We start from the raw sequence: 57,671 nt of genomic DNA, 5'->3' as shown, positions 1-57,671 counted from the left end.
ACCTCGCTGAGTGAGAAGTGCCCCATCAGACGTTCCTTGGCCTGCGCCGAGTTGTCGCTGGAGCGGATCAGGCGGATGACCTCGTCGATGTCCAGGAGCGCCGTGAGCAGGCCCTCGACCAGGTGCAGACGGTCGCGCTTCTTGCCGCGGCGGAACTCCGAACGCCGTCGTACGACGTCGAAGCGGTGGTCGAGGTAGACCTCCAGGAGCTCCTTCAGGCCCAGCGTGAGCGGCTGGCCGTCCACCAGGGCCACGTTGTTGATGCCGAAGGACTCCTCCATCGGCGTCAGCTTGTACAGCTGCTCCAGGACCGCCTCCGGCACGAAGCCGTTCTTGATCTCGATGACCAGGCGCAGGCCGTGCTTGCGGTCGGTGAGGTCCTTGACGTCGGCGATGCCCTGGAGCTTCTTCGACCCGACGAGATCCTTGATCTTGGCGATGACCTTCTCCGGGCCGACCGTGAAGGGCAGCTCCGTGACGACGAGGCCCTTGCGGCGTGCCGTCACGTTCTCCACGGAGACCGTCGCGCGCATCTTGAACGTGCCGCGGCCCGTCTCGTACGCGTCGCGGATGCCGGACAGGCCGACGATGCGGCCGCCGGTGGGCAGGTCGGGGCCCGGGACGTGCTTCATCAGGGCGTCGAGATCGGCGTTCGGGTGCCGGATCAGGTGGCGGGCGGCCGCGATCACCTCGCGCAGGTTGTGCGGCGGCATGTTCGTGGCCATGCCGACGGCGATGCCCGAGGCGCCGTTGACCAGGAGGTTCGGGAAGGCGGCGGGCAGCGCCACCGGCTCGCGCTCCTGGCCGTCGTAGTTGGGCTGGAAGTCGACGGTGTCCTCGTCGATGGACTCCGTCATCAGGCCCGTGGCCTCGGCCATCCGGCACTCGGTGTACCGCATGGCCGCCGGCGGGTCGTCGTTGCCCAGCGAGCCGAAGTTGCCGTGGCCGTCGACCAGGGGGACACGCATCGAGAAGGGTTGGGCCATGCGCACCAGCGCGTCGTAGATCGACGCGTCGCCGTGCGGGTGGAGCTTGCCCATGACCTCGCCGACGACCCGGGCGCACTTCACGTAGCCGCGGTCGGGGCGCAGGCCCATCTCGTTCATCTGGTAGACGATGCGGCGGTGCACCGGCTTGAGACCGTCGCGCGCGTCCGGCAGGGCGCGGGAGTAGATGACCGAGTACGCGTACTCGAGGAAGGAGCCCTGCATCTCGTCGACGACGTCGATGTCGAGGATCTTCTCCTCGTACGAGTCGTCGGGCGGCGGTGTCTTCGTGCTGCGGCGGGCCATCGCTGCCGGCTCCTTGCTGAAGCGTGAACGGATCTGACGCGGACCATTGTGGACCGCCGCACTGACAACCCGTACCAGGCCCCGTCTCCGGCCGCCCCGCCCCGGTGCCGTCCGCGATCGCCCTTGCCCGGCCGGTCACCGGGTTCTCGCTCTCGGCGTACGCCGCCCGGGAACTTCACCGGCGCTCCGCACGCTTGCATACAGTGGCAGGACCGGCAGGAAAACGGCGGTTTCGAGGACCGCTCCGCGATCGAAGGGACGTACATGCCCATGGGTCACACGGCCACAGCCCAGGCAGGCTCCGGGGGCCTGACAGCGACCGAGCACCGCCTGGCCAACGGCCTGCGCGTGGTGCTCTCCGAGGACCACCTGACCCCGGTCGCGGCGGTGTGCCTCTGGTACGACGTCGGCTCGCGCCACGAAGTCAAGGGGCGCACCGGCCTGGCTCACCTTTTCGAGCACCTGATGTTCCAGGGTTCTGCCCAGGTCAGGGGCAACGGCCACTTCGAGCTCGTCCAGGGCGCGGGCGGCTCGCTGAACGGCACCACCAGCTTCGAGCGGACCAACTACTTCGAGACCATGCCCGCCCACCAGCTGGAGCTCGCCCTCTGGCTGGAGGCCGACCGCATGGGCTCCCTGCTGGCCGCCCTGGACGACGAATCCATGGAGAACCAGCGCGACGTCGTCAAGAACGAACGCCGGCAGCGCTACGACAACGTCCCCTACGGCACCGCCTTCGAGAAGCTGACCGCTCTCGTCTACCCGGAGGGCCACCCGTACCACCACACCCCCATCGGGTCGATGGCGGACCTGGACGCGGCCACCCTGGAGGACGCCCGCCAGTTCTTCCGCACCTACTACGCGCCGAACAACGCGGTGCTGTCGGTCGTCGGCGACATCGACCCGGAGCAGACGCTGGCCTGGATCGAGAGGTACTTCGGCTCGATTTCCGCCCACGACGGCAAGCCCGAGCCCCGGGACGGCGCGCTGCCCGACATCATCGGCGAGCAGCTGCGCGAGGTCGTCGAGGAGGAGGTCCCGGCCCGCGCCCTGATGGCCGCCTACCGGCTGCCGCACGACGGCACGCGCGCGTGCGACGCGGCCGACCTGGCACTCACCGTCCTCGGCGGGGGCGAGTCCTCCCGCCTGTACAACCGGCTGGTGCGGCGGGACCGTACGGCCGTGGCGGCCGGGTTCGGCCTGCTGCGGCTGGCCGGGGCGCCGTCCCTGGGGTGGCTGGACGTGAAGACGTCCGGCGACGTGGAGGTGCCGGTCATGGAGGCCGCCATCGACGAGGAGCTCGCCCGGTTCGCCGAGGAGGGCCCCACGGCCGAGGAAATGGAGCGCGCCCAGGCCCAGCTGGAACGCGAGTGGCTGGACCGGCTCGGCACGGTCGCGGGCCGCGCCGACGAACTGTGCCGGTACGCCGTGCTGTTCGGCGACCCACAGCTCGCCCTCACCGCCGTCCAGCGCGTGCTGGAGGTGACGCCCGAGGAGGTCCGGGAGGTTGCCAAGGCCCGGCTGCGCTCCGACAACCGCGCGGTGCTCGTCTACGAACCGATCGCCCCGGAGCACACCGAGGACGTGGAAGGCACCGAGGACCCGGAGTCCGCGGCGACCGTGGAAGCCACCGACGACAACGAGGAGGCGGCGAAGTGACCGAGCTCGCCACGATGGAGTTCCACCCCCAGCCGCAGGCGGGCGAGCCCAAGCCGTGGGCCTTCCCCGCCCCCGAGCGCGGCGCGCTCGACAACGGCCTGACGGTCCTGCGCTGCCACCGCCCCGGCCAGCAGGTCGTCGCCGTGGAGGTGCTGCTGGACGCGCCCCTGGACGCCGAGCCGGCCGGCCTCGACGGCGTCGCCACGATCATGGCGCGGGCCTTCTCCGAGGGCACCGACAAGCACTCCGCCGAGGAGTTCGCCGCCGAGCTGGAGCGCTGCGGCGCCACCCTCGACGCGCACGCCGACCACCCGGGCGTCCGCCTCAGCCTGGAGGTCCCCGCCTCCCGCCTCGCCAAGGCGCTCGGCCTGGTCGCCGACGCCCTCAGGGCGCCCGCCTTCGCGGACAGCGAGATCGAGCGGCTGGTGCGCAACCGCCTCGACGAGATCCCGCACGAGCTGGCCAACCCCTCCCGACGTGCCGCCAAGGAGCTCTCCAAGGAGCTGTTCGCGGTGGACTCCCGCATGTCGCGCCCCCGGCAGGGCACGGAGGAGACGGTCGCCGCCATCGACTCCGCGGCCGTACGCGCCTTCTACGAGAAGCACGTCCGTCCCGCCACGGCCACCGCCGTGGTCGTGGGCGACCTCACCGGCATCGACCTCGACGCGCTGCTCGGCGACACCCTCGGCTCCTGGACCGGCTCCCCGGGCGAGCCGCGGCCCGTGCCGCCGGTGACCGCGGACGACACCGGCCGGGTCGTGATCGTGGACCGGCCCGGCGCCGTGCAGACGCAGCTGCTGATCGGCCGTGTCGGCCCGGACCGGCACGACCGCGTGTGGCCCGCCCAGGTCCTCGGCACGTACTGCCTGGGCGGCACCCTCACCTCCCGTCTGGACCGCGTCCTGCGCGAGGAGAAGGGCTACACCTACGGCGTACGGTCGTTCGCGCAGGTCCTCAGGTCCACGCCTGAGGGCACGGGTGCCGCGATGCTCGCCATCAGCGGTTCCGTCGACACCCCGAACACCGGTCCCGCCCTGCAGGACCTGTGGACCGTGCTGCGCACCCTCGCCGCGGAGGGGCTCACGGACGCCGAGCGCGATGTCGCCGTGCAGAACCTGGTGGGTGTGGCGCCGCTGAAGTACGAGACGGCAGCGGCCGTCGCGAGCACGCTGGCCGACCAGGTCGAGCAGCACCTGCCCGACGACTACCAGGCCGCGCTGTACCGGCAGCTCGCCGCGACCGGCACCGTGGAGGCCACGGCGGCGGTCGTCAGCGCCTTCCCGGTGGACCGTCTGGTGACCGTCCTCGTCGGCGACGCGGCCCAGATCAAGGAGCCCGTGGAGGCCCTCGGCATCGGTGAAGTGACCGTGGTGTCCGCCGAGTAGGGGCACGCGCGCGTAGGGGCCCTGGTGACGCAAGAGTCGCCAGGGCCCCCGTATGCCCGATTTGAGGCGGAGGTTGCCTGTCTGCCCTGTGGGATGCGCTACAAACCCCACGATTCGTTTGGGGATTGAAAGTCGGCCCGTTTAGCTTCATCCGGGCTGTCCGTCAGGCAGTGCGCCGCACCCGCGGCAGCGGACAGTCATCGCCGAGTCCCCGTACGGCGCGAGCCAGGGGAGCCGGGGACCCACCACACAGTCCCTGGGGTGAATCGGACGCCCGCGCGAGCCGCGAGGGGGTCCGTAGGAGACCTTCCTGCTCCGAACCCGTCAGCTAACCCGGTAGGCGAGAAGGAAGGAAAGGACCAGCACACTTCATGGCGTTCACCCGCGCCACCGGGAAGCACCGTCGTCCCAGCCGCATGCAGCGCAGCACCGCCCGCGCGGCGGGCGTCGCCGCCCTCGCCACCACCGGCGTCATCGGCACCGTCGCCGCCCCGGCGTTCGCCGCCGAACCCGCCGCCGAGCAGACCGGCCTCACTCCGGTCATCACCATCGGCGACTCCATAGCCGACCAGATCGACGCCCAGGCCGCCGCCCAGCAGCAGGCCGCCGAGGAGGCCGCCGCCCGGCAGAAGGCCGAGGAGGCCGCGCGCAAGAAGGCGGCCGAGGCGGCCGAGAAGGCCCGCGAGGACCGGGAGCGCGCCGCCCGCGAGGCCGAGCGCAAGCGCCTGAACACCTTCGTGCCGCCCATCGCCGGCTCCTACGTCTCCACCGGCTACAAGACCGGCAGCGCCGTGTGGTCCTCCGGCAGCCACACCGGCGTCGACTTCCACGCGGCCAGCGGCACCCCCGTCCAGGCGGTCGGCATGGGCACCGTCGTCGAGGCCGGCTGGGGCGGGGCGTACGGCAACCAGGTCGTGATCAAGATGAACGACGGCACCTATACCCAGTACGGGCACCTGTCGTCCATCGGTGTCTCGGTGGGCCAGCAGGTCACCCCGGGCCAGCAGATCGGCCTGTCCGGCGCGACCGGCAACGTCACCGGGGCGCACCTGCACTTCGAGGCCCGTACGAGCCCCGAGTACGGCTCCGACATGGACCCCGTCGCCTACCTCCGCTCGCACGGCGTGAACCTCTGACGACGGACGGCTCGGCCATGACGATGCCCCGGCTCCCCGAGCCGGGGCATTCGCCGTTTCGGGCGGCCGACTGTCCAAAAAATATGCATGGATTCCGGCCCGCCGTCGGAAATTCCAGCTCATTGCAATAGAGTCACGGAACACGCGTCCAACGTCGACGTTTCACGGGGATTAAGGCGGAGGTCGGTCATGCGTATTCCGGCGCACTCGGTATGTACGGCGATCCGGGACGACATCGTCGCGGGTGTCTACGAGCGCGGCAGCCGGCTCACCGAGGAGGTCCTCGCGCGCCGCTACGGCGTCTCCCGCGTCCCCGTGCGCGAGGCGCTGCGCACCCTGGAGGCCGAGGGCTTCGTGGTGACCCGGCGGCACGCGGGCGCGTGCGTGGCGGAACCCTCCGAGCAGGAGGCCGCCGACCTGCTGGAGATGCGCATGCTCCTGGAGCCCCTCGGTGCCTCACGCGCCGCCCAGCGCCGTACCGAGGCCCATCTGAAGGTGCTGCGCGGCCTGGTGAGGCTCGGTCAGGAGCGTGCCCGCCGGGGCAACAGCGAGGACCTGCGCTCCCTGGGCGGCTGGTTCCACGAGACGCTCGCCCAGGCCTGCGGCAGCCCCGCGCTGACCTCGATGCTGACCCAGCTGCGTCACAAGATCGCCTGGATGTACGCCGTGGAGGCGCCGGCCAACCCCGTGGAGTCCTGGGCGGAGCACGGCGCGATCGTGGACGCGGTGGCACGTGGCGACGGCGAGCGTGCCCGGGCGCTCACGGCGCTGCACACCGAGCGCGCGACGGCCGTGCACCGGCTGCGCTTTTCCGGCGGCGGTGACCGCCCGGACCGTGTGAGGACTTCGCAACATCCCGTAAACATGTCGGGCCTGCGGCATTAACACGGGCGCCGTATACAAAGAAGGGGCTATTCGGCGGGGTCTATTTCTGCTGCCCTTTTTTGGTTTCCCGGGAATTCCGGGGGCCGGCTCGGGTGAAAAAACGGCGGAGCCGCGCCACCCGGAATGGGCGACGCGGCTCCGCCTGGTGCCGCGATGTGGCTCAGACGGTCTCGGGAAGCTCCTCGAGGCCCTCGGAGACCAGCTTCGCCAGCCGGTCCAGGGCGGCGTCCGCGCCCTCGGCGTCGGAGGCGAGGACGATCTCCTCACCGCCCTGGGCGCCCAGGCCGAGGACGGCCAGCATGGAGGCCGCGTTGACGGGGGTGCCGCCGGCCTTGGCGATCGTCACCGGGACGCCTGCGGCCGTGGCGGCTCGGACGAAGATGGAGGCGGGGCGGGCGTGGAGGCCCTCGGCCCAGCCGACGTTGACGCGGCGCTCAGCCATGTGTTGCTGCCCTTCAGGTGTTCAGGGTTGTCTAGACCAGTTTCCCACACGTGAACCATGCCCGGAACGGGCGCACACCGGGTGTACGCCCCTCCGGAAGGTGGCGGTCGGGCCGCGGCCTCGGCCCGAACTTCCGTCCTCCACAGACTGCCCCGCGCCGTTGTCGGACGCGAGCCGTACTCTGGGGCCCATGCAGACCTCGTCGGACCGGCACGAGTACCCCGCCCACTGGGAAGCCGACGTGGTGCTGCGCGACGGCGGCACCGCGCGCATCCGCCCCATCACCGTTGATGACGCAGACCGCCTGGTCAGCTTCTATGAGCAGGTGTCGGACGAGTCGAAGTACTACCGCTTCTTCGCGCCCTACCCTCGTCTGTCCGCCAAGGACGTCCACCGCTTCACGCACCACGACTTTGTGGACCGGGTGGGACTCGCGGCCACGGTCGGCGGCGAGTTCATCGCCACCGTACGCTACGACCGGATCGGCGCCGACGGAATGCCCGCGTCGGCACCGGCCGACGAGGCCGAGGTCGCCTTCCTCGTGCAGGACGCCCACCAGGGCCGCGGCGTCGCCTCCGCCCTGCTCGAACACATCGCGGCCGTCGCGCGGGAGCGCGGCATCCGCCGCTTCGCCGCCGAGGTGCTGCCCGCCAACAGCAAGATGATCAAGGTGTTCACGGACGCCGGGTACACCCAGAAGCGCAGCTTCGAGGACGGCGTCGTCCGCCTGGAGTTCGACCTCGAACCCACCGACCGCTCCCTGGCCGTGCAGTACGCGCGCGAACAGCGCGCCGAGGCGCGCTCCGTGCAGCGGCTGCTCGCGCCCGGCTCGGTGGCCGTCATCGGCACCGGCCGCGCGCCCGGCGGCGTGGGCCGCAGCGTGCTGCACAACATCCGGGACGCCGGCTTCACCGGCCGGCTCCACGCCGTGAACCGGGCCTTTCCCGAGGAGCAGAAGGAGCTCGACGGGGTGCCCGCGTACCGCTCGGTGCGGGACATCGACGGGCCCGTCGACCTCGCGGTCGTCGCCGTGCCGGCCGAGCACGTCCCCGAGGTGGTCACCGAGTGCGGCGAGCACGGCGTGCAGGGGCTCGTCGTGGTCTCCGCCGGGTACGCCGAGAGCGGGCCCGAGGGGCGTGAGCGCCAGCGCGCCCTGGTGCGGCACGCGCGCGCGTACGGCATGCGGATCATCGGGCCGAACGCCTTCGGGATCATCAACACCTCCCCGCAGGTGCGGCTCAACGCCTCCCTGGCTCCCGAGATGCCGCGCCCGGGCCGCATCGGCCTGTTCGCCCAGTCCGGCGCCATCGGCATCGCCCTGCTCTCCCGGCTGCACCGGCGCGGCGGAGGCGTCACCGGCGTCACGGGCGTGTCGACGTTCGTCTCCTCCGGCAACCGGGCCGACGTCTCCGGCAACGACGTCCTCCAGTACTGGTACGAGGACCCCGACACCGACGTCGTCCTCATGTACCTGGAGTCCATCGGCAACCCCCGCAAGTTCACCCGCCTCGCGCGCCGCACGGCCGCGGCCAAGCCGCTGGTCGTGGTCCAGGGGGCACGGCACGGGGCGGCACCCCAGGGGCACGCAGTACGGGCGACGCGACTGCCGCACGCGACCGTGTCGGCGCTGCTGCGGCAGGCCGGCGTGATCCGGGTGGACACCATCACCGACCTGGTCGACGCGGGCCTGCTGCTCGCACGCCAGCCCCTGCCCGCCGGACCCCGGGTGGCGATCCTCGGGAACTCCGAGTCGCTGGGCCTGCTCAGCTACGACGCCTGCCTCGCCGAGGGCCTGCGCCCGCACCGCCCGCTGGACCTGACCACGGCCGCCACCCCGGCGGACTTCCACGCGGCACTGTCCCGTGCGCTCGCCGACGACACGTGCGACGCGGTCGTCGTGACCGCGATACCGACGGTGGGGGAGGGATCGGCCGGGGACGCGGCCCTGGCGGAGGCACTGCGATCGGCCGCGGCCGCGGTCCCCTCGAAGCCGGTGCTGGTGGTTCACGTCGAGCTCGGCGGCCTCGCTCAGGCGCTGTCGGCCGCCGCGAGCACCGCACCCCAGGCCGTCACCACACCCCCCGACCACCCCTTCCGCCCCGGGGAACGACTGCCCGCCGCCGTCCAGGCTCCCGATGGAGCCCACCCCATCCCCGCCTACCCCGCCGCCGAACGCGCCGTCCGCGCCCTCGCCCAGGCCGTCAAGTACGCCCAGTGGCGGCGCGAGGCCGCCGACCCCGGCAAGGTGCCGGAGTACGAGGACATCGACGAGAAGGGCGCCGCCGAACTGATCGACGGGCTGCTCGCCCGCGGGCAGGGTCTCACCCTCGGCCCCGAGGACACCTGCGAACTGCTCGGCAAGTACGGCATCCACGTCCACCGCGCCCTGCCCGCCCCCACCCCCGACGCGGCGGCCGAGGCCGCCTGCACCCTCGGCTACCCCGTGGCCCTCAAGGCCACCGCCCCGCACCTGCGGCACCGCGCCGACCTGGGCGGCGTACGCCTGGACCTCGCGGACGAGGAACAACTGCGCCGGGCGTACGCCGAGTTGACCGGCCTGTTCGGGAAGCCGGAGGAGCTGCGCCCCGTGGTGCAGCGGATGGCCCCGCGCGGCGTCGACACCGTCGTACGGGCCGTCATCGACCCCGCGGCCGGAGCCGTGCTCTCCTTCGGGCTCGCCGGAGCCGCCTCGCAGCTGCTCGACGACATGGCGCACCGGCTGATCCCGGTCACCGACCGGGAGGCGACCTCCCTGATCCGCTCGATCCGGACGGCACCGCTGCTGTTCGGCTGGCGCGGTTCGGCGCCGGTCGACACCCCCGCCCTGGAGGAGCTGCTGCTGCGCGTCTCCCGCCTGGTCGACGACCACCCGGAGGTCGTCGCGGTCACCCTGGAACCGGTCGTCGTCGCCCCACGCGGCCTGAGCGCGCTCGGCGCCTCCGTACGCCTGGCGCCACCGCCCGCCCGCGACGACCTCGGCCCGCGGACACTCCCCACGTACTGACCGGGGACGAGCGGTCCCTCGCAGTCAGTGCTCCCCCGTAGGATGGGCGTCATGGCCAAGACCAGTACGACGACCCAGGGGCTGCGCACGGCGATCGAGCGCAGCGGCTACTACCCGGCTCTCGTGGCCGAGGCGGTGGAGGCCGCCGTGGGCGGCGAGCCCATCCGGTCGTACCTGGTCCATCAGGAGACGACGTTCGACCAGAACGAGGTGCGGCGGCACGTGACCGTGCTCGTCCTCACCGACAACCGCTTCATCGTCAGCCACACCGACGAGCAGGCCGCGGACAACACCTCCCCGACGCCGTACGCCACGACGTCCACGGAGTCCGTGAAGCTCAGCCGGATCTCCTCGATCGTCGTCAGCCGCGTGGTCGCCAACCCCGAGCAGTACACGCCGGGCACGCTGCCGCGCGAGGTCGTGCTCACCATCGGCTGGGGCGCCGTCTCCCGCATCGACCTGGAGCCCGCCGCCTGCGGCGACCCCAACTGCGAGGCCGACCACGGCTACACGGGCAACTCGACGGCGGACGACCTCAGCCTGCGCGTCAGCGAGGCCGGGGACGGCCCGGAGACGGTGCGCCAGGCGCTCGTCTTCGCGCAGGCCCTCTCCGAGGCGACCGCGGACCCCGCCCGCTGATGTCCCAGCTCACCACCTGGGACCAGCACCCGGAACCGCTCGACGTCGACTCCGCGCCCGTGCCCGAATACGGCACCGGCTCGCTCGCCGACCTGCTGCCCACGCTGGCCGCGGGCATGGGCGTCCCCGGTATGGCCGCCGCGATCCCGGAGCTGACCCCCGCCGACCGGAACTGCGTGTTCCTGATCGACGGCCTGGGCTGGGAGCAGCTGCTCGCGCACCCCGAGGACGCCCCCTTCATGACCTCGCTGCTCGCCACCTCGCGCGGCGGCACCGGGCGTCCCCTCACCGCCGGCTACCCGGCGACCACCGCGGTCTCCCTCGCCTCCGTCGGCACCGGCCTGCCGCCCGGCGTGCACGGCCTGCCGGGCTACACCGTGCGCAACCCGGACACCGGCGATCTGATGAACCAGCTGCGCTGGCAGCCGTGGACCCCGCCGGGCTCCTGGCAGCCGTACCCGACGGTCTTCCAGCTGGCTCACAAGGCGGGGGTGCACGCCGCACAGGTGTCGTCGCCCGCGTTCGAGAACACCCCGCTGACCAAGGTCGCGCTCAGCGGCGGGACGTTCCACGGGCGGCTGTCCGGCGAGGACCGCGTGGACCTGGCGGCCGAGCAACTGGCCGCCGCCGACCGCTCCCTGGTCTACACGTACTACGCCGAGGTCGACGGCGCCGGTCACCGCTTCGGCGTCGACTCCGACACCTGGCGCGGCCAGCTCATGTACGTCGACCGCCTGGTCCAGCGCCTCGCCGAGCAGCTGCCGCCGCGCAGCGCGCTCTACGTCACCGCCGACCACGGCATGATCGACGTGCCCTTCGACGAGCACCACCGCATCGACTTCGACGAGGACTGGGAGCTGCGCGCCGGGGTCGCCCTGCTCGGCGGCGAGGGCCGCGCCCGGCACGTCTACGCGGTGCCCGGCGCCGCGAACGACGTCCTGACCTGCTGGCGCGAGGTGCTCGGCGAGCAGTTCTGGGTGGCCTCACGGGACGCGGCGATCGCGGCGGGCTGGTTCGGCCCGCGCATCGACGAACGCGTGTACGACCGCATCGGTGACGTCGTGGCCGCCGCGCGGGACGACGTCCTGCTGATCGCCTCCGAGCGGGAGCCGAAGGAGTCGGCGATGGTCGGCAACCACGGTTCGATGACCCCTGCCGAGCAGCTGGTCCCCCTGCTCGAAGTACGCTCCTGAAGCGCCACACACCCCTGCTTTCACCGAAAGGTGCTCAACTCCCCATGCCCGAGCTGGTGTTCTTCTCCGGAACGATGGACTGCGGGAAGTCGACGCTGGCACTCCAGATCGAGCACAACCGCTCGGCACGCGGCCTGGCGGGCATGATCTTCACACGCGACGACCGGGCCGGCGAGGGCAAGCTGTCCTCGCGCCTCGGCCTGGTCACGGACGCGGTGGAGGTGCGGGACGACATGGACCTGTACGCCTACCTCGTCGACCACCTCTCGCACGGCGGGCGCGCGGACTACGTGATCGCCGACGAGGCACAGTTCCTGTCCCCGGACCAGATCGACCAACTCGCGCGCGTGGTCGACGACCTGGGCATCGACGTCTACGCCTTCGGCATCACGACGGACTTCCGCTCCAAGCTGTTCCCCGGCTCCCAGCGGCTGGTGGAACTCGCCGACCGCGTCGAGGTGCTCCAGGTGGAGGCCCTGTGCTGGTGCGGCGCCCGCGCCACCCACAACGCCCGCACGGTCGGCGGCGTCATGGTCGTCGAGGGGGCGCAGGTGGTCGTCGGCGACGTCGGCGACTCCGCCGACGAGGTCGGCTACGAGGTGCTGTGCCGCCGCCACCACCGCCGCCGCATGACGGCCGCGACGGCCCGCGCGGCGGCGCTGTCACCGGACGTGCTGCCGGTCTCGCCGTCCTGACATCGCTCAGCGCGGACTCTGCAACAGCGAGAACCTCGCCCCCTCCGGGTCCGCCACCGTCGCCACGCGGCCGTGCGAGGTGTCACGGGCCGGTGTGAGGACGTGACCACCCAGGTGCACGACGTGGTCCACGGCGTCGTCGGTGTCGGCCACCTGGAAGTACGCCATCCAGTGCGGGCCACGGTCGCGGGGCAGGGCGCCTCCCATGCCGTGGATGCCGGCGACGGGTCGGCCGTCGAGGTGCAGGGTCACGTAGTCGAAGTCGGCGGAGACGACCGGCTCCTCCTCGTACCCGAACACCGTCCCGTAGAACTTGGCGACGGTCTCCGACTCGAAGGTCGTCAGCTCGTTCCAGGCGGGGGCGCCGGGCACGCCCGCGATGGCCGTGCCGAGGTGGGCGGGCGCCTGCCAGATGCCGAACACGGCGCCGGACGGGTCGGAGCCGATCGCCAGACGACCGGCGTCGGCGGCGTCCAGGGGGCCCACGCCGATGGTGCCGCCGCACAGCCGTACGGTCTCGGCCGTCAGGTCGACGTTCTCGGAGGCGAAGTAGGGGGTCCAGGCGATGGGCAGGTGCCGGTCCGGCGGGAGTTGGCCGATTCCGGCCACCTCGCGTCCGTCGAGCAGGGCTCGTACGTAGGGGCCGAGTTGCTGGGGGCCCGGCTGGAACTCCCAGCCGAACAGCGCTCCGTAGAACTCCTGGGTCGTGGCCAGTCCGTGCACCATCAGGCTCACCCAGCAGGGCGTGCCGGGCGTGTGCCGAGCGGGCGCTTCGCCGTTCGGGCGGGCGGACCCCCGTGCGTCGGTCATCGTCACTCTCTTCTCGGCCCTCGCGGTGGCCGTACTCTTCTCGGCCCTGTTCAACCGTGCTCTTCTCGGCCCTGTTCAAGGCCGTGCCGCGTCCGCTCTCCGGACCCCGTGCCGACGGCTCGCACCAAGCCGTGGCCGCGCGTGGCGGGCACGCCCCGCGTGGCGGCCCCTGTCCGGAGAATGCCCGATGTGCGGGCCCCTGTCCGCTTCGGCGCGCTTACTGACGGGTGTCGATCAGCTGTACAGCATGTGTCCGATCCCGTACCCCTCGTGATCGGGGCTGTCCGGCCGAGCAGAGTAGCCGCACTTGGGCGACTCGGCCACCCCGTGCGCGAGGATGGGGCCATGAACGCCATCATCTCCGCATCCGAACTCGCGAGCGCCCTGGCGGGCGGGAACCCGCCGGTCCTGCTCGACGTCCGCTGGCAGCTCAGTGTGGCCAAGGCGGCCGGTGAGCCACCGTTCGACGGGCGCGCCGCGTACGAGACCGGGCACCTTCCCGGGGCCGTCTACGTCGATCTGGACAGGGAGTTGGCCGCCGCCCCGGGCAAGGGCGGGCGGCATCCGCTGCCCGACCTCGCGGAGTTCGGCGCCGCGATGCGCCGGGCGGGCGTGTCGTCCGGGCGGCCGGTGGTCGTCTACGACGGGGGACAGGGCTGGGCGGCCGCCCGGGCGTGGTGGCTGCTGCGCTGGACGGGTCACCCGGACGTGCGGGTCCTGGACGGCGGGTTGCCGGCCTGGGACGGGCCGCTGTCGGTGGAGGTACCCACGCCCGCCGTGGGCGACTTCGAGCCGGTGCCCGCTGCGGCGGGGCTGCTCGACGCCGACGGCGCGGCGGCGCTGGCGCGCTCCGGGGTGCTGCTGGACGCGCGGGCGGGGGAGCGGTACCGGGGTGAGGTGGAGCCGATCGACCCGGTGGGCGGGCACATTCCGGGTGCGGTCTCGGCGCCCACGACGGAGAACGTCGGTCCGGACGGCCGTTTCCTGCCCGCCGAGGAACTGCGTTCCCGCTTCAAGGGCCTTGGCGTGTCCGGCGGTTCGGACGTCGGCGTGTACTGCGGTTCGGGTGTCTCCGCGGCGCACGAGGTGCTGGCGCTGGCGGTCGCGGGCATCCCGGCGGCGCTGTACGTCGGTTCCTGGTCGGAGTGGTCGTCGGACCCGGAGCGGCCGGTCGCCGTGGGGCCGGATCCGCAGTAGCGCGCAGCAGCACGACGAGAGGGCCGCAGCCGATGGGCTGCGGCCCTCATCCTCGTTCGGCCGTCTACTCCTGCTTCTTGCGCCGCGTCCCGAACACGATCTCGTCCCAGCTCGGCACCGCCGCACGGCGGCCCGGACGGACGCCGTCCGCCTCGGCCTGGCGGTCGGTGGCGCCGATGAGACGGTCGCGGTGGCTGCCGACCGAGCGAGGCATGAGGACGTCCGCGTAGGCGGAACCGGCCGAGGCCGCGGGCGCCGGGGGCTCCTCCGCCTCGGGCTCGATCTCGGGCGGTTCCTCGGCGGACTCCGGCGGGCGCTCCGGGACCACCAGGTCGCCCCGGAAGCTCGGCACCGCCTCCAGCAGGCTGGTCAGCGAGTCCCGCTCACCCGTGCTCTCCTCGGCCGGCTCGGACGCCTGCGCGGGCAGACTCGGCCGCTCGCGGTCGGCCGAACGGTCCAGCGGACGGTCGCGCGGCAGCCGGGCGATGCGCGGCACGAACGGGAAGCTGGGCTCGGGCGCGGCCAGGTCGTCGGACTCGCCGATCAGGGAGCGGGCCTCGTCGTCGACGGCCTGGACGAGCCGCCGGGGCGGGTCGTACGTCCAGCTCGCCGAGTGCGGCTCACCCGCGACCCGGTAGACCAGCAGGACCTCCCACGTGCCGTCGTCGCGGCGCCAGGAGTCCCACTGGACGGTGTCCTTCTCCGCGCCGCGCAGCAGCAGCCGCTCCTGGACGGCCTCGCCGAGCGGCGGACCGGAGTTCTCGCCGGGACGCCGGACGGGGGTCTTACGGGCCCGCTCCGCCATGAACGCACGCTCGGCGAGCACGGGGCCCTCGAACCGGCGTACGCGGTCCACGGGAATGCCGGCCATCTGCGCGACCTCTTCCGCGGTCGCGCCGGCACGTATACGCGCCTGGATGTCGCGGGGGCGGAGATGGCTCTCCACCTCGATCTCGATCTGGCCGAGGCGGGGACGGTCGCCGCGCACGGCGGCGCGGAGCCGTTCGTCGATCGGAAGCGTGTACTCCGTGCTGTCAGCAGCCTTCAGCACCAGCCGTGTGCCGTCATTCGAGACGGCCACGACACGCAGTTCGGGCATGGGGACCTCCCGGGTGGTGCCTGCCGACGTCACGTGCGTCGCTGCTTCCGCTAGTCGAGTGTGGCCTGCCCGGGTGCAGCCTGCCACAACCTTGCCGAGTTGCCCGGCGTGTCGGGCGTGGGCCCTGGATCGCCGTTATGGCACGGTTACCTATTCGCAACGCTAAGTGACCAACTCCGTCACCCTGTGCAACTAGCCCCCTCCCGGCGGTCCTTAAAGGCCCCGTACACCCTGGCGGGAGACCGGACCCAGGGTTCGCAACAGTACTCCATTCGGACCACGTGCGTGGATTGGCACGCCGCCCAACTTCTGGCAAGGGGTGGGACTTGGCCGCCCCTTTCCCGGTTTCCGCGATCTTGAACGTGGTGAACTTCACGCAATCGCCAGAAACGGAACTATTGTTGTCGTCCGGGCGTCCCCTTCTCGTGCAGTCGATCGGTCGTGTACGGGAAAGGCGGAAACGCCTCCGGCGGCCGGCGAGTTCACCGCAGGAACCGTGTACCGCGCGCGGGTCAGGGGCTGGAAGCGGCCGGTGCTCGCGGCGGTCCTGGTCTTCGGGCGGGGCGATGGCGTCGATCACGGCGTACGAGCCGGTGTCGGGCCACAGCCTCAGCGGCGGGCGCAGCACGACCGTCGGCGCACCGGCGCGGCCACGACCCCGTCCGCACCGCCCAGCGCGGTGGCTACGCCCCCAGAACCCTCCGCAAGTAGTCGTTCTGGAACCGTCGATCCGGGTCCAGACGGTCCCGCAGCGCCGTGAACTCGCCGAAGCGCGGATACACCCGGGCGAAGTACTCGGCGTCGCGCGTGTGAATCTTCCCCCAGTGCGGCCGCCCCTCGTGCGCGGTGAAGATGCGCTCGGCGGTGGTGAAGTACCGCTGACAGGGCGTGCCCCGGAACATGTGCACGGCGATGTACGCACTGTCGCGGCCCGACGCCGTGGACAGCGTGATGTCGTCGGCCGGGGCGGTGCGTACCTCGACGGGGAAGCTGATCCGCAGGCCGGAGCGGTCGACCATGGCCTTCAGTTCGCGCAGCGTGGCGACCACGGCCTCGCGCGGGACGGCGTACTCCATCTCCACGAAGCGCACCCGGCGCGGAGATGTGAAGACCTTGTAGGGAATGTCGGTGTACGTCCGCGCGGACAGGGCCCTGCTGGAGATCCGGGCGATCGCGGGAATCGTGGCGGGCACCGCGCGGCCGACCCAGTTGGCCACCTGGAAGACGCCGTTGGAGAGGAACTCGTCCTCGAACCAGCCCTTGAGCTGCGGCACCGGCCGCTCGGGGCCCGCGCTGCGGTTGTTGCGCTTGGTGTTGGTGCTGCCCGTGTGCGGGAACCAGTAGAACTCGAAGTGCTCGTTCTCGGCCCACAGTTCGTCGAAGTCCGCGAGGACCCTGTCGAACGGCATGGGCTCCTCGCGGGCCGTGAGCAGGAAGATCGGCTCCACGGCGAACGTGATCGCGGTGACGACGCCGAGCGCGCCGAGGCCGATGCGGGCGGCGGCGAAGACCGCGCGTTCTTCATCGGTCCCCTTCTCCGAGCAGGTGAGGACCGAGCCGTCGGCGGTGACCAGTTCCAGTGCCTTGATCTGGGCGGCGATCGAGGCGGACTCGCGGCCCGTGCCGTGCGTGCCGGTGCTGGTGGCCCCGGAGACCGTCTGCTCCATGATGTCGCCCATGTTCGTCAGCGACAGGCCCTCCCGCGCGAGAGCCATGTTGAGCCTCTTGAGCGGTGTGCCGGCCTCGACCGTGACCGTCATGTTCTCGCGATCAATGCTGCGAATCCCGGTCAACAGTTGAGGACGTATCAACACACCGTCGGTGGCGGCTATGGACGTGAAGGAGTGCCCGGTGCCGACCGCCTTCACCCTGAGGCCGTCCTCCGCCGCCTTCCGTACGGCCTCGGCCAGTTCGTCGACGGAGGCGGGAGTGACCTCCCGCGCGGGTCGTGCGGAGACGTTGCCGCCCCAGTTACGCCACGTGCCGTTGTTCCCGCTCGCTGTGCTGCTCAACGGAGCCTCCCCGACCCGGAGCCGGCCTGCGGAGCCGGCGATACCCGAGGAAACCGACCGCGACCGCGACGGCTCCGGCCACCGCCGGAACCCCGTACCCGGCACGCGCCCCGGCCGCGTCGATGACCCAGCCGGCCGCAGCGGAACCGAGCGCCACCCCGATGGCGAGCCCGGTGCTCACCCAGGTCATGCCCTCGGTCAACTGCGCGCGTGGTACGTGCTCTTCGATGAGGGACATGGTCGTGATCATCGTGGGAGCGATGGACAGACCCGCAACGAACAGCGCCACGGCCAGAAACGGCAAGTTTCCGACCAGTAGGAGGGGGATCATACTCACGGCCATCGCACAGATGCCCAGCAGCCATCGACGCTCCGGCGCCCCTGTGAAGCGCAGCAGCCCGAACACGGCTCCCGCCACGCAGGAGCCCGCCGCGTACAGGGCGAGCACGACGCTGGCGGCGGCCTTGTGCCCCTGCTCCTCGGCGAAGGCGACCGTGACCACGTCGACGGCCCCGAAGATCGCGCCGGTCGCCACGAAGGTGGCCACCAGGACCTGCAGACCGCGGGAGCGCAGCGCGCTGCCGCCGCCCTTGCGCTCGCGCGGGTGCGGCTCGGGCTCGGTGGCGCGCTGCGCGGTCAGCCAGAAGACGCCGACCGCCAGGAAGCAGGCGGCCAGCAGCGGACCGGCCTCCGGGAACCAGGCCGTGGACAGGCCGATGGAGATGATCGGCCCGAAGATGAAGCAGACCTCGTCCACCACGGACTCGAAGGAGTACGCGGTGTGCAGTTGTGGGGTGCCCCGGTACAGGGCCGCCCAGCGGGCCCGGATCATCGCGCCGACGCTCGGCACGCAGCCGATGCCGACGCAGCACACGTACAGCACCCAGTCCGGCCACCCGTAGTGCGCGGCGAGCAGCAGCCCGGCCGCGGCGGTGAGCGACAGCAGCGTCGCCGGGCGCAGCACACGCCGCTGCCCGTACTGGTCGACCAGGCGCGACACCTGCGGTCCCGCCACCGCCGCGGCCAGCGCGATGGTGGCCGACAGGGCGCCGGCCAGCCCGTACCGCCCGGTGAGCTGGGAGATCATCGTGACGACGCCGATGCCCATCATCGACAGCGGCATGCGGCCGAGGAAGCCCGCGGCGGAGAAGCTCTTGGTGCCGGGGGCGGCGAACAGAGCGCGGTAGGGGCTGGGCAACGGGGTCTCCGGGAGGGGCGCGGTAAGGGCCTCGGTATGAGGACCAGTATGGGGCTCAGTATGGGGCTCAGTAAGGTGCGAACGCAGCTGGTACAGCTTACGGGTTAGGTGACCCTAACGCACCCCGAACAGCGGCCGGGATCCCAGTGGTCACCGGGTCGTTTCCCGGCTGTCAGTGCCGGGTGGCAGGATCGACCCATGCCAGACGCGCTCGATGTCACCCCCCACGACGCCACTCCCTACGACGCCCTGCTCCTGCTCTCGTTCGGCGGCCCGGAGGGGCCGGACGACGTGGTCCCGTTCCTGGAGAACGTGACACGCGGGCGCGGCATCCCCAAGGAGCGTCTGAAGGAAGTCGGTCAGCACTACTTCCTGTTCGGCGGGGTCAGCCCCATCAACGACCAGAACCGCGCCCTGCTGGACGCTCTGCGCAAGGACTTCGCCGGGCACGGCCTGGACCTGCCGATCTACTGGGGCAACCGCAACTGGGCGCCGTACCTGACGGACACGCTGCGCGAGATGGTCCGGGACGGCCGCCGCCGCATCCTGGTCCTCGCCACCAGCGCCTATGCCTCGTACTCGGGCTGCCGCCAGTACCGCGAGAACCTCGCCGACGCGCTCGCCGCCCTGGAGGCGGAAGGCCTGGAGCTGCCGAAGATCGACAAGCTGCGGCACTACTTCAACCACCCGGGCTTCCTGGAGCCCATGATCGACGGCGTGCTGCAGTCCCTCGCCGACCTCCCCGAGGATGTCCGCGACGGCGCGCACATCGCCTTCTCGACCCACTCGATCCCGACCTCCGCCGCGGACACCTCGGGGCCCGTCGAGGACCACGGTGACGGCGGTGCGTACGTCAGGCAGCACCTGGACGTGGCGCAGCTGATCGCCGACGCCGTCCGCGAGCGCACCGGCGTCGACCACCCCTGGCAGCTCGTGTACCAGTCCCGCTCCGGCGCCCCGCACATCCCGTGGCTGGAGCCCGACATCTGCGACCACCTGGATGAGCGGCACGCGGCCGGGGTCCCGGCCGTCGTGATCGCGCCCATCGGCTTCGTGTCCGACCACATGGAGGTCCTGTACGACCTCGACACGGAGGCCAAGGCCAGGGCCGAGGAGCTGGGCCTGCCGATGCGCCGCTCGGCCACCGTCGGCGCCGATCCGCGGTTCGCCGCCGCGATCCGCGAGCTCGTCCTGGAGCGCGCCGCGGTCGAGCGCGGGCAGGACGTCACCCCGTGCGCCCTGGGCGCGCTCGGCCCCAGCCACCACCTGTGCCCGGTGGGCTGCTGCCCGGTCCGCGCCCCCCGGCCCGCCGCCGCGGGCGCCGACAGCCCCTACGCGTGAGGAGCCCCGTGACCGACCCCCTGCACTCGGACCTGCTCGAACTCGCCCGGGAGGCCGCCCGCAACGCGGGCGCGCTGCTGCGGGACGGCCGCCCGGCCGACCTCGAGGTCGCCGGGACCAAGTCCAGCCCCATCGACGTCGTCACCGAGATGGACATCGCGGCGGAGAAGCTGATCACCGGCCTGATCGCCGATCACCGCCCGGACGACGGCTTCCTCGGCGAGGAGGGCGCCGCCACCGAAGGCACGAGCGGCGTCCGCTGGGTGATCGACCCGCTCGACGGCACGGTCAACTACCTGTACGGGCTGCCCACCTGGGCCGTCTCCATCGCCGCCGAGCAGGACGGCGAGACCGTCGTCGGGGTCGTCGCGGCCCCGATGCGCGGGGAGACGTACCACGCGGTCCGCGGTGGCGGAGCCTGGGCCACCGGCGCCTGGGACGGCGAGCGCAGGCTCACCTGCCGCCCCGCGCCTCCCCTGGACCAGGCCCTGGTCTCGACCGGCTTCAACTACGTCACCGAGGTCCGTGCCCACCAGGCCGAGGTCGCCCACAGGCTGATCCCGCTGCTGCGGGACATCCGGCGCGGCGGCTCGGCCGCGGTCGACCTGTGCGACGTCGCCGCGGGCCGCCTCGACGGCTACTACGAGCGGGGCTTGCACGCCTGGGACTTCGCCGCGGGCGACCTCATCGCCCGGGAGGCGGGCGCGCTGACCGGTGGGCGGCCCGGAGAGCGCCCGTCACACGACCTGACGGTCGCGGGCACGCCGGGCGTCTTCGAGCCCCTCCAGCGCCTCCTGGAGGACTTCGGCGCCTGGCACGACTGACGGGCGGCCCGTCCGCCGTGCCGCGGGGCCGTCCGTCGTACGCCGGGCTGCCGCACGGCTAACAGGACGTGAACACGACGGCACGGGGCCGGACGTGAACACGACGGCACGCGAATGGACGTCAACACGACCGCTCACACGGAACGGGCCCCGGCGCTGGATTCGCCGGGGCCCGCTCCGTACGCGCTGATCAGACGCTGTACGCGCCGACCTCCACACCGTGCTCGGCGGCGAGACGGCGCAGGTCGTCGAGCTCGCCCTGCTCCACCTCGACGAGGAACTCGTCGCCCTCGTCGCGAGCCCGGGACAGATCGGACTCGGTCGCCCTTATGCGCTGCAGAAGTCCTGCGGTGAATGCGTCCATGCTGCGCCCCCTCGTCCTGGGTCGTGGGTCAGTGGCACGGGGGTGTGCCGTTCGGAAGGGACGATCACGTCTGCGGTGGATGCCCAGCGCCGCTCAGCTGGGCGGCGACGGTGCCGGACACCCACGCCCGCTCTGCGGAAGCGGATTGATGCCGCACCGCATGGTGGTGCGGTACAAGCAGAGCGTGATCGCGGGATGTAAAGCCGTCCTCCCCCCGCTCCCTTCCGCGGAAACCTCAACCGGACGAGAAAATCCCGTATTCCCTTCTCCCGCCCTGTCTCGCCCCGCTCCTGCTCCTGAGCGCCCTGTGCTCACCCGCCTTACAGCCGACTTATGGCCGAAAAGGGCAGGATGGAGGCAACACACCCACGAAGACCCCTGCCCGCCCGCGCCCCGGAAGCGCTACGCGGGTGGACTTGAGGAAGGACAAGCGACGTGCGCGTACTCGTCGTCGAGGACGAGCAACTGCTCGCCGATGCGGTGGCCACCGGACTGCGCCGGGAGGCCATGGCCGTCGACGTCGTGTACGACGGTGCGGCCGCCCTGGAGCGCATCGGCGTCAACGACTACGACGTGGTCGTCCTCGACCGCGACCTCCCGCTCGTGCACGGCGACGACGTCTGCCGCAAGATCGTCGAGCTCGGCATGCCCACGCGCGTGCTGATGCTCACGGCCTCCGGTGACGTCAGCGACCGTGTCGAGGGTCTGGAGATCGGCGCCGACGACTATCTGCCCAAGCCCTTCGCGTTCAGCGAGCTCACCGCCCGCGTGCGTGCCCTCGGACGGCGTACGAGCGTGCCTCTGCCGCCCGTCCTGGAGCGTGCCGGGATCAAGCTCGACCCCAACCGCCGCGAGGTCTTCCGCGACGGCAGGGAGGTCCAGCTCGCGCCCAAGGAGTTCGCCGTGCTGGAGGTGCTCATGCGCAGCGAGGGAGCGGTCGTCTCGGCGGAGCAGTTGCTGGAGAAGGCCTGGGACGAGAACACGGACCCGTTCACGAACGTCGTGCGCGTGACCGTCATGACGTTGCGCCGCAAGCTGGGCGAGCCGCCGGTGATCGTCACCGTCCCCGGCTCCGGTTACCGGATCTGATCGCCCGTGGCCACTACCCCGGCGCCCCCGCAGGCGCCCCCGAAACCCACCTGGGACCCCAGGAGGCCGGCGCAGCCCTTCCCGTGGCTGCGCCCGACCATCCGCATAAGGCTCACGCTGCTGTACGGCGGGATGTTCCTGATCGCCGGCATCCTGCTGCTGTCGATCATCTACCTGCTGGCCGCCCAGGCGCTCAACACCGGAAACGAACCGCTGTTCAAGATCGTGGACGGCGACGCCATCAAAGTGACCAGCGACAACTGCCCGGCCATCAACAACACGAGCCCCATCTCGCTGTCGGCGTTCAACGAGGCGATCAGCGAGTGCATCGACCACCAGCGCCGGGTCGCCCTGGACAACCTCCTCAGCCGCTCCCTCCTGGCCCTGCTCGGCCTCGCCGTGATCGCCTTCGCCTTCGGCTACGCGATGGCCGGCCGCGTCCTGTCGCCGCTCGGCCGGATCACCCGCACCGCCCGCGCGGTGGCGGGCTCCGACCTGTCCCGCCGGATCGAGCTGGACGGCCCGGACGACGAGCTCAAGGAGCTGGCCGACACCTTCGACGACATGCTGGAGCGGCTGCAGCGGGCCTTCACCGCCCAGCAGCGCTTCGTCGGCAACGCCTCCCACGAGCTGCGCACCCCGCTGGCGATCAACCGCACGCTGCTCGAGGTGCACCTGTCCGACCCGAACGCCCCCGTGGAGCTCCAGCAGCTCGGCAAGACGCTGCTGGCCACCAACGAGCGCAGCGAGCAGCTCGTGGAGGGCCTGCTGCTGCTCGCCCGCAGCGACAACCAGATCGTCGAGCGCAAGCCGGTGGACCTCGCCGAGGTCGCCGCGCAGGCCATCGACCAGGTGCGCAGCGAGGCGGACGCCAAGGGGGTGGAGATCCGGGGCGAGCAGAAACCCGCGGTGGTCCAGGGCAACGGCGTGCTGCTGGAGCGGATCGCCCTGAACCTGGTGCAGAACGCCGTGCGCTACAACGTCCCCGAGAACGGCTGGGTCGAGGTCACCACCGATATCGAGCACGGCCAGGCGGTCCTGGTCGTGTCCAACACGGGCCCGGTGGTGCCGGCGTACGAGATCGACAACCTCTTCGAGCCGTTCCGGCGGCTGCGCACCGAGCGCACCGGCAGCGACAAGGGCGTCGGCCTCGGCCTGTCCATCGTCCGGTCCGTGGCCCGGGCCCACGGCGGGCACATCTACGCCCAGCCGCGCGAAGGGGGTGGGCTCGCGATGCGCGTCACGCTGCCCATCTGAGATCATGGCGCCAATCATCTCGGTGACACACGGGCTTGTTCGCTTTGCGCGGAATTTCCGGGCCGACAGACTGATGGTCCCGTGTGTGATCGATCACAAGAGCGGTTTTCCGGCCATCTACTCTCCGTGATCATGTGACCGGTCGGAAAGCCGGGAAAGTCCCGGTTTTCGGGGACCTTGATCACGGGAAGTACACGGTGAGACGCCTTTGAAGTGCGGCGTTCGGACCGTGTACGGTCCCCATCGCCATCCAAGCCGATCACTCATGGGGAGTCCGGTTGGGTGTCGATTGAGTAACAGACCTTGATGTGAGGCAAAATCTCCGCCTCGGGTCGGGCACAAGTCCGGCCTCTCACGCGTTACGTGCGCTGGAGACACCGCAGACACCCAGAGGGGGAGAGCGACATGGCTACCGATTACGACACCCCACGCAAGACCGACGATGACGTTGACTCGGACAGCCTCGAAGAGCTGAAGGCTCGCCGGAACGACAAGTCGGCCTCTTCCGTGGACGTCGACGAGTTCGAGGCCGCGGAAGGCCTCGAACTGCCCGGCGCGGACCTCTCGAACGAGGAGCTGGCCGTCCGGGTGCTGCCCAAGCAGCAGGACGAGTTCACATGCATGAGCTGCTTCCTGGTGCACCACCGCAGCCAGCTGGCCCGGGAGAAGAACGGTCAGCCGATCTGCCGCGACTGCGACTGAGGACGGGTCGGCCATGACTGGCTCGACCCCTCCTTGGAAGCGCCGCTTCTCCAAGAGGGGAGCGGACGAAGGGCCGCTGGACGGCCCGCGACACGGCGCGCGTGACGACGAGCGAGGCTCAACCAGTACGGGGGCGGCCTCGCTCGAACCGGCTGCCGACCGGGGTGACCTCCCGGCGCCCGTGGAGGTCCCCGCCCCCGTCGCCCGACGGAGGGTGGCCGCGTTCCGGGAAAGGGCACGGGAGAAGGCAAGGGAAGGAGCCCGCAAGGGCGGGATCCGGGCGAGGGCGGGGCTCGCGTTTCTCGCCGACCGGATCATCGAGCTCGCCCCGCGGGTCCCCGTACGGGACCTGGCGACGCTCCGTCGGCAGTTCCCGGGCCTCGGGCCCGAGCAGCTCGCCGACAAGCTCGTGGCGGGCGCGGCGGGCGCGACAGCGACGGTCGGAGCGGGGGTGGGAGCCGCGGCGATGTTTCCCGTGCCGCCCGCGATGCCGACGGAGCTGGCCGCCGAGGTCGTCGGGGTCGCGGCGATCGAGCTGAAGTTGATCGCCGAGCTCCACGAGGTGTACGGCGTACGGCCGGCCGGCCATCTCAAGCAGCGCAGCACCGCGTATCTCAACGCCTGGACGGAGGAGCGCGGGATCGACGCGACCAAGCCGTCCACGGTGAGTGTCGCGCTCAACAGCCGTATGAAACGGGAGCTGCGGCAGCGGATCATGAAGCGGACGCTCCGCAATCTTCCGAACCTGATGCCGTTCCTGGTGGGAGCGGCCGTGGGCGCGGCCATGAACCGCCGCGACACCAGAAAACTCGCCGCCCGGATCAGGGAGGACCTGCGCAGGATCCAGGTGCCCTGGGACGCGCTGGAGGACCTTCCGGTCCTGGAGCGCCCGGCCGACGCGCTGCCGATGGGCGACATCACCGACGGCGGCACCAAGGAACTCGATAACCGCCGCGAGGACGACGGGCACTGAGCCCGCGCCTGAACCCGGGCGGGGGAACGAACGGCCGAGTGTGCTACGCGGCTGCCTTCGCGGCCTTCAGCGCCTCGGCCAGCCGCTCCGGCTCACGGGTGGACAGGTAGAGGTACGGGGTCGGGTCGTCCGGGTCCGTGACCTCCACGCGCAAGGCCGTGGGGATGTAGGCGCGCAGCAGCAGGAACGCGCGGGTGTCGGCCTTGTGGGTGCGCCAGGCGCGCGCCTCCTCGGCGTCCAGGATCTCCGCCTCGCCCAGCGCAGTCACCGGGATCTTCGCCTCGCCCGCGATCAGCAGGCCGCCCACCACCCGGATCCGGACCGAGCCGTACGAGCTGGCGGCGACCGCGGCCGCCGCGGTCCCGCCGGCCAGGCCGCCGAGCGCCGGCAGTGTGCCGAAGGGCACCAGGACCAGGCCGAGCGAGAGACCCACCAGCAAGGAGATCAGCCACCAGGAGCGGGGCGCGGTGAGGCGTTCTTCGTAGGGGGCGGCGGAGAGCTGCATGAGCCAAGCTTGGCACGGTGTCCGGATGGGACCGGCGCGCGGGTAAGGTCTGCGGCTGTGAGTGGTACTTCCGCAGCTCTTCAGCCTCCGGCCGACGCCGTGAAACCGGCGCGACATCCCGACGCTCCCGCGCCCGGTGAGCCTCTCGGGGCGCACTACGGCCAGTGTTTCGGATGTGGTGGCGAGCAGCCCCACGGACTGCACCTTCAGGCGCGGGCCGGTGAGGGTGTGTCCCTCACCGCGGAGTTCACCGTGCAGCCCGCCCACCAGGGCGCCCCCGGCCTCGCGCACGGCGGGGTGCTCGCCACCGCGCTGGACGAGACGCTCGGCTCGCTGAACTGGCTGCTGCGCACCATCGCCGTGACCGGACGGCTGGAGACCGACTTCGTACGGCCCGTACCCGTCGGCACCACCCTGTTCCTGCAGGCGGAGGTGACGGCGGTGGCCGGGCGCAAGATCTACTCGACCGCCACCGGACGCGTCGGCGGCCCCGACGGGCCGGTCGCCGTCCGCGCCGACGCGCTCTTCATCGAGGTCAAGGTCGACCACTTCATCGACCACGGCCGCGAGGAGGAGATCCAGGCCGCCATGAACGACCCGGACCAGGTCCGCCGCGCCCGTGCCTTCGAGGTGAACCCGTGAGCCCCGTCAGCCGTGCGCCCCGTCCGGAACTCCAGGTGCTCATCCGGCGCGTCGACCCGGACGTACCGCTTCCGACGTACGAGCACCCGGGTGACGCGGGAGCCGATCTGCGGACCACCGAGGCGTGTGAACTCGGGCCCGGGGAACGGGCCGTGCTGCCTACGGGCGTGTCTGTGGCCCTCCCCGAGGGGTACGCGGCCTTCGTGCACCCGAGATCCGGTCTGGCCGCCCGCTGCGGCGTCGCCCTCGTCAATGCCCCGGGGACGGTTGATGCCGGGTACCGTGGGGAGATCAAGGTGATCGTGGTGAATCTCGACCCGCGCGAGCCCGTGCGGTTCGAGCGCTTCGACCGGATTGCTCAACTGGTCGTCCAGCAGGTCGAGAGGGTCCGCTTCCAGGAGGTGGCGGAACTTCCCGATTCGGCGCGGGCCGAGGGGGGCTTCGGGTCCACCGGCGGCCATGCCGCGGTGGGCGGGACGAGCGGCACAAGCGGTCGGGCCGCCGTGGGCGGCCAGGCGGGTGGGAATCGATACGCTTCGGTCGTATCCGACCGGGAAGGACAGTGACGTGTTCGGACGTCGCAAGAAGAAGGGTGCCGCCGAGGACGCGGCCGGCGAGGCCGAGCAGGTCGTCGACAGCGTCGACACTGAGGCGGACGAAGCAGAGGCCGAGCGGCTGAGGCTCGAACCGGCGCCGCGGCCCGACGGGCCGTGGGACAGCTCCGAGGTCCGCGACCCCGCCGAGGGCCGGGTCGACCTGGGTGGTCTGTTCGTGCCGGGTGTCGAGGGCATGGAGCTGCGGGTCGAGGTCGCGGGCGACGCGATCGTGGCGGCGACCGTCGTGCTGCGCGACAGCGCCATTCAGCTGCAGGCCTTCGCCGCACCCAAGCGTGAGGGTATCTGGACCGAGGTGCGCGAGGAGATCGCGGCCGGCATCACCCAGCAGGGCGGCATCGTCGACGAGGTCGAGGGACCGCTGGGCTGGGAGCTTCGGGCCCAGGTGCCGGTGCAGCTGCCGGACGGCACCGGCGGCTTCCAGGTCGTGCGGTTCGTCGGTGTGGACGGTCCGCGCTGGTTCCTGCGCGGGGTGATCTCGGGCCAGGGCGCGGTGCAGCCGCAGGCCGCCGGGCTGCTGGAACAGATCTTCCGGGACACGGTCGTGGTCCGCGGCGACGGCCCGATGGCGCCCCGCGACCCGATCGTCCTGAAGCTGCCGAACGACGCGCAGATGGTCCCCGAGAGCGTCCAGCAGGACCAGCAGGAGGAGGGCTCCCGCTTCTCGGGCGGCATGGGCCAGCTGCAGCGCGGCCCGGAGATCACCGAGGTCCGCTAGGCGCTCCGCTGGGCAGATCGACCCAGGGCCGCACCCTCACGGAGGGTGCGGCCCTTTCTCGTGCGCGGACTTTGACGGGGATCTTCGATGTCCCGCGCGGCGAACTCGTCGCCCTCAAGGGGCGCTCCGGCTCCCGGCGGCCGGCAGCTGGGGGCACCCCCAGGCCGTTCAGGCACTGGGGGTGCGTCGTCATCGCCCGCACCCTCGCCGACCACCACGCCCTCCTCATCGCACGTCGGGAGCGACGGGGAGATCGTCGAGCACTGAGCCGTATCGCCGCACTGCCGCGCCGCCGTATCGCTGCACCGCCGTATCGGCGCGCCGCCGTACCGCGCCGTACCGCCGTGCCGCCCCGGGCGTCAGAGTTACGTCAAGGACGGGCCCCCGTGCCGTACCCGGCCCCATATGTCGTGATTGCTGGCCGTAAGGTCGACGCTGGGTAGCCAGCAGTGACCGGAAGACAATGAGGCCATGGCACGCGGCAAGCTTCGGATCTACCTCGGTGCGGCACCGGGCGTCGGCAAGACGTACGCGATGCTGTCCGAGGCACACCGCCGTGTGGAGCGCGGTACGGACTGTGTGGTGGCGCTCGTCGAGCATCACGACCGGTCGCGCACCGAGGTGATGCTGCACGGCCTGGAGCAGGTGCCGCGCCGGCCGGTCGAGTACCGGGGCGGCGTCTTCACCGAGATGGACCTCGACGCCGTCCTCGCCCGCCGCCCCCAGGTCGCCCTGGTGGACGAACTCGCCCACACGAACGTGCCCGGCTCGCGCCACACCAAGCGCTGGCAGGACGTGGAGGAGCTGCTGGCGGCCGGGATCGACGTCATATCGACGGTCAACATCCAGCACCTGGAGTCGCTGGGCGACGTCGTCGAGTCGATCACCGGCGTACGGCAGCAGGAGACCGTGCCGGACGAGGTGGTGCGCCGCGCGGACCAGATAGAGCTGGTCGACATGTCCCCCGAGGCGCTGCGCAGACGGATGGCGCACGGCAACATCTACCGGCCTGACAAGGTCGACGCCGCGCTGTCGAACTACTTCCGGCCCGGGAACCTCACGGCCCTGCGGGAGCTGGCGCTGCTGTGGGTGGCGGACCGGGTCGACGAGTACCTGCAGCGGTACCGCAGCGAGCACCGGGTGTCGGCGATCTGGGGCTCGCGTGAGCGGATCGTGGTCGGTCTGACCGGCGGCCCGGAGGGCCGGACGCTGATCCGCCGGGCCGCCCGCCTGGCGGAGAAGGGCGCCGGCGGCGAGGTGCTGGCGGTGTACATAGCGCGCAGCGACGGGCTGACGTCGGCCTCGCCCAAGGAACTGGCCCTGCAACGCACCCTCGTCGAGGACCTGGGCGGCACCTTCCACCACGTCGTCGGCGACGACATACCGGCCGCCCTGCTGGACTTCGCCCGCGGCGTCAACGCCACCCAGATCGTGCTCGGCGTCTCCCGCCGCAAGAGCTGGCAGTACGTCTTCGGGCCCGGGGTCGGCGCCACGGTCGCCCGGAACTCCGGGCCGGACCTGGACGTCCATCTGATCACACACGACGAGGCGGGCAAGGGTCGCGGCCTGCCGGTCGCGCGGGGAGCCCGGCTCGGCCGCTCACGGATCATCGGGGGCTGGCTCGTCGGCGTGGTCGGCCCGGTGGTCCTGACGGTGCTCCTGCTGCACACCGTCCACCTGGGGCTCGTGAACAACATGCTGCTGCTCCTGGCGCTGACGGTGGCGGCGGCCCTGCTTGGCGGCCTGTACCCGGCGCTCGCCTCCGCGCTGGTCGCCTCGCTGCTGCTGAACTGGTTCTTCACCGCTCCCTTCCACACCCTGTCCATCGCCGACCCGAGGAACATCGTCGCCCTGGCGATCTTCGTGGGGGTGGCGGTGTCCGTGGCCTCCGTGGTCGACCTGGCCGCCCGCCGCACCCACCAGGCGGCCCGGCTGCGGGCCGAATCCGAAATACTGTCCTTCCTCGCCGGGAACGTGCTGCGCGGCGAGACCAGCCTGGAGGCGCTCCTCGAACGCGTCCGCGAGACCTTCGGCATGGAGTCGGCGGCGCTGCTGGAGCGCGAGGGCGACGTCGAGCCGTGGACCTGCGCCGGCCGCGTCGGTCACGGGCCGTCGGTCGAGCGGCCCGAGGACGCGGACGTGGACGTGCCGGTCGGGGACCACATGGCGCTCGCGCTGACCGGCCGGGTACTGCCCGCCGAGGACCGCCGGGTGCTGGCCGCCTTCGCCGCCCAGGCCGCCGTCGTGCTGGAGCGCCGCCGCCTGCAGGAGGAGGCCGACCGGGCCGGCGCGCTGGCCGAGGGCAACCGCATCCGTACGGCGTTGCTGGCCGCCGTCAGCCATGACCTGCGCACCCCGTTGGCCGGGATCAAGGCGGCGGTGTCCTCGCTGCGCTCCGAGGACGTCGAGTGGTCCGAGGAGGACCGGGCGGAGCTGCTGGCGGGCATCGAGGAGGGCGCCGACCGCCTGGACCACCTGGTCGGCAACCTGCTCGACATGTCCCGGCTGCAGACCGGCACGGTCACCCCGCTGATCCGGGAGATCGACCTCGACGAGGTGGTGCCGATGGCGCTCGACGGCGTGCCGGAGGGCAGCGTCGACCTGGACGTGCCGGAGAGCCTGCCCATGGTCGCCGTCGATCCGGGTCTGCTGGAGCGGGCGGTGGCCAACCTGGTCGAGAACGCCGTCAAGTACAGTCCGTCCGCGACCCCGGTGCTGGTCGCCGCCAGCGCCATCGCCGAGCGGGTCGAGGTACGGGTGGTCGACCGGGGTCCGGGCGTCCCCGACGAGGCGAAGGACCGCATCTTCGAACCCTTTCAGCGCTACGGAGACGCCCCGCGCGGGGCGGGGGTGGGCCTCGGCCTCGCGGTGGCGCGCGGTTTCGCCGAGGCGATGGGCGGCACCCTGAACGCCGAGGACACGCCCGGCGGCGGCCTCACCATGGTCCTCACCCTCCGGGCGGCGGGATCGCGCCCGGACCTTCTCCACCCCGCAGAACCTGAAAGGCAGGCCTCATGACCCGTGTGCTGGTGGTCGACGACGAGCCGCAGATCGTGCGCGCCCTCGTGATCAACCTCAGGGCACGCACGTACGAGGTCGACGCGGCCCACGACGGTGCCACCGCTCTGCGGCTGGCCGCCGACCGCCACCCCGACGTGGTGGTTCTGGACCTCGGCCTGCCCGACATGGACGGAGTCGAGGTGATCAGGGGACTGCGCGGCTGGACCCGGGTGCCGATCCTGGTGCTGTCCGCCCGGCACTCCTCCGACGAGAAGGTCCAGGCCCTGGACGCGGGCGCCGACGACTACGTCACCAAGCCCTTCGGCATGGACGAGCTGCTGGCCCGGCTGCGGGCCGCCGTCCGCCGCGCCGAGCCCGCCGGCGACGAGGGCGACGTGATCGTGGAGACCGGCGAGTTCACCGTCGACCTGGCCGCGAAGAAGGTCCACCGCGGCGGGAAGGACGTACGGCTGACGCCCACGGAGTGGCACCTGCTGGAGGTGCTCGTGCGCAACGGTGGCCGTCTGGTCGGGCAGAAGCAGCTGCTGCAGGAGGTGTGGGGGCCGTCGTACGGGACGGAGACGAACTACCTGCGCGTGTACATGGCGCAGCTGCGGCGGAAGCTGGAGGCCGATCCCTCCCGTCCGAAGCACTTCATCACCGAGCCGGGGATGGGCTACCGCTTCGAGAAGTGAAACTCACAAAACCGGTTCGGTGGCGCGGAAGTGGAGGTCAGGACGGTGGCCGGGAACGGCCGGTTCGGGCCGGACTCCCGGGGGTACGTGCTGTCAGTGCACCCCGGTACGCTTCAGATATGAGTGCTGTTCCTCGTTCCGAGAAGCCGGCGGGCCGGTTCCGGCGCATGCTCGACCGGCTCTCCTCGTCGCAGGAGGACCTGGAGTCCGAGGAGCTGCGGGAGGACGCCGACACCGCCGGCTGTACTCCGATCGGCGACTGCCAGGACCGGCAGATAGTGACGGTTACTGGTACCTTGCGCACGGTCACCCTGCGGCCGCGCGCCGGAGTCCCGGCCCTGGAGGCCGAGCTGTTCGACGGCTCCGCCGCGCTGGACGTGGTGTGGCTCGGCCGGCGCTCCATCACGGGGATAGAGCCGGGGCGCAAGCTGATCGCATCGGGCCGGATCTCCATGAGCCGGGGCCGCCGGGTGCTGTTCAATCCCAAGTACGAACTCAGACCCCTCGGACGGGAGTAGCCGGTGACGTCGCTCGACAAGCCGACCGAAGACACATCTGCGGACGACGCCCGGGCGGTGACGGAGGCCGCGCTGTTCGAGGCGTTCGGCGGAGTGCGGGGCATGGTCGAGACGGTGCTCCCCGGCCTTCTCTTCGTCACGATCTACACGATCAACAAGGATCTGCACCTGTCGGCGATCGCGGCGCTGGCCGTGTCGCTGGTGCTGGTGGTGGTCCGGCTGGCGATGAAGGACACCGTCAAGCACGCCTTCAGCGGTGTCTTCGGCGTCGCCTTCGGTGTCGTCTTCGCGATGATGACCGGCAACGCCAAGGACTTCTACCTGCCCGGCATGCTCTACACGCTGGGCCTGGGGCTCGCGTACATCATCACCACCCTGTGCGGTGTCCCGCTGATCGGCCTGATCCTCGGCCCGGTCTTCAAGGAGAACCTCTCCTGGCGCACCCGCAACCCCGGCCGGAAGAAGGCGTACGCGAAGGCCAGTTACGCCTGGGGCGCGATCCTGCTCGCCAAGTGCGCGATCCTCTTCCCGCTGTACTGGTGGGCCGACACCACCCAGCTGGGCTGGGTGCTGGTCGCGCTGAAGATCCCGCCGTTCCTGCTCGCGGTGTGGCTGACGTGGGTCTTCCTGGCCAAGGCGCCGGCTCCGATCGACGTGTTCGCGGAGATGGAGGCGAAGGAGAAGGCGGAGCGGGAGCGCGAGGCCGCACTGGCCGCCGAGCGCGAGGAGACCGCGGGCGCGCGGCACCGTCGCGAGGCGTAGCTCCGTACGAGGACGAGGGGCGCCCGGAGATCTCCGGGCGCCCCTCGTCCTCGTCGTACCCCCGGCGGGATCAGCCCGCCGTGTTCTCCCGCCGCACCGACAGCAGGTCCTCCAGCTGCTCCTCGCGGGCCTGCGCGGCCACGAAGAGGAGCTCGTCGCCCGCCTCCAGGGAGTCCTCCCGGGTCGGGGTCAGGACGCGGGTGCCGCGGATGATGGTGACCAGGGACGTGTCCTGGGGCCACTCGACGTCGCCGACCTGGGTGCCGGCCAGGGCCGACTCCTCCGGCAGGGTCAGCTCCACGAGGTTGGCGTCGCCGTGGCTGAAGCGCAGCAGGCGCACCAGGTCGCCGACGCTCACCGCCTCCTCCACCAGGGCCGACATCAGGCGCGGCGTGGAGACGGCGACGTCCACGCCCCAGGCCTCGTTGAACAGCCACTCGTTCTTCGGGTTGTTGACCCGGGCGACGACGCGCGGAACGCCGTACTCCGTCTTCGCGAGCAGCGAGACGACCAGGTTCACCTTGTCGTCGCCGGTCGCGGCGATGACGACGTTGCAGCGCTGCAGCGCCGCCTCGTCCAGGGACGTGATCTCGCAGGCGTCGGCGAGCAGCCACTCCGCCTGCGGCACGCGCTCGACCGAGATGGCGGTCGGCGCCTTGTCGATCAGCAGGACCTCGTGTCCGTTCTCCAGCAGCTCGCCCGCGATCGAACGGCCGACCGCGCCGGCTCCGGCAATGGCGACCCTCATCAGTGACCGCCCTCCTCTTCGGGACCCTTGGCGAACGCCGCCTCGACCCTGTCGACCTCGTCGGTCCGCATCATCACATGCACCAGGTCGCCCTCCTGCAGCACGGTCTGCGAGGTGGGCAGGATCGCCTCGCCGAGCCGGGTCAGGAACGCGACGCGGACGCCCGTCTCCTCCTGCAGCCTGCTGATCTTGTGCCCGACCCAGGCCCCGGACGCGTGCACCTCGGCGAGCTGCACGCCGCCGGTGGGGTCGCGCCACAGCGGCTCGGCGCCCGAGGGGAGCAGGCGGCGCAGCATCTGGTCGGCGGTCCAGCGGACGGTGGCGACGGTGGGGATGCCCAGGCGCTGGTAGACCTCGGCACGGCGGGGGTCGTAGATACGGGCGGCCACGTTCTCCACGCCGAACATCTCGCGGGCCACCCGCGCCGCGATGATGTTGGAGTTGTCACCGCTGGAGACAGCGGCGAAGGCGCCGGCCTCCTCGATGCCCGCCTCGCGCAGGGTGTCCTGGTCGAAGCCGACTCCGGTGACCCGGCGGCCACCGAACGAAGAGCCCAAGCGGCGGAAGGCGGTGGGGTCCTGGTCGATCACGGCGACCGTGTGCCCCTGTTCCTCCAGGGTCTGGGCGAGAGCGGAGCCCACTCTGCCGCAGCCCATGATGACGATGTGCACGACCGTCCTTCCGGTGTCCGGGTGTCTTGATTTTTCCTCAACAGGGTCTCAGACCGCCGCCCAAGCTACACACGCACGTCCTGGGAGGGGGACCCCCGTGCACGATCGCCGGGTGCCGCGGCGGTCAGCGGCGGTTGATGCTGCGCACACTGGCGAGGGTGAGGATGCCGAGGACGACGAGCGCGGCTGCGGCGCCGATCAGTTCTGCGGTCGCGTGCACGGGACCTCCATGGGGCGGCGACAGCCGGGAGAAGGGGGCGGGGCGTAGTCATGCCGGGTTCGGTCCGGGTTTGGTCATATAGCCATGAGAACGCCCCCACCTGCGGAATCCGCTGCCGCACCGGTCCCTGATTTCACTCGGAGAGCAGAGGGAACGCGGACAGGGGGTGGCGGGTGGGCGGCCCCGCGTTCGAACGCTTACGATCCTCTGTTGTGTCCAAACTGACCGACGTGCCCAAACGGATCCTGATCGGGCGCGCACTGCGCAGTGACCGGCTCGGGGAAACGCTCCTGCCGAAGCGCATCGCACTTCCCGTCTTCGCCTCCGACCCGCTGTCCTCCGTGGCGTACGCACCCGGAGAGGTACTGCTGGTTCTGTCCATCGCGGGTGTGTCGGCGTACCACTTCAGCCCGTGGATCGCCGCCGCGGTCGTCGTGCTGATGTTCACCGTGGTCGCCTCCTACCGGCAGAACGTGCGCGCCTACCCGAGCGGTGGCGGCGACTACGAGGTGGCGAACACCAACCTCGGCCCCAAGGCGGGCCTGACGGTGGCGAGCGCCCTGCTCGTCGACTACGTGCTGACCGTGGCCGTGTCGATCTCCTCCGGCATCGAGAACCTCGGCTCCGCCATCCCGTTCGTCGTCGAGCACAAGGTCTTCTGCGCGATCGCCGTGATCGTGCTGCTGACGCTGATGAACCTGCGCGGCGTGAAGGAGTCCGGCACGGTCTTCGCCATCCCGACGTACGTCTTCGTCGCGGGCGTCTTCACCATGATCGCGTGGGGTGCGTTCCGGGGGCTGGTCCTCGGCGACGAGATGCGGGCACCGACGGCCGACTACGAGATCAAGCCCGAGCACCAGGGCCTGGCGGGTTTCGCCCTGGTCTTCCTCCTGCTGCGCGCCTTCTCCTCCGGCTGTGCCGCGCTCACCGGCGTCGAGGCGATCTCCAACGGCGTCCCGGCCTTCCGCAAGCCCAAGTCGAGGAACGCGGCGACCACGCTCGCGCTGATGGGTCTGCTCGCGGTCACCATGTTCTGCGGCATCATCGGCCTGGCCCGGGCGACCGACGTCCGCATGGCCGAGAACCCGGCCGTCGACCTGCTCCGTGACGGCGTCCCGGTCGGTGCCGACTATGTGCAGCACCCGGTCATCGCGCAGGTCGCCGAGGCCGTCTTCGGCACGGACAGCCTGCTGTTCATCCTGCTGGCCGCGGCTACCGCGCTGGTGCTGTTCCTCGCCGCGAACACCGCCTACAACGGCTTCCCGCTGCTCGGCTCGATCCTCGCCCAGGACCGCTACCTGCCGCGCCAGCTGCACACCCGCGGCGACCGGCTCGCCTTCTCCAACGGCATCGTGCTGCTCGCCGGCGCGGCCATTCTCCTCGTCTGGATCTACGGCGCCGACTCCACGCGCCTCATCCAGCTGTACATCGTCGGCGTGTTCGTGTCCTTCACGCTCAGCCAGACCGGCATGGTCCGGCACTGGAACCGCCACCTGGCCACCGAGAGGGACCCGGCCAAGCGCCGCCACATGATCCGCTCGCGCGCCATCAACGCCTTCGGTGCCTTCTTCACCGGCCTGGTGCTGGTCGTCGTCCTCGTCACCAAGTTCACGCACGGCGCGTGGGTCGCGCTGCTCGGCATGGTGATCTTCTACGCGACGATGACGGCGATCCGTAAGCACTACGACCGCGTCGCCGAGGAGATCGCGGCACCGGACGGCCCGAGCGACGACATCGTCCGGCCGTCCCGCGTCCACTCCGTCGTCCTCATCTCGAAGATCCACCGCCCGACGCTGCGCGCGCTCTCCTACGCCAAACTGCTGCGCTCGGACACCCTGGAGGCGCTCAGCGTCAACGTCGACCCGGCGGAGACCAAGGTGCTGCGCGAGGAGTGGGAGCGGCGCGGCATCGACGTACCGCTGAAGGTCCTCGACTCGCCCTACCGTGAGATCACGCGGCCGGTCATCGAGTACGTCAAGAGCCTGCGCAAGGAGTCGCCGCGCGACGCGGTGTCCGTGATCATCCCCGAGTACGTGGTCGGCCACTGGTACGAGCACCTGCTGCACAACCAGAGCGCGCTCAGGCTCAAGGGCCGGCTGCTGTTCACGCCGGGTGTGATGGTGACCTCGGTGCCGTACCAGCTGCAGTCGTCCGAAGCGGCCAAGCGGCGGGCCCGCAGGGAGCAGGAGTGGAGCAAGCGCGCGCCGGGTGCGGTGCGGCGCGGTCCGGCGGAGGAGCGGGCGAAGGAGTCCTCGGCGCCCCAGTAGACTGGTGGGCTGTTGTCCCGGGCCGGTCGCCGCAGGCCACCATGGACCGCGGTCCGTCCGTCCCGCACGATGTTCCTTCTCTAGGTTGTGGAGTCACCCCGCCATGCAGGCAGAACCGAGGAAGTCGCTGGTGGGGGAGGAGTACGAGGTCGAGATCGGCCCCGTCGCCCACGGTGGCCACTGCATCGCCCGTACGTCCGCCGGCCAGGTGCTGTTCGTCCGGCACACGCTGCCCGGTGAGCGGGTCGTCGCCCGTGTCACGGAGGGCGAGGAGGGCGCCCGCTTCCTGCGCGCCGACGCGGTGAAGATCCTGGAGGCGTCCAAGGACCGCATCGACGCCCCCTGCCCGTTCGCCGGTCCCGGCCGCTGCGGCGGCTGCGACTGGCAGCACGCCAAGCCCGGAGCGCAGCGACGCCTGAAGGCCGACGTCATCGCCGAACAGCTCGCGCACCTCGCCGGGCTCACGCCCGAGGAGGCCGGCTGGGACGGCACGGTGGTCCCGGCCGAGGGCGACAAGCTGCCCGCGGGCCAGGTCCCGGCCTGGCGGACGCGCGTGCAGTACGCGGTGACCGCCGACGGCCGCGCGGGCCTGCGCCGACACCGCTCGCACGAGGTCGAGCCGATCGACCACTGCCTGATCGCGGCCGAGGGCGTCAGCGAGCTCGGCGTCGAAAAGCGCGACTGGACCGGCATGGACTCCGTCGAGGCCATCGCGGCGACGGGCTCGCAGGACCGCCAGGTGATCCTGACGCCGAAGCCGGGCGCGCGCCTGCCGCTGGTGGAGCTGGACCGCCCGGTGTCGGTGATGCGCGTGGACGAGCGGTCCGGCGGCGTCCACCGCGTCCACGGCCGCCCCTTCGTCCGCGAACGCGCCGACGGCCGCACCTACCGCGTCGGAGGCGGCGGCTTCTGGCAGGTCCACCCGAAGGCGGCGGACACCCTGGTGACGGCGGTCATGCAGGGCCTGCTGCCGCGCAAGGGCGAGTCGGCCCTCGACCTGTACTGCGGCGTGGGCCTCTTCGCGGGCGCGCTCGCCGACCGCCTCGGCGAGAAGGGCGCGGTGCTCGGCATCGAGTCGGACAAGCGCGCGGTGGAGGACGCCCGGCACAATCTCGCCGACTTCGACCGTGTGCGGATCGAGCAGGGCAGGGTGGAGTCGGTGCTGCCGCGCACGGGCATCACGGAGGTCGACCTCGTCGTCCTCGACCCGCCGCGGTCGGGGGCCGGCCGGAAGACGGTGGCGCATCTGGCGTCGCTGGGCGCGCGGCGGATCGCGTACGTGGCCTGCGATCCGGCGGCCCTCGCGCGGGATCTGGCGTACTTCCGGGACGGGGGGTACCGGGTGCGGTCGCTGCGGGCGTTCGATCTGTTTCCGATGACGTCCCATGTGGAGTGTGTGGCGATTCTTGAACCGGCAGCAAAGGGGCTCTGACCTGCAGTTTTCCTAGGCCGCTCAGGTGCGGCCGGGTGTGCTCGACCTGTTTCCCGGCCCCCCGAGGTGAAGGGCGCCATACGCTCGGAGCCTCCCGTCTGACATGGGGTTTCGTTACGGGGAATGAGGATGACGGTTGAGCTCCCTTTCCTCTCGGCAGGATGGTGGCCCACGGTCTTGACGCTCGGCTGACGCCCGCTCTGATGAGTTGTACCTTTGGTGCCAACCTAGACACAGGCGTCCACCACTCCCTCCAGCGCGGCACGCTCCACCACGGCGCGTTCGCGCATAGACCGTCGGGTCCTGGTCCGGCCGTCACGAGTTCAGGCAGCGGCTGTGCTTCCCTCACAGATAGCCGGCATCAAAAGGCGACAGGCGTGAAAAGCCTGGCGCGAACCTCACCCTGCCGGGGCGATTGGCGTCAAGACCGGTTCCTCGCTCCAGTCGGCGCCAGTCTGCTCCGGACCGCCGACGCCGTCATGGACGGCGAGGAGCAGCGCCGGCCGGCAGGGGGCCCGGCCGCATGGTGCGGCGTCGGCGAGGGGGGTGGAGGCGGCTACTGGGAGAACGAGAAGTACAGGGTTCGACCGTAGTCGCCCGTCGCCGTGGTGGGGCCGCCGCTGGGGCCGAGCGCGGACGGTGCGTCGAACTTGGTGCCGATGGCCGGGATGGCGTCGAGGAACGACAGGTCTCCCTTCGGGAAGGGCGGCGCGGTATGGCGGGGGTCGGGGCCGAACCGGGGGGTGAAGAGGCGAAGGTAGAGGTTCTCCTCCTCGGAGACCATGGTGATGCGTCCGGCGGTGGTGTGCAGGGACGCCCAGCGGACGCCCGCGTGGTAGCCCTTGAACTCCGGGTACACCCAGCCGTCGGCACCGGTCGCGGTGTCGTTGTACTGCTTCTTCCAGACGTCCGTCGCGACCCCGCGCAGCCGGTTCTTCCACACCCTGTGGGGTCCGTGGCCGAGCCATGTCACGCCGGTCACCTGCGATTCGGGATGGTCGAAGCCGACGCCGAAGAGGTCGTGCTCGCCGGTGAGGTGGTAGCGGTAGTCCAACTGCAGCCAGCCGCTGGGGTGCAGATGCCACCGGACGTGCCGCAGCACGCCGGAGTACTCGGCCTCCACCGTGTAGCCGTTGCCGTCGGGCCCGTGTGTCAGGCGGGTGAGGTCGGCCGTTCCGGTGGTGGGCAGCGGGCCGCGGGACAGCGCGAAGTCCGTCCCTCGGCGGGTGACGCCGGCCAGCATGCCCGTCGTGGCGTCGAGCGTGACCGTGGTGTGGCCGGACGCGAGGGTGAGCCTGTCGTCCGCGAGCCGGCCGCGTACGGCCGGTCCCGGGCCCGTCCGTACCAGCCGTCGGGCCTGTTCGGCGGCGGAGGCGATGGTCCATGTCCAGCGGCGGATCTCGCGGCCGTCGGCATCGGCGACGGTGAGCGCCAGGGCGTCGGCGCGTCGCCAGCCGGACGGCAGGGGCAGGCGCAGCACTCCTTGCGCGCCGGGTTCGATGTCGGGAGCGGAGGCGGTGCCCTGGGCCCGCACCGTGTGGCCGTCCCGCCGCTGCGCCGGGGTGCGGAAGTCCAGGAGCCGCCAAGTGAACCGGCAGGTACGGGTGTTGGTGAAGGCGTAGTGGTTGGTGAGGCTGATCCGCCCGTCGAAGTCGTCCGGCAGTCCGGAGGTGAACCGCTCCGGCTCGGCGAGTTGTACGGGAGACCAGATGTCCTTGATCGTGTAGAAGCCGGCCTCCTTCTCGCGGAAGGGGCCGAGGATGCCGTCGGGTGCGGCGTTGCCCGCCACATCGATGGCGCCGCCGAGGTCGTCCCGCACGATGCCCTCGTCGACCAGTGACCACAGGAAGCCTCCGGCACTAAGCCGTTCACGGCCCATCAGCTTCCAGTAGTCGTCGAGCCCCGCGCCGGCACCGCCGTCGTAGAGACCGTGGAGGAACTCGGTGGGCATGAAGACGTCGCCCTGTTCCTGGAGGATGCGGCGCGTGCTGGCGTACGTCTCGTAGTGGTCGGTGTTGATGCCGCCGAAGTTGGCCCAGGGGTGGAGAACGGTGCGCCGCTGGGGGTCGTGGCGGGCGTAGTCGTCGTCGAGGGCGGTGTTCCAGCCGCCTTCGTTGCCGTTGCACCAGAACAGGATCGACGGGTGGTTGACGTCACGGGTGACCATCGAGGCGACGAGGGGTCTGCCCGCCGCCTCGTCGTAGGACTTCTGCCAGCCGGCCAGTTCGTCGAGCACGTACAGCCCGAGTTCGTCGGCGAGGTCGAGGAAGTGCGTGTCCGGCGGGTAGTGGGACATCCGGACCGCGTTCATGTTCATCTCCCGCGTCAGGAGGATGTCCTTGCGGCTGATGCGGGCGCTGGTCGCCCGGCCGGACGTGGGCCAGATGGTGTGCCGGTTGGCTCCTTTGAGGAGGATCCTGACGCCGTTGACGTACACGCCGTCGCCGGGGCGCACCTCGACGGTGCGGAAGCCGAATCTCTCGTCGACGCGGTGGACGGTGCGGCGGTCGCCGACGCGGAGCGCGACCTCGACGCGGTAGAGGTGCGGGGTCTCCGCCGTCCACTGCCGGGGGGAGTCGACAGTGGTCCTGAGGGTCACCGTCGTGGCGCCGGGAGCGACGGCCGCGGTGAACGGGGCGCCGACCTGGCGCCCGGAGAGGTCGGTGACCCGGGCGACGAGACGGTCGGCGGCACCGGTACCCGACAGATGGGCGTCCATCCGCAGCGTGCCGTCGGCGCGGGCGTCGACGGCGATGCGTTCGATGTGCTGGAGCGGGAACGCCTCGAGATGGACGGGGCGGTAGATGCCGCCGAAGTTCCAGTAGTCCCCGAGGCGTTCGGCCCGGTTGACGGAGTCGTCGGTGGATTCCTTGCTGACGGTCACCTCCAGGAGGTTGTCCTGCCCCGGACGCAGCTTTCCGGTCACCTCGTGCCGGAACCGGTAGAAGCCGCCGCGGTGGACGGGCCCGGCCGACTCGCCGTTGATCCACGCCTCGGTCTCGGTCATCGACCCCTCGAAGACGAGGAAGACGCGTCTGTCACGCCAGTGGGCAGGCGGCGTGAAGGTGTGCCGGTAGCGGCCTTTCTCCTCCGGGCGCAGATTCCACCCGTAGTTGTACGTGCCGTATCCGTGGAACTCCCAGTTGGACGGAACCGGGATGCTGCCCCAACTGCCGCTGCGCCGCCCGCTGGTGCACAGGAAGTCCCAGTCGACCGGGTTGTCGGCGTCCTCGCCGGACAGGTACAGGCGCTCGGTGCGCGTGGAAGCGTCCGTTCCGTCGGCCGTCTCGGCCTCGGCGGCCCGGGCCGAGCCCGTGGGAAGGCCTCCGGCGAGGGCCGCGCCGGCTGCGCCCAGGATCAGAACGCCACGGCGTGACAATTGCATGACATCTCCAGCCTTCAGAAACCATCGGGAGGGAACGGCGGGGACGTGCGCGTAGTCGACGGGTCCGGGTCGGCGCTTCCCCGCCCGCGCACCGCGGGCCGACAGACCGCCGCGGGGCCTGCCCGGCCCTCTCAGCCCTGGGCGGTGGTGTCAGCCGAGGCGCCACTGCTGGTTGCTGCCGCCGTTGCAGTCCCACAGTTGGACCAGTGCGCCGCTGGCGGTGGAGGCACCGGTCACGTCCAGGCACAGGCCTGACTGGACGCTGGTGATGGTGCCGTTGGAGTTGCGGTTCCATTGCTGGTTGGTGCCGCCGTTGCAGTCCCAGATCTGCGTCTGGGTGCCGTTGGTCTGCGAAAAGCCGGGCACGTCCAGGCACTTGCCGGAACCGGTGGCGTGGACCGGACCTGTGGTGGTCCCGCCGGTCCCGCCGTCGAGTCCGAAGAAGGCGATGGCCCGGGCCGCCATGCCGCTTTCGGGCAGGGAGTGCCCGGCACCCTGGATGCTGATCGCCTCGACCGGTGCCTGCGCGCCGGCGGAGCCGTAGCGGGTGCGGGTCCAGCCGGGCTGCGGGGAGTCGGTGAAGACCGGGGTCCGGCTCACCCCGAGCACATTGGTCCACTGCTTGATCTCTTCACCGAAGTTCACGTAGTCCAGCGCTTCGTCCTCGGTGCCGTGCCACAGCTGCATCCGCGGCCGGGGGCCGGTGTACCCCGGGTAGGCGTTGCGGACGAGGTCGCCCCACTCCTGCGGGGTCTTGGTGATCTGGCCGGTGGAGCAGGCGCTGTTCCAGCCGGAGCCGTCGGTGGTGGCGAAGCAGCCGAACGGCACGCCCATGAATGCCGCACCGGCCTTGAACAGGTCGGGGTAGTCGCCGAGCAGGACATTGGTCGTCATCGCGCCGGACGAGGCGCCGGTGACGTAGACCCGGCCGGGGTCGGCGTTCATGTTCTGCAGGGTGTAGCGGACCATCGAGGCGATGCTCGTGGGGTCACTGCCCCCGTCACGCTTGAGCGCCTGGGGTGAGGAGACGTCGAAGCACTGCCCGGTGACGTTCGCGTCCGGGTAGACGACGATGAACCCGTACTGGTCGGCCAGGCGGGCGAACTCCGTGTTGGAGTGGAAGGCGGGCCCCGTGCCGGTGCAGTAGTGCACTGCCACCAGCACGGCCGGGCGTGCCGGAGCGTTGTCGGGCCTGTAGACGTACATCCGCAGGTTTCCGGGGTTGCTGCCGAAGTTGGTCACCTCGGTCAGTGACGCGGCCGACGCGGTGGTGGCCGAGGCGCCGGTCAGTACGAGCGCCCCGATCAGCGGCGAGATCGCCATCAGCAGGGCTACCAGTACATCTGTGACGCTTCTCTTTTTGGACTTCCGGGACATGACGGTGCCCTATCTGAAATCCGGCGCGGCCGGGGGATGACCGGTGGTGAAGCGCTTCGACGGTTCCATTGTCCTGGGCGTGGTGTCAATGCCTGGCGGTAAGCAAGGCCGCGTCGCCTCCATTCCTCTGTTTCAGTAGAGAATTCTCATCAACTCGAGTTGTCAGTTGAAGCGCTTCAACATTCGCTGAGGGCACCGGCCGACCTTGATCGCTTTTCCAAGTGCGGGCCATGACCGTGTTCGGGAACGCTGTGGCGAGCCGATCCGCCGCAGTCTGACCGCGACGGGAGGGCCGTTGTCGACGATCCAGAACACGCGCTTGGCGCTTGCGTAGGGTTCCTGGCTCATGACCTGGGCAGCCAGGCGGCTATGGAGGCCAGGGCGTGCCGCGTCTGCAGGTGTGATCGACGCGCGTCGCCCTGGCCGTGCCGGGGTCGAAGGCGGGGTGGCAGCGGCACCGGGCCTGGGATGGACGTCTTCTCATCCGCGCTGATCACGTACTCGTCATCGCCGAGCTGTTCGCCCTGCCAGGTGCAGGGAGTCGTCGGTGCCGCAGCCGAGGCCGGTGACGTAGGTGCCCAGCGTCCGTCAGCGGCACTGACGTGCCGTCTCGACGGGGCTCTCGTGCGGGCCTCGGCCGTCCGGTCCCGCCGGGGCAGCCGCACGTACGTCGCGCGGGCTCGCGCCGAGTTCACGGCGGCAGGCCTTGTTGAAGGCCTGGAGGTCGGCGATGCCCACAGCCGCGGCGACGGCGGTGATGGACAGGGTGGAGGACAACAGAAGGTGACGGGCGCGCTGAAGGCGTCGGTGCCGGATGTACGACACGACCGTGAGGCCGGTTTCGGCACGGAACACGCGTGTCAGGTGTGTGTGGGAGATAGCGACGGCGCGAGCGACGTCCGGTACGGACAGCGGGCCTGCCAGGTGTTCCTCGACGTAGGCCTGGGCTGCGGCCACGAAGGGGTGGCGGCGCCCGGCTCCCTCGCCCCTCGGTAGCTCGGCGATGCGCCACAGAGCGGTCCAGACCTCGGCCGTGGCTCGTGGGGGAGAGGTCGGCATGGCCGTCACGGCGTGTCGGAGCAGGTCGGCCAGGTGGGTGCTCTCGGCCGCGGCGTCCTGCATCACGGGCACCACCCGCGCGGTTCCGCCGTCGTGCAGCCGCAGGTGGACGTAGAAATGTTCCGACCTGCCCCGGTAGTGGAAGTGCACCTCCGTGTTCGGCGGCACGAGGCTGACGTGGCCGGGACGTATGGGGTGGACCGACTGCCCGAGGGACAGAGCACCCTCGTAGTGGTAGAGGTGCAGCTGCCACAGATCAGGCAGCCGGAAGACATCGTGGGCGGTGGAGACGCCGTGTACCCCGATGCCGGCATCGACCACGGTGGGCGCCTCGTCGAGCCGCAGCGTTACGTGTTTCACGAGGACGGAAAATTACCAGCACTGGGCGATTTCAGCCCACGACCGAGCCGGACTGGGCACGTACGTTCGTCGTATGTCAACCAGCAAGCAACTCCTGACATCTGTTCAGGTGGCGCGCTTCGTCGGACAGGGATTCCTGCGCCTGGACGGGGTGGTGCCGCAGGAGATCAATGAGCGGGCCATCGCGGCCTTGACCGAGGGCCTGCCTGAAGTGTCCTACGGCATTCCGCTGCGCGGGGCGTTCGCGCGGGACACCTTCGTCCACGAGCTGCTCGCCCTGCCGGTCGTCGCGGGCGCTGTCGAGAGCCTGGTCGGCCCCGAGCCGACCGTCGACCACCATGCGGTTCATGTGCGCGAGCCGCACGAGGGACAGGCACAGCCGCTCCACGCGGACGCGATCATCGACATGCGGCCGGACGCGTTCGACATCCAGCTCATGTACTACCCGCACGAGGTGACCGCCGAGATGGGCGGCACCCTCAGCGTGCCCGGAAGCCATCTGCGCAGGATCAACGAGACGGACATCGGCCGCGTCCAGAACCTCCGGGGACAGACCCGTCTGACCTGCCCGGCGGGCACGGTCGTTCTCGTGCATCACGGCATCTGGCACAGTGGCCGCCGCAACGACACCGCGCACCGTCGCTACATGTACAAACTCCGCCTCAACCCGACCGTGCCGCAGGTGCGTCTGTGGGACCTCTCCGACCTGCACGACCCCGCGGTGACCGCGGAACTCAACACGTACTTCCCCTGGTACGAGTGGGCCACGGGCCGACTGGAGATCTACAACCGGGTCCTGCTGTGGCGGGCCCTGACCGGAGACGACTCGTTCGACGTCGAGAACTGGGTCACGCGCGTCAGCAACCGGCCGGCCCTGAGGAGTCACGCATGAGGCAGCAGGTTCTGGTCCTCTATCTCGCGACGTCGGCGCTGGACTCCCCCGTCGTGGGCTGGTCCCGCTACGACGGGACCGGCCGGACCCGTCCGACGACCGGTGACAGCGATGAGCCGCCCTATTCCACCGGGCTTGGCGCGTTGCAGGACGGGTGGCGCCTGTTCCAGGCCTCCCAACTGCTGCCCCCGCAGCCCGGTCACGAGTACGACGTGTCCTTCCTCAAGCACGAGTTCTTCTTCGAGAAGTTGGAGGACAGCTCTCGTCCCTGACCCGACCCGACGCAAAAACGTGTGCGCGCCGGGGAAGAGTTCATCGGCGACTCCCTCACGGGGGCTACGGCAACCTCTCGACCTCCCGCACCTGCCCTGGGACCAGGTCAGGCGGACCACGAACGCCGACGTGAGCTACGGCGCCCTCACCGCCCGGCAACTGAACGCCGGCTACCAGATCAACGGCTACTCGGCCCATGACGACCGACTCATCGCCGACCGGCTCACCTCCCCCGGGGGAGGGTCTGCGCGCACCAGATCGTCTTGCCGTTCGTGGTGTGCCGGGTGCCCCACCCCTGGGTGAGCTGGGCGACGAGCAACAGGCCCCGGCCGCCCTCGTCGAAGGCGCGCGCCCGGCGCAGGTGCGGAGCGGTGCTGCTGGCGTCGGAGACCTCGCAGATCAGGGAGGTGTCGCGAATCAGCCGCAGCTTGATCGGCGGCTCGCCGTATCTGATGGCATTGGTGACCAGCTCACTGACGACCAGCTCGGTGACGAACGACGCCTCCTCCAGGCCCCAGGCCTCCACCTGGTCGATGGCGAACTTCCTGGCGCGCGGCACCTGCGCGGTGTCGGGCTCGACGTCCCAGTCGGCGACGTGGTGGGGATCCAGCGCGTGAGTGCGAGCGAGCAGCAGGGCGGCGTCGTCGGTACGGCGATCAGGGAGCATGGCGTCCATCACCGTGCCGCACAGGGCCTCCAGCGAGGTGGCCGGGTGGTGCAGGGCTCGCTGCAGTTCGGCGATCCGCTGGTCGACATCGCGCTCGCGGCTTTCCACCAGTCCGTCGGTGTAGAGGGCGAGCAGGCTGCCCTCCGGCAGTTCGAGCTCGGTGGCCTCGAAGGGCAGCCCACCGATGCCGAGCGGCGGTCCCGGATGGACGGGTATAGGGGTTCTGGTGCCCTCCGGGGAGATGACCAGCGGCAGCGGATGGCCGGCGCTCGCCAGCGAGAGGCGGCGGGAGACCGGGTCGTAGACGGCGTACAGGCAGGTGGCCCCGGTCTCGCCGGTCGGCTGGAAGGTGCCGGCGGGCTGCAGGTCGCTGGCCAGGTGGAGGACCAAATCGTCCAGGTGGGTCAGCAGCTCTTCCGGCGGCAGGTCCACGTCGGCGAGGGTACGGACCGCCGTACGCAGCCGGCCCATGCTGGCCGAGGCGTGCAGGCCGTGACCGACGACATCACCCACGACCAGGGCGACCCGGGCGCCGGACAGCGGAATGACGTCGAACCAGTCACCACCCACTTCCGCGCCGGTCCCGCCGGGCAGGTAACGGGAGGCCACCTCGACCGCCTCCTGGCTCGGCAGGCGCTGCGGCAGCAGGCTGCGTTGCAGGGTCAGCGCGGTCGTGCGCTCGCGCGAGTACCGGCGGGCGTTGTCGATGGCGACTGCCGCCTTGGCGGTCAGCTCTTCGGCGAGGATCAGGTCGTCGGCGGTGAAGGCCTCGGGCCGGTCGAGGCGGGAGAACGCGACGACGCCGAGCAGCGCGCCGCGCGCCAGGAGCGGCACGGTGATCCGGCCGGTCAGCCCGTCCTCGGCGATGGACTCGTCGATCACCGGGTTGCCAGGTGGCCAGTGGGCCGGGTCGGCGGCGAGCCCGGGCCCGAAGGCCCACTCGCCGCCCTCGCCGGGCTCAGCGGCGAGCTCAACCGTGGACCTGCCGGTGGCCATGCAGCGGGCGGCGACGGAACCGGGAGCGTGCGTGACCGGTGTCGTGGGCCCCGGAGCCCGGTCGGCGTCCTCCTTCGCGCTGTGCTGGGCGGCACGGCTGAGCCTGAGCGTCTCGCCGGGGGTGAACGCGGATATTGAGGGCGGTTCCTCTCCGCGCAGCACCTCGTCGAAGAGATCCACGCTGACGAGGTCGACGAATCCCGGCACGGGGGTCGTGGCCAGTTCCTGGGCGGTGCCGATCACGTCGAGTGTCCGGCCGATGCCGCCGCTGGCCTCGTTGAGAATGAGCAGGCGCTGCCGAGCCCAGTACTCGGCGCTCATGTCGAATCCCCAGTTGGCGATCGCCAGGACCCTCCCCTCGCCGTCTCGGACGGGCCATATGCTGGTGGCCCAGGCGTTGGCGTAGTTGCTGCCGCGCGGGCGGAAGACGGTGATGAGACGCGCGGGCTCGCCCGTCCTCGCCACTTCGGCGAGCTTGTCGGTGTAGGGCTTGTCGTCCCTTTCGGGAAACAGCGTGCGGTCGAATTCGGGAAGCACCTCGCGGTACTTCTTGCCGAGCACTTGCTGCCCTTCAGGGCTGGTTTCCAGCGGCTGCTTCCAGCCTAGATCGGGCTCCGCTCCACGGCGCTCCGGCCGGTGATTCGGGGTGCCGGGTGCCACGTGCCGGAGCGACCGGGGCCGGGGGCTGCGCGCCCCGCTCGACAGCAGCCGTGGTGCGTCCGCCGAAGGGGCCCGACTCCGTGCCGTCCGGCACGGGGAACTGGCCGGGGTCGGCGCGTCTCGAAGGACGGGGGCGACTCGTCCGCGAGCGGGTGGCGGGCCGCTCGACGAGGTCCAGCCTGCCCGGCCGCCTCCTGCAGGATCGTGAAGAACATCACCGGGGCGCAGAAGGCGGGGCCTCCTGGCCGGTGCGGAAGGCCGCGATGCCCAGGCGCTCGCCGGCGGGCGTGAACCGGTGCAGGAACTCGATCTTCTCGTCGAGGCTGCGTTCGAAGTGCTTCGATGCCGCCGGGCACCGGGGGAGTGTCAGGAGATCAACCTCGCTGCACCAAGCAGGGCCTGCATCTGAGCCATGGCCCGCACCCGGGGCCGGATCACGCTGTTGATGACCAGCGCGAGGGCGATGGGGATCGGGACCAGCGCCCCGCCCCCTCCATGGCGACGTCCCCGAGCTCTACATGCGCCGCGGAGGGCTTCACCGACGGCCGTCCGCAGCAGTGGGTGCGGAAGGAACAAGAAATAGCCGGAATCATGGCAGACGCAGGCAGCGACGGTCCTGCGGCGCCGATCCGGCGTGACCCGCGTCCAGTCGGACGCGGCCGTCCGGTCTCGAAGGCGGCGTCGGCTTTCTTCGCGACCGAGCTCGACCGGCCATCAAGACACTCGTAGCGTTCATCGACGAGTTCAAGAAGGTGTTCGGGGTCGAGCCGATCTGCCGTGTGCAGTCCAATACTCCGCGGAATGGGTGGACCGGATTAACCTCCAGCGTCTGCATTCTGCGATCGGCGCCATTCGGCCTGCCGAACACGAAGCCCGGTGTAATTCGGCCCGTCGAACAAGGGGTCCAGTACAAGGCTCAACACAGCCTCGACCGGCCGCTGGATCAACCCGGAGAGCCTCCACTGATTCCGGAGCCGTTGAGTTCGTGTGCAGGTGGTGGCCTGCCCGTGAGGAGCGTGCGCATGTGCTCCCCAGTCGATCACTCAGCGAATGGCTACCAACGGGTCCGGTCACCAATTCCCGGTCGGTCGAGCCTTTCTGGTGATTACGCGTGCCGTTGTGACCGTTCCTTTATCGGCCTTCCATACCCAAGTCGGCGCCACCCTTGCTAGGTTGAAGCCCGCGCCTCCGAGGCGAAGTCGGGCAGGTCCGCAGCTCACGGAGGCAGAACCCCCCAATGCCTTCACAAGAAGGCTTTACTTGGGTGCCTGAGAGCCGTAGCGGCTGAGTTTCGTTGCTTCCAGTCACGCCTCATGCCATGCCTTTCGGCGCTCAAGCCCCCCAACAACTGGAAAGCGCACGTAAGTGATGAGATCCCTTCAGCGTTTCGGCCCCGGGCTGGCCATCTCCGCTCTGACGATCGTGCTGAGCACGCCCGGACTGGCCGCCGCCGACGAGGCGGCCGACGGCAAGGACACCACGTACTACATCTCGCTCGGCGACTCCCTGGCCACCGGCTACCAGCCGGACGTCGACAAGGACACCGACGTCGCCTACACCGACCAGCTCTACACGCAGCTCAAGCAGCGCGTCCCCGGACTGAAGCACATACGCCTCGGCTGCACCGGTGAGACCACCGAGTCTTTGATCAGCGGCGGAAAGTGCGACTACCCGAACGCCAAGTCCCAGCTGGACGCCGCTCTGAAGGCCATGGCCCAGCACCACGGCAAGGTCGCCTACGTGACCCTCAGCGTGGGCGCGAACGACATCCTCCTCAACTGCGTCAGCCCGGCCGGCACCCTTGACGGGGCGTGCCTGAACAGCCGGAGCCAGACCATGGCGAAGAACCTTGCCCAGATCGCGGGCGCGCTCCGCCAGGCGGGCACGAAGAACACCCAGTTGGTGGGCTCGACGTACCACAACCCGTTCCTGGCGACCTGGCTGCTGGGCGCCCAGGGGCAGCAGGCCGCCAAGGAGTCGGCACCCCTGATGGAGGCCGCCAACACGGGGATTGCCCAGGTGTACAAGTCCACCGGCTTCAAGGTGGCGGACGTGGCCGGGGCGTTCTCCTCGAACGACTTCACCACCATGGTGAACGTGCCCGGCGCGGGTGAGGTGCCGGCGAACGTGGCCAAGATCTGCCAGCTGACCTGGGCGTGCACGAAGAAGGACCCGCACCCCAACGCCGAAGGCCACAAGGTCATCGCAGGCGCCTTCGCGGCGGTGCTCGCCAAGAACGACGCGCCCGGTGCGGGCGCTTCCCCGACCCCCAGCGAGCCGGCCACGCCCGGTGCGGGCGAGTCCTCGACCCCCAGCGAGCCCGCCACGCCCGGTGCGGGCGAGTCCCCGACCCCCAGCGAGTCGCCCGCGCCCGGCACGGACACGGGGGCCAACGACCCGACCACGAACGGAGATCTCGCCGAGACCGGCGCGTCGAGCAACACTCCCGTCCTCGCGGGTGCTGGTCTCGCGGTCGTGGCGGTCGGTACCGCCGCGGTCTACTTCGCGCGCAGGCGCCGTACGCGCGAAGAGAGCTGACGGGTTGTCAGTACGTCTAAGAGCAGCAGGCCGCTCGCGGTGTCGCGGGCGGCCTGTTCGGCTCGGTCAGGGACGGCCGGGGTGCAGACCCCAGCCACCCGGAAGGCCCTGCCCCGCGAGCGTTCGCTCCGCCGGTGCGTGTGTCGGGCAGGCCGTGTTGGACGCCCTGCCGGTGAGGTGACGCGCCTAGGTATCGGGCGAGGTCCCTCAGCCATGGCGGGACCGCAGGCCGTGGTGCCCGCGGCCCCGCTCGGGCGTCGGGGTCAGGACGGGTCGCCGTACTGGAGGCCGCGCCCGTTGGTGCCGACGTAGACGCGGCCGTAGGTGTCGGGGTCGCCGGTGATGACGCCGACGCCGCCGATGGCGCCCCACTGGTGTGCCTTGTCGTTGACGCGGAGCCAGGTGGCGCCCTTGTCGGTGGAGCGGAAGACTCCGGTGACGTCCTTGACGGTGCCGATCAGGTACAGAGCCTGGTAGCTGGTGCCCGGCTTGGCTTTGCCGAAGCCGAGGGCGGAGGCGGACTGCACCGTCTTGAGCGTGGTGAAGGTGCGGCCGCCGTCGGTCGAGTGCAGCAGACCCTTGCCACCGCCTGCGATCCACAGGTCCCCGGCGATGCCGGGGACGGCCTTGAGCCGGCCGTCGGCGGGCAGGTTGCCGGCGCGGGCGGTGAACGTCGCGCCACCGTCGGTGCTGGCGTAGAGCGTGCCGCCGGACAGCGAGTAGAAAGTTCTGGCCGAGGAGCGGTCGGCGACGACCACGGCGCCGGTGCCCAGACCGCTGACCTTCGACCAGCTCGCCCCCTTGTCGGTCGAGCGGTACGGGGCCTGACCGGCTTGGGTCCAGACGATGGCGGAGCCGTCCGCCGCGAGCGCGACATGGCCGTCCTGGGCACTGGCCACCGGCTCTGCCTTGAAGCCGTTCCAGTTGCTGCCGCCGTCGGTGGAGTAGGCGCCGTCCTGCGCCCCGCCCCGGCCGACGCGGACCATCATCGAGGGCTTGGACTGGGCGAAGTCGATGTCGGTGCTGTTGGTCATCATCGGGTTCTTCAGCCGCCCGGCGGGCACCCTGGCCAGGGAACCGTGGAGGAAACCGCCCTGGTCGCCCATGGCGGTGAGGACGGTGGCGCCGCCGGGCGGGGCGATCGCGTCCATCAGCGCGGTCTCCTCCAGTCCGCGGGCTCCCACGGTCCAGTGGCTGGTGCCGCCGCTGTCGGAGGCATTGGCGTCCTTGCTGCGCCAGATGCCGTTGCCGGTGCCGTACAGCACATGCCCGGAGTTGAAGGGATCGATGGCCAGGGCGGTCATCCAGTGCCCGGTGTGGGTGCCGAGGTAAGGAGCGGCGGAGGCGTTGCGCACCGATTTGTCGGCCAGTGCCTTCCAGGTCGTGCCGCCGTCGGTGCTGCGGTAGATCTCGTCCTCGGGCCACCAGCGGCCGAGGGTGGTGACCATCACCGTGGAGGGCTTGCGCGGGTCGACGGCCAGACCGGAGAACCCGTAGCTGCCCTGGGACGGGGAGATGTTCTTCCACGCCCCGCGGTCCGGCGTGTACTTCCACACCGAGCCCGCCGTCACGCCGTTGGGTCCGAGGTTGTTGGTGTACGTCAGGTACAGCGAGCCGTCACCGGAGAGCACGCCGTGCTGCGGCAGCTGGCCGGTGGGCTGCCCGGAGACGGCCTGCCAGGTGCTGCCGCCGTCGCTGGAGCGGTACAGGGAAGTGGACTTGTCGTTGACGCCGACGTAGATCGTCTTGCTCCCGGCTGGGCCGTACGTCACGAAGGAGATGCCCCCGCCGCTGCTCGCCCCGTCCTTGACGGGGAACGAGGAGACCTGGCGCCAGGTCTTGCCGTAGTCGGTGCTGCGCCACAGGCCGTTCTTGCGGGTGCCGAGGAGCAGGGTGCCGTGGTTCGCGGGGTCGATCACGAGCCGCTCGCCCGCCCCGCGGCCGTCCTCGTTGCCGCCCAGCTTGAACGGCAGATCGGTGCGCTGGAAGGTGCGCCCCCGGTCGGTGGAGCGCAGGATCGCGCCGTTGCCCGCCCACTGGTTGGTGTAGGTGCCCGCCGCGAGGTAGAGCCGCCTGGGGTCGACGGGGTCGGTCGCGATTGCATCGATGCCCAGCAGGTTCCAGTCCTGCTCGCCGAGCCAGTCGGTCAGCGGGATCCACTGCTCGGCCCCGGTGTCCCAGCGGTAGGCGCCGCCCATGTCGGTGCGTGCGTACAGCAGGCCCTTCTCGCGCGGGTTGAACACCAGCCCGGTGACATAACCGCCGCCCACCACCTGGGCGTTCTTCCACACATACGGTCCGGCGGCAGCCGTGGTCTGCGCCCCGCCGGCCCCGGACACCCGGGTCTCGGCCGTCTTCACCAGCTTCCACTGCTGGTTGGTGCTGCCCCGGCTCGGATACTGAATGACCGCCGCGCCCTGGGCCGTGGAGCCACCGGAGATATCCAGGACCTGGCCGCTCCTGCGGGAGGTCAAGGTGACGGCGTCGGAACCGCTCACCTCGTCGATCCGCCACTCCTGCGAGGTGGCGGAACTATCGGTCTGCTGCTCTGCGGCGGCCCCCTGGGCGGTCGAGTTGCCCACGATGCCCAGCACTTTGCCGCTGTTGCGGTTGACGAGCTCGTAGTAGCCGTCCCCGGCGGGCTTCAGCCGCCACTGCTGGTTGGCGCTGTTCTGGTCGGTCCACTGCTGGATACGGGTGCCGTCGGCGGTGGAGAAGCCGTTGACGTCCAGCACCTTGCCGCTGCGCACGGAAACCAGCCGGTAGTAGGCATCGCCGTCGACCGTCGCGGCCTGCGAGTCCTCCTGCGCGTACAGGAGGTACGGCACGAGTACGGCGGGCACGCCGAGCAGCAGACCGGTGGCGGTCCAGCGGCGGCGGTGACGCCCGCGGCGCCCGCCGGTCGTGGGGTTGGTCATGGGGAGGCGTTCTCCTTGCATACTGTTCAACAGTGGAAAGCCGGATCCCGGCCACCGGAACTGGCCGGATCCGCTTCCTTGTTGTCACAGACTCCGCACGGGGTTGCCGCGAGCCGGGAACTTTTTTCAGGTCACCTCGTGGCGCGGTAGGCAGGCGGAGGCGCTGAGAGGGCGTCCCTGAGCCGGGAGTGGCCCTGAGGAGCACGCATGAGACAGCAGGTTCTGGTCCTCCACCTCTCCATGTCGGCGCTCGACTGCGACATGGAGAGGTGGTCCCGCTACGACGGGATCGGCGGGCCCGTCCGCTGATCCGGTGCCGGAACCGCGCCCGAGCGGCCCCGGATCAGTAGCCGTAGATAAACTTCGAACGCCTCTCCTGGCGTGGCCGGCACCGCACTGGGCCGCGGCCAGGAACACCCCGCTCACGGCCTCCGGCACTGCTGCCGCGACCCCCGGATGCGCCGCGATCGACGGCTGGTCCCTTGTCTTCACCCTGCCCGACGGCCAGACCGTCACCTCCGGCTGGAACGCGGACTACTCTCCCGCCTCCGGCCGGGTGACGGCCAGGAACGCTTCCCACAACGCCACCATCGCTCCGGGCGCGTCGGTCGCCATCGGCTTCCAGGCGGCCCACACCGGCGATTCCGCCGCGCCGAGCTCCTACACCCTCAACGGCATTGCCTGTGCTGTCACAGGGAGTGCATCGAAGTGACCAGGTGGTTCGGTCGGAGACATCAAAGCCGGGAGTGCCGCCGGTCGTTCGGCCGAGCTGGGTGGACTTGAGCAGACGGTCTGTCTCTTTGGTGCCGTCCGCGGCGAGGACCGTCGCAGCGGACGGCTGTCATGGCGCCGGACGGCACGCAGGCGTCCGGCGCCGGTCACATCACGTCTTGAGGCGGGTGGTGCCGGAAACCGGTGGCGGTGACGCGCTGCGGCTCATACAGGGGGTGGGCCGGTTCAGCGGTCCAGGGGCTCGTAGTCGAACCAGTCGAAGTGGACGGTGCCTTCGGCGGCGTACATGCCGATGACCCGGCCGGTGAAGCCGCCGGCGACCTCGGTCGACAGGTAGCGGCCGTCGAGGGTCGCGAGCTCGGTGAACGTGCCGTCGGATTGTTCGACGCCGAGGGAGACCGTGTCGGGTCCGGTGCACGGTCCGTGCGGAGGCGGTGGGTCCGTGATGGTGACGGCGAGGACCAGTGGCCCGGCGGGTACGGAGCGTTCGGCCACGACCGTGCGCAGGGAGCCGACGCGCGCGATCACCCGTACGTCCGTCCCGGATGCCTCGATCGCGTAGTGGTGTCGCTCGTCCAGCCGGACGGCGAGGCCGCCGCGTCCCTGCTCCGGGTCGACCAGGGTGCGTGCCCGGCAGGTGAGGTGCTGCTGGCGGCGGCCGGTGAACACCGCGTCAGGTTCGCCCAGGCAGCCGCCCCGCGCGCGGAGCGTCAGCCATCCGGGGCGCTCCTTGGTGGTGCAGAGCTGGGTGGGGCGGTCCCGCACGGAGATCCAGGTCGGCCCGAGTGCGCTGAGCTCGAAGTCCTCGCGCCCTTCCTCGACGGGGGCGGGGGAGAGCGGCCACGGGAGCGTGGAGAGGTCCGTGGTGACCTCGCCGACGACGGGCCAGTCGTCCTCCCAGGTCACGGGTGTCAGAAAGGTCTCCCGGCCGAGCACGTGCCAGCCGGGCGTGCCGCCGCGCGGCCGTACGCCGAGGAAGACCATCCACCACGAGCCGTCGGGGCCCTGTACCAGGTCGGCGTGGCCGGTGTTCTGCACGGGGTGGTCGGTGCCGCGGTGGGTGAGGATCGGGTTGGCCGGGCACGGCTCGAACGGTCCGTTGGGCGTACGGCCGCGGGCGATCGACACGCCGTGGCCGCGTTCGGTGCCGCCCTCGGCGATGAGCAGGTACCAGTAGTCGCCGATCCGGTACAGGTGCGGAGCCTCCGGGGCCTTCGCGCCGGGGCCGCCGGACCAGAGCTTGTGCGGTGTGCCGTACGTCTGTCCGGTGGACGGGTCGATACGGACCTGCGCGACCCCGGCGACGGTGCACCAGCAGATACCGTCCTCGTCCCAGGCCAGGTCGGGATCGATACCGGGCACGCCCGGCGCGGGGATCGGATCCGACCACGGTCCGGCCGGGTCGGTCGCCGTGACGATCAGGTTGCCGCCGCCCTCGCTGCAGTTGGTGACGATCAGCCAGAAATGGCCGTCGTGATGGCGCAGCGTGGGGGCGTAGATCCCACCGGATGACGGCATGCCGGCCGGCAGACGCAACTGCTCCGGCCGGTCCAGTACGTTGCCGATCTGCCGCCAGCGCACCAGGTCACGGCTGTGGAAGAGGGGTACGCCGGGGAAGTACTCGAAGCTGGAGCAGGCGAGGTAGTAGTCGTCGCCGACCCGGCAGATGCTCGGGTCGGGGTGGAACCCGGGGAGCACGGGGTTGGCGGCGGGGGCGGGCCGGTTCTGAGCGGGCACCCTCGGTTCTCCTTTCGTCGGGTGGGCGGCAGGGCGGCGCTCAGGGAGCGTCCGACTCCGTGCGGGTGATGCGGAGCAGCGCCGCGGACGGCGCGGTGGGCAGGGTCACGGTGAGGTCGGCCGTGTCCGGGTTCCAGGCGGCAACGGCCTGATGTGCGGCGGGGTACAGCACCTCGACACACGCTGCGCTGCCCGCCCGCTCGGGCAGCCGGAGGGTGGTGGTCGCCTCACCGCCCGGGCGGCGCCAGACGGCGAGGTAGGTGGTGGCGGGCGTCTGCAGGGCGAGAGCGATCCAGGGGTCGTCCCAAGCGGGAAGGCCAAGTGGCCAGGAGGGCACGGCCCGGGGCAGGTCGGCGCGGATGGATTTGTACACGGCGACCGCCTCGTGGACCAGGGCGCGGGCCTCGGGCCCCAGCTCCGGCAGGCGGCCGGAGAGGTGGATGCGGCCGAGGAGGGCGCTCGCCATGGTGAAGGCGACCTCGTCGAGGGAGTCCTCCGGCTGCGGATAGGCCCACACGGCGCCCTGCTCGGGGGTGACGGCGGTGGGCGCGGAGGCCGCGATGGGCGCGTAGAGGTGGAGGTTCTGCTGATCGCTGGTGGACTGCAACTGCAGCCGCGACAGCAGGGCGTGGTCCCAGCGCATGCCGCCGGAGGCGCAGTTCTCCACCACCAGGTGCGGATGGCGGTCCAGGATGCCGTCGAGCCAGTCCAGGTGCGCCCGGTTGTGGCCGAGCAGGCCGGCGCCCGGGGTCTCGCCGGGATGGGCGCTGGTGCCGGAGCCGGGGTCGATGTTGTGGTCGAGCTTGAGGTATCCGACGCCCCACTCGCCGACCAGGCGGTCCACGACCTGGTCCAGGTGGGCGCGGGCGGCCGGGTGGCGCAGGTCCAGGTGGTGCCGGCCGGTCTCCGTGAGGCGGACGCCGTCGCGGCGGAAGAACGCCTCGTCGGGCAGGGACTCGGCCATGGGGCTGTCGACGCCGATGACTTCCGGCTCCAGCCACAGGCCGGGGACCATGCCGCGCTCCCGGATGCGGTCCAGCACCTCGTGGATCCCCTTCTCGCCGGGGAAGCGGGAGGCGGCCGGTTCCCAGGCGCCGACGGTGGTCCACCAGCCGCCGTTGTCGCCGTCGTACCAGCCCGCGTCGATGACGAAGTACTCGGCGCCGGCCTCGGCCGCCGCGTCGATCAGCGGCAGCAGCTTGTCGGTGGTGGGGTCTCCCATCAGGCAGTTCATGTAGTCGTTGAAGATGACGGGCAGACGCCGGTGGTCGGCGTGCGGGCGGCGGTGGGCGCGGCGGTAGCGGGTCAGCGCGGCGAACGCGGCGTCGGGGCCGCCGTCGGCGCTGAAGGACAGGGCGGCGGGTACGGTGCGGAAAGCGGCGCCGGGTTCCAGGGGGTGGCGCCAGCCGTGGTGGGCGTCGGTGGGCCCGAACAGTGCCGCGTAGGCCGCCCGGTCGTGTTCTTGGCACTCCCAGCGCCAGCCCCCTCCGTTGTGCTCGATCTGCCACACCCAGGTGCGGCCGGTACGCCGGTCCGTCAGTCCGCCCATGGGCAGGTGTCCGCAACCGGACCAGGTGCCCTGGCCGTTCAGGGCGAAGCCGGCCTTGCCGTGCCCGTATTTCACGCGTCCGCTGACGCCGGGTGTGGTCCGGCGCATCGGCTGCCGCTGCCAGCGGCATTCGGCGAGCCAGTCGTTGTCCGCCCACAGCAGGTCGGCGGCGTCGACGGCCGCCGGGTCCTGCGGGGTGAGGCAGCCCACCGTGAGTGAGCTGACCGACTCCAGGTGCAGTGTGGTCTGCCCTTCGTTGCGCAGGATCACTTCGCTGCGGAGCACGGGGATGCCGTCCGGCGACCGGTAGGTCACCTCCGCGGCCAACCCGGTTTCCGGGTCGTGGAGATGCACGGTCAGCGTGTGCCAGTCGCCGTCGCGGGCCGCGCGGTGGGCCCGGTGGCGCAGCCGCCCGCCGAGAGCGGTCCCGATCAGACGGCTGCCCGACCAGTCACGGCCGTGACCCGCGGCCATTACCTCAACCAGCGGCAGGGACGCACCGGCGTCGCTGCCCGCTTCGCCCGGCAGTCCGAGATGCGT

Annotated in this window: 44 protein-coding genes, 1 pseudogene and 1 riboswitch (2 of these 46 cut by a window edge); of the genes and pseudogenes, 28 read left to right on the top strand and 17 right to left on the bottom strand. The window is 71.0% G+C overall.

Annotated elements, in window-relative coordinates; translation table 11 throughout:
• Positions 1 to 1,292: the 5' portion of a DNA gyrase/topoisomerase IV subunit A gene (locus ACYVMZ_RS30450; protein WP_461085320.1), read on the bottom strand. Its footprint begins 1,162 nt before the window's first position; only the first 1,292 of its 2,454 coding nucleotides appear in the window; it begins with the start codon at positions 1,290 to 1,292; its stop codon lies beyond the left edge, outside the window.
• Between the two features lie 264 nt (positions 1,293 to 1,556).
• Here ACYVMZ_RS30450 and ACYVMZ_RS30445 point away from each other — a divergent pair, with 264 nt between their 5' ends.
• The 4 genes from ACYVMZ_RS30445 to ACYVMZ_RS30430 all read left to right on the top strand — a co-directional run bounded on the left by ACYVMZ_RS30445 (position 1,557) and on the right by ACYVMZ_RS30430 (position 6,357).
• Positions 1,557 to 2,951, top strand: coding sequence for a M16 family metallopeptidase (locus ACYVMZ_RS30445; protein WP_461085318.1), 1,395 nt, complete (start codon positions 1,557 to 1,559; stop codon positions 2,949 to 2,951).
• Complete coding sequence (locus ACYVMZ_RS30440) at positions 2,948 to 4,336, top strand: M16 family metallopeptidase (protein ID WP_461085316.1); 1,389 nt, start codon at positions 2,948 to 2,950, stop codon at positions 4,334 to 4,336. The genes ACYVMZ_RS30445 and ACYVMZ_RS30440 overlap by 4 nt, the downstream gene beginning before the upstream one ends.
• A gap of 191 nt (positions 4,337 to 4,527) precedes the next feature.
• A riboswitch (cyclic di-AMP (ydaO/yuaA leader) is annotated at positions 4,528 to 4,693 on the top strand.
• 14 nt (positions 4,694 to 4,707) lie between these two features.
• The gene (locus tag ACYVMZ_RS30435; RefSeq protein WP_461085314.1) at positions 4,708 to 5,472 is read left to right on the top strand and encodes a M23 family metallopeptidase; all 765 of its coding nucleotides are present in this window, start codon (positions 4,708 to 4,710) and stop codon (positions 5,470 to 5,472) included.
• 189 nt (positions 5,473 to 5,661) lie between these two features.
• Positions 5,662 to 6,357 (top strand): GntR family transcriptional regulator, encoded by a 696-nt coding sequence (locus tag ACYVMZ_RS30430; protein ID WP_461085312.1) that lies wholly within the window; start codon positions 5,662 to 5,664, stop codon positions 6,355 to 6,357.
• 160 nt (positions 6,358 to 6,517) lie between these two features.
• On the opposite strand, the gene ACYVMZ_RS30425 is transcribed toward ACYVMZ_RS30430, so the two are convergent.
• Positions 6,518 to 6,799 (bottom strand): HPr family phosphocarrier protein, encoded by a 282-nt coding sequence (locus ACYVMZ_RS30425; protein ID WP_030235221.1) that lies wholly within the window; start codon positions 6,797 to 6,799, stop codon positions 6,518 to 6,520.
• A 190-nt stretch (positions 6,800 to 6,989) separates the two neighbouring features.
• Between ACYVMZ_RS30425 and ACYVMZ_RS30420 the strand changes: the two genes are divergently transcribed.
• From ACYVMZ_RS30420 to ACYVMZ_RS30405, 4 genes are read left to right on the top strand one after another with little or no spacing between them, the layout of a single operon-like run.
• Complete coding sequence (locus tag ACYVMZ_RS30420) at positions 6,990 to 9,803, top strand: bifunctional acetate--CoA ligase family protein/GNAT family N-acetyltransferase (protein ID WP_461085309.1); 2,814 nt, start codon at positions 6,990 to 6,992, stop codon at positions 9,801 to 9,803.
• Positions 9,804 to 9,845: 42 nt separating this feature from the next.
• Positions 9,846 to 10,442 (top strand): DUF5998 family protein, encoded by a 597-nt coding sequence (locus ACYVMZ_RS30415; RefSeq protein ID WP_461085307.1) that lies wholly within the window; start codon positions 9,846 to 9,848, stop codon positions 10,440 to 10,442.
• Positions 10,442 to 11,635, top strand: a complete 1,194-nt coding sequence (locus ACYVMZ_RS30410) for an alkaline phosphatase family protein (protein WP_461085305.1) — start codon at positions 10,442 to 10,444, stop codon at positions 11,633 to 11,635. Before ACYVMZ_RS30415 ends, ACYVMZ_RS30410 begins: the two co-directional genes overlap by 1 nt.
• 44 nt (positions 11,636 to 11,679) lie before the next feature.
• Positions 11,680 to 12,330 (top strand): thymidine kinase, encoded by a 651-nt coding sequence (locus ACYVMZ_RS30405; protein ID WP_461085303.1) that lies wholly within the window; start codon positions 11,680 to 11,682, stop codon positions 12,328 to 12,330.
• 6 nt (positions 12,331 to 12,336) lie between these two features.
• On the opposite strand, the gene ACYVMZ_RS30400 is transcribed toward ACYVMZ_RS30405, so the two are convergent.
• Positions 12,337 to 13,140 (bottom strand): VOC family protein, encoded by an 804-nt coding sequence (locus ACYVMZ_RS30400; protein ID WP_461085301.1) that lies wholly within the window; start codon positions 13,138 to 13,140, stop codon positions 12,337 to 12,339.
• Positions 13,141 to 13,485: 345 nt separating this feature from the next.
• Here ACYVMZ_RS30400 and ACYVMZ_RS30395 point away from each other — a divergent pair, with 345 nt between their 5' ends.
• Positions 13,486 to 14,337 carry a sulfurtransferase gene (locus tag ACYVMZ_RS30395; RefSeq protein ID WP_461085299.1) on the top strand — a complete coding sequence of 284 codons (852 nt, stop codon included), beginning with the start codon at positions 13,486 to 13,488 and terminating at the stop codon, positions 14,335 to 14,337.
• Between the two features lie 64 nt (positions 14,338 to 14,401).
• Here the strand turns inward: ACYVMZ_RS30395 and sepH are convergent, their stop codons facing one another.
• The 3 genes from sepH to ACYVMZ_RS30380 form a co-directional block, all read right to left on the bottom strand.
• A complete protein-coding gene (sepH, locus tag ACYVMZ_RS30390) occupies positions 14,402 to 15,436 on the bottom strand; it encodes a septation protein SepH (protein WP_461085297.1) in 1,035 nt (344 codons plus the stop codon).
• A 683-nt stretch (positions 15,437 to 16,119) separates the two neighbouring features.
• Positions 16,120 to 17,448, bottom strand: a complete 1,329-nt coding sequence (locus ACYVMZ_RS30385; protein ID WP_461085295.1) for a D-arabinono-1,4-lactone oxidase — start codon at positions 17,446 to 17,448, stop codon at positions 16,120 to 16,122.
• Positions 17,408 to 18,646, bottom strand: a complete 1,239-nt coding sequence (locus tag ACYVMZ_RS30380; RefSeq protein ID WP_461085293.1) for an MFS transporter — start codon at positions 18,644 to 18,646, stop codon at positions 17,408 to 17,410. Before ACYVMZ_RS30380 ends, ACYVMZ_RS30385 begins: the two co-directional genes overlap by 41 nt.
• A gap of 198 nt (positions 18,647 to 18,844) precedes the next feature.
• Here ACYVMZ_RS30380 and ACYVMZ_RS30375 point away from each other — a divergent pair, with 198 nt between their 5' ends.
• Entirely contained in the window at positions 18,845 to 19,987 is a 1,143-nt protein-coding gene (locus ACYVMZ_RS30375) for a ferrochelatase (protein WP_461085291.1), read from the top strand.
• Positions 19,988 to 19,995: 8 nt separating this feature from the next.
• Positions 19,996 to 20,811, top strand: coding sequence for an inositol monophosphatase family protein (locus ACYVMZ_RS30370; RefSeq protein WP_461085289.1), 816 nt, complete (start codon positions 19,996 to 19,998; stop codon positions 20,809 to 20,811).
• A gap of 190 nt (positions 20,812 to 21,001) precedes the next feature.
• Here the strand turns inward: ACYVMZ_RS30370 and ACYVMZ_RS30365 are convergent, their stop codons facing one another.
• Entirely contained in the window at positions 21,002 to 21,175 is a 174-nt protein-coding gene (locus ACYVMZ_RS30365) for a hypothetical protein (protein WP_365829351.1), read from the bottom strand.
• A gap of 435 nt (positions 21,176 to 21,610) precedes the next feature.
• On the opposite strand from ACYVMZ_RS30365, the gene ACYVMZ_RS30360 reads away from it, so the two are divergent.
• The 4 genes from ACYVMZ_RS30360 to ACYVMZ_RS30345 all read left to right on the top strand — a co-directional run bounded on the left by ACYVMZ_RS30360 (position 21,611) and on the right by ACYVMZ_RS30345 (position 25,196).
• Positions 21,611 to 22,264: a response regulator transcription factor gene (locus ACYVMZ_RS30360; RefSeq protein WP_028424348.1), complete on the top strand. Its 654-nt coding sequence runs from the start codon at positions 21,611 to 21,613 to the stop codon at positions 22,262 to 22,264.
• Positions 22,265 to 22,270: 6 nt separating this feature from the next.
• Positions 22,271 to 23,521 carry a sensor histidine kinase gene (locus ACYVMZ_RS30355; protein WP_461085288.1) on the top strand — a complete coding sequence of 417 codons (1,251 nt, stop codon included), beginning with the start codon at positions 22,271 to 22,273 and terminating at the stop codon, positions 23,519 to 23,521.
• Between the two features lie 405 nt (positions 23,522 to 23,926).
• Positions 23,927 to 24,223, top strand: a complete 297-nt coding sequence (locus ACYVMZ_RS30350; RefSeq protein ID WP_043504706.1) for a DUF4193 domain-containing protein — start codon at positions 23,927 to 23,929, stop codon at positions 24,221 to 24,223.
• A gap of 13 nt (positions 24,224 to 24,236) precedes the next feature.
• Entirely contained in the window at positions 24,237 to 25,196 is a 960-nt protein-coding gene (locus ACYVMZ_RS30345) for a hypothetical protein (RefSeq protein WP_461085286.1), read from the top strand.
• A 43-nt stretch (positions 25,197 to 25,239) separates the two neighbouring features.
• Here the strand turns inward: ACYVMZ_RS30345 and ACYVMZ_RS30340 are convergent, their stop codons facing one another.
• Positions 25,240 to 25,701: a DUF3093 domain-containing protein gene (locus tag ACYVMZ_RS30340; RefSeq protein ID WP_461085284.1), complete on the bottom strand. Its 462-nt coding sequence runs from the start codon at positions 25,699 to 25,701 to the stop codon at positions 25,240 to 25,242.
• 57 nt (positions 25,702 to 25,758) lie between these two features.
• Between ACYVMZ_RS30340 and ACYVMZ_RS30335 the strand changes: the two genes are divergently transcribed.
• The 7 genes from ACYVMZ_RS30335 to ACYVMZ_RS30305 all read left to right on the top strand — a co-directional run bounded on the left by ACYVMZ_RS30335 (position 25,759) and on the right by ACYVMZ_RS30305 (position 32,650).
• A complete protein-coding gene (locus tag ACYVMZ_RS30335; RefSeq protein ID WP_461085282.1) occupies positions 25,759 to 26,343 on the top strand; it encodes a PaaI family thioesterase in 585 nt (194 codons plus the stop codon).
• Positions 26,340 to 26,909, top strand: a complete 570-nt coding sequence (gene dut / locus ACYVMZ_RS30330; protein ID WP_461085280.1) for a dUTP diphosphatase — start codon at positions 26,340 to 26,342, stop codon at positions 26,907 to 26,909. The genes ACYVMZ_RS30335 and dut overlap by 4 nt, the downstream gene beginning before the upstream one ends.
• A 1-nt stretch (position 26,910) precedes the next feature.
• On the top strand, positions 26,911 to 27,675 hold the full coding sequence (locus ACYVMZ_RS30325; protein WP_461085278.1) for a DUF3710 domain-containing protein: 765 nt from the start codon (positions 26,911 to 26,913) through the stop codon (positions 27,673 to 27,675).
• 471 nt (positions 27,676 to 28,146) lie between these two features.
• Complete coding sequence (locus ACYVMZ_RS30320) at positions 28,147 to 30,693, top strand: sensor histidine kinase (protein WP_461085276.1); 2,547 nt, start codon at positions 28,147 to 28,149, stop codon at positions 30,691 to 30,693.
• Complete coding sequence (locus ACYVMZ_RS30315) at positions 30,690 to 31,370, top strand: response regulator (protein ID WP_461085274.1); 681 nt, start codon at positions 30,690 to 30,692, stop codon at positions 31,368 to 31,370. The genes ACYVMZ_RS30320 and ACYVMZ_RS30315 overlap by 4 nt, the downstream gene beginning before the upstream one ends.
• A 119-nt stretch (positions 31,371 to 31,489) precedes the next feature.
• A complete protein-coding gene (locus ACYVMZ_RS30310) occupies positions 31,490 to 31,888 on the top strand; it encodes an OB-fold nucleic acid binding domain-containing protein (RefSeq protein WP_461085272.1) in 399 nt (132 codons plus the stop codon).
• Positions 31,889 to 31,891: 3 nt separating this feature from the next.
• Complete coding sequence (locus ACYVMZ_RS30305) at positions 31,892 to 32,650, top strand: DUF3159 domain-containing protein (RefSeq protein ID WP_461085270.1); 759 nt, start codon at positions 31,892 to 31,894, stop codon at positions 32,648 to 32,650.
• 70 nt (positions 32,651 to 32,720) lie between these two features.
• On the opposite strand, the gene ACYVMZ_RS30300 is transcribed toward ACYVMZ_RS30305, so the two are convergent.
• Both ACYVMZ_RS30300 and ACYVMZ_RS30295 read right to left on the bottom strand, forming a co-directional pair.
• Positions 32,721 to 33,398 carry a potassium channel family protein gene (locus ACYVMZ_RS30300; RefSeq protein WP_461085269.1) on the bottom strand — a complete coding sequence of 226 codons (678 nt, stop codon included), beginning with the start codon at positions 33,396 to 33,398 and terminating at the stop codon, positions 32,721 to 32,723.
• Positions 33,398 to 34,069, bottom strand: a complete 672-nt coding sequence (locus ACYVMZ_RS30295) for a potassium channel family protein (protein ID WP_461085267.1) — start codon at positions 34,067 to 34,069, stop codon at positions 33,398 to 33,400. Before ACYVMZ_RS30295 ends, ACYVMZ_RS30300 begins: the two co-directional genes overlap by 1 nt.
• A 432-nt stretch (positions 34,070 to 34,501) precedes the next feature.
• Between ACYVMZ_RS30295 and ACYVMZ_RS30290 the strand changes: the two genes are divergently transcribed.
• Together ACYVMZ_RS30290 and ACYVMZ_RS30285 are read left to right on the top strand one after the other, a co-directional pair.
• Positions 34,502 to 36,556: an APC family permease gene (locus tag ACYVMZ_RS30290; RefSeq protein WP_461085265.1), complete on the top strand. Its 2,055-nt coding sequence runs from the start codon at positions 34,502 to 34,504 to the stop codon at positions 36,554 to 36,556.
• Between the two features lie 103 nt (positions 36,557 to 36,659).
• Positions 36,660 to 37,988 (top strand): class I SAM-dependent RNA methyltransferase, encoded by a 1,329-nt coding sequence (locus ACYVMZ_RS30285; RefSeq protein ID WP_461085263.1) that lies wholly within the window; start codon positions 36,660 to 36,662, stop codon positions 37,986 to 37,988.
• 556 nt (positions 37,989 to 38,544) lie between these two features.
• On the opposite strand, the gene ACYVMZ_RS30280 is transcribed toward ACYVMZ_RS30285, so the two are convergent.
• From ACYVMZ_RS30280 to ACYVMZ_RS30270, 3 genes are all read right to left on the bottom strand, one after another.
• Entirely contained in the window at positions 38,545 to 41,373 is a 2,829-nt protein-coding gene (locus ACYVMZ_RS30280) for a glycoside hydrolase family 2 TIM barrel-domain containing protein (protein ID WP_461085261.1), read from the bottom strand.
• Between the two features lie 150 nt (positions 41,374 to 41,523).
• Positions 41,524 to 42,696, bottom strand: coding sequence for an extracellular catalytic domain type 1 short-chain-length polyhydroxyalkanoate depolymerase (locus tag ACYVMZ_RS30275; RefSeq protein ID WP_461085259.1), 1,173 nt, complete (start codon positions 42,694 to 42,696; stop codon positions 41,524 to 41,526).
• A 642-nt stretch (positions 42,697 to 43,338) separates the two neighbouring features.
• Complete coding sequence (locus ACYVMZ_RS30270) at positions 43,339 to 44,169, bottom strand: AraC family transcriptional regulator (RefSeq protein WP_461085257.1); 831 nt, start codon at positions 44,167 to 44,169, stop codon at positions 43,339 to 43,341.
• Between the two features lie 73 nt (positions 44,170 to 44,242).
• Here ACYVMZ_RS30270 and ACYVMZ_RS30265 point away from each other — a divergent pair, with 73 nt between their 5' ends.
• Positions 44,243 to 45,061, top strand: a complete 819-nt coding sequence (locus ACYVMZ_RS30265; RefSeq protein WP_461085255.1) for a phytanoyl-CoA dioxygenase family protein — start codon at positions 44,243 to 44,245, stop codon at positions 45,059 to 45,061.
• Positions 45,058 to 45,333 carry a hypothetical protein gene (locus tag ACYVMZ_RS30260; RefSeq protein ID WP_461085253.1) on the top strand — a complete coding sequence of 92 codons (276 nt, stop codon included), beginning with the start codon at positions 45,058 to 45,060 and terminating at the stop codon, positions 45,331 to 45,333. The genes ACYVMZ_RS30265 and ACYVMZ_RS30260 overlap by 4 nt, the downstream gene beginning before the upstream one ends.
• Positions 45,334 to 45,557: 224 nt before the next feature.
• Here ACYVMZ_RS30260 and ACYVMZ_RS30255 read toward each other — a convergent pair.
• Positions 45,558 to 47,564 (bottom strand): annotated as a pseudogene (locus ACYVMZ_RS30255) (ATP-binding SpoIIE family protein phosphatase); the annotation flags it as partial.
• 1,461 nt (positions 47,565 to 49,025) lie between these two features.
• Here ACYVMZ_RS30255 and ACYVMZ_RS30250 point away from each other — a divergent pair.
• Positions 49,026 to 50,195 (top strand): GDSL-type esterase/lipase family protein, encoded by a 1,170-nt coding sequence (locus ACYVMZ_RS30250; RefSeq protein ID WP_461085251.1) that lies wholly within the window; start codon positions 49,026 to 49,028, stop codon positions 50,193 to 50,195.
• A 263-nt stretch (positions 50,196 to 50,458) separates the two neighbouring features.
• Here the strand turns inward: ACYVMZ_RS30250 and ACYVMZ_RS30245 are convergent, their stop codons facing one another.
• Entirely contained in the window at positions 50,459 to 53,113 is a 2,655-nt protein-coding gene (locus tag ACYVMZ_RS30245) for an RICIN domain-containing protein (RefSeq protein ID WP_461085249.1), read from the bottom strand.
• A gap of 313 nt (positions 53,114 to 53,426) precedes the next feature.
• Here ACYVMZ_RS30245 and ACYVMZ_RS30240 point away from each other — a divergent pair, with 313 nt between their 5' ends.
• Entirely contained in the window at positions 53,427 to 53,825 is a 399-nt protein-coding gene (locus ACYVMZ_RS30240) for a cellulose binding domain-containing protein (RefSeq protein WP_461085247.1), read from the top strand.
• Between the two features lie 245 nt (positions 53,826 to 54,070).
• Here the strand turns inward: ACYVMZ_RS30240 and ACYVMZ_RS30235 are convergent, their stop codons facing one another.
• Both ACYVMZ_RS30235 and ACYVMZ_RS30230 read right to left on the bottom strand, forming a co-directional pair.
• Entirely contained in the window at positions 54,071 to 55,582 is a 1,512-nt protein-coding gene (locus tag ACYVMZ_RS30235; RefSeq protein ID WP_461085245.1) for a glycoside hydrolase family 43 protein, read from the bottom strand.
• Positions 55,583 to 55,622: 40 nt separating this feature from the next.
• Positions 55,623 to 57,671 carry the 3' portion of a glycoside hydrolase family 36 protein gene (locus ACYVMZ_RS30230; protein WP_461085243.1) on the bottom strand. The gene runs 87 nt beyond the window's last position, so the window shows 2,049 of its 2,136 coding nt (coding positions 88–2,136); its start codon lies off the right edge, out of view; the stop codon is at positions 55,623 to 55,625.

It is taken from the genome of Streptomyces deserti, assembly GCF_054782695.1.
Note: the sequence above shows the minus strand (reverse complement) of the source record. Positions and strands in the feature narration are given on the sequence as shown.

Bases quoted from the DNA above. Each gene is read 5' to 3' on its own strand.
- ACYVMZ_RS30445 (WP_461085318.1), top strand. From the start codon at position 1,557: ATGCCCATGGGTCACACGGCCACAGCCCAGGCAGGCTCCGGGGGCCTG.
- ACYVMZ_RS30435 (WP_461085314.1), top strand. From the start codon at position 4,708: ATGGCGTTCACCCGCGCCACCGGGAAGCACCGTCGTCCCAGCCGCATG.
- ACYVMZ_RS30430 (WP_461085312.1), top strand. From the start codon at position 5,662: ATGCGTATTCCGGCGCACTCGGTATGTACGGCGATCCGGGACGACATC.
- ACYVMZ_RS30425 (WP_030235221.1), bottom strand. From the start codon at position 6,799: ATGGCTGAGCGCCGCGTCAACGTCGGCTGGGCCGAGGGCCTCCACGCC.
- ACYVMZ_RS30420 (WP_461085309.1), top strand. From the start codon at position 6,990: ATGCAGACCTCGTCGGACCGGCACGAGTACCCCGCCCACTGGGAAGCC.
- ACYVMZ_RS30415 (WP_461085307.1), top strand. From the start codon at position 9,846: ATGGGCGTCATGGCCAAGACCAGTACGACGACCCAGGGGCTGCGCACG.
- ACYVMZ_RS30410 (WP_461085305.1), top strand. From the start codon at position 10,442: ATGTCCCAGCTCACCACCTGGGACCAGCACCCGGAACCGCTCGACGTC.
- ACYVMZ_RS30405 (WP_461085303.1), top strand. From the start codon at position 11,680: ATGCCCGAGCTGGTGTTCTTCTCCGGAACGATGGACTGCGGGAAGTCG.
- ACYVMZ_RS30400 (WP_461085301.1), bottom strand. From the start codon at position 13,140: ATGACCGACGCACGGGGGTCCGCCCGCCCGAACGGCGAAGCGCCCGCT.
- ACYVMZ_RS30395 (WP_461085299.1), top strand. From the start codon at position 13,486: ATGAACGCCATCATCTCCGCATCCGAACTCGCGAGCGCCCTGGCGGGC.
- sepH (WP_461085297.1), bottom strand. From the start codon at position 15,436: ATGCCCGAACTGCGTGTCGTGGCCGTCTCGAATGACGGCACACGGCTG.
- ACYVMZ_RS30375 (WP_461085291.1), top strand. From the start codon at position 18,845: ATGCCAGACGCGCTCGATGTCACCCCCCACGACGCCACTCCCTACGAC.
- ACYVMZ_RS30365 (WP_365829351.1), bottom strand. From the start codon at position 21,175: ATGGACGCATTCACCGCAGGACTTCTGCAGCGCATAAGGGCGACCGAG.
- ACYVMZ_RS30350 (WP_043504706.1), top strand. From the start codon at position 23,927: ATGGCTACCGATTACGACACCCCACGCAAGACCGACGATGACGTTGAC.
- ACYVMZ_RS30345 (WP_461085286.1), top strand. From the start codon at position 24,237: ATGACTGGCTCGACCCCTCCTTGGAAGCGCCGCTTCTCCAAGAGGGGA.
- ACYVMZ_RS30340 (WP_461085284.1), bottom strand. From the start codon at position 25,701: ATGCAGCTCTCCGCCGCCCCCTACGAAGAACGCCTCACCGCGCCCCGC.
- ACYVMZ_RS30320 (WP_461085276.1), top strand. From the start codon at position 28,147: ATGGCACGCGGCAAGCTTCGGATCTACCTCGGTGCGGCACCGGGCGTC.
- ACYVMZ_RS30315 (WP_461085274.1), top strand. From the start codon at position 30,690: ATGACCCGTGTGCTGGTGGTCGACGACGAGCCGCAGATCGTGCGCGCC.
- ACYVMZ_RS30310 (WP_461085272.1), top strand. From the start codon at position 31,490: ATGAGTGCTGTTCCTCGTTCCGAGAAGCCGGCGGGCCGGTTCCGGCGC.
- ACYVMZ_RS30300 (WP_461085269.1), bottom strand. From the start codon at position 33,398: ATGAGGGTCGCCATTGCCGGAGCCGGCGCGGTCGGCCGTTCGATCGCG.
- ACYVMZ_RS30285 (WP_461085263.1), top strand. From the start codon at position 36,660: ATGCAGGCAGAACCGAGGAAGTCGCTGGTGGGGGAGGAGTACGAGGTC.
- ACYVMZ_RS30280 (WP_461085261.1), bottom strand. From the start codon at position 41,373: ATGCAATTGTCACGCCGTGGCGTTCTGATCCTGGGCGCAGCCGGCGCG.
- ACYVMZ_RS30275 (WP_461085259.1), bottom strand. From the start codon at position 42,696: ATGGCGATCTCGCCGCTGATCGGGGCGCTCGTACTGACCGGCGCCTCG.
- ACYVMZ_RS30265 (WP_461085255.1), top strand. From the start codon at position 44,243: ATGTCAACCAGCAAGCAACTCCTGACATCTGTTCAGGTGGCGCGCTTC.
- ACYVMZ_RS30260 (WP_461085253.1), top strand. From the start codon at position 45,058: ATGAGGCAGCAGGTTCTGGTCCTCTATCTCGCGACGTCGGCGCTGGAC.
- ACYVMZ_RS30250 (WP_461085251.1), top strand. From the start codon at position 49,026: ATGAGATCCCTTCAGCGTTTCGGCCCCGGGCTGGCCATCTCCGCTCTG.
- ACYVMZ_RS30245 (WP_461085249.1), bottom strand. From the start codon at position 53,113: ATGACCAACCCCACGACCGGCGGGCGCCGCGGGCGTCACCGCCGCCGC.